Below are 52,750 nucleotides of genomic sequence, written 5' to 3'. Positions count from 1 at the left end.
ACCGGATCGAACTCCGCCCCGGCGGGCTGCACGTGATGCTGATCGATCTCGTTCAACCGCTCTCCGGTGGCGACACGATCCCGATCACGCTCTACATCGAAGCACACGAGGATCTGCACCTGGAAGCGGTCGTGCAGTCTGGCGGCCCATCGGACCACGGTCACCATCACGGACACTCGGACCGCGGACCCGAGCCAGCACACGGCCATCGCCACCATGCACCCGAGTGAAACGCTGATTGCTTCATGATCGCATCGAATCACACCTCCGGCCGCCAGCGCCGTGCAGACAGGACATGACGATCGATGAACCGTTGATCGGCAGGCTTTTGCTCGATGACCCGCTGCGCCCGCCTGTGGCCCACCCTGCTGCTGTTCGAAATCGGCTCCCGCCGGATTTGTCCCGCAAGCGGGGGATTTCGTCCGCGCTGCGCGCTCTTTTCACGCAGACTGTCATGGCGCGGGCAGCCACCCCCCGATGATGAAAGAGGCGTAGGGCGGAAGAGGCCGAAGGCCGTCATCCGCCAGCCGGCGTTGGGGATGCTGCGGGCGCCTGGGCACTGCGAACGCCGTGTGGCGGATGACGCTGCGCTCTTCCGCCCTACGGGTCGCCAGGGACACGAGACAGGCCGGGACTTTCACGCTAACTGTCATGCCCTCGGCCGCGAGGCACCCCGAAGGATGAAACTACGATTATAAATCAGAGACATACGATTCTAGGGCGGCGTATTTTCACGCTAACTCTCATGCCCTCGGCCGCGAGGCACCCCGAAGGATGAAACTACGATTATAAATCCGAGACATACGATTCTCGGGCGGCTTGATTTTCCCGCTAACCGGCGCCCCCCGGGGCCGGGTACCGATCATGAGCGTCCGGATGCCGCGAGAGGCGGTGGAGCAGTGCAAACAGCACTGGGATCACGACCAGGGTCAGTAATGTGGCCGCCAGTATCCCGCCGATGATCACCGTGGCAATGGGGGAAAAACGTTCAGCCCCAACCGCCATTTCCAGCGCCAGCAGCAACATCCCGGCGACCGTGGACAGGGCGGTCATCATGATCGGCCGCATGCGGGTTTCCACCGCCTCCGTGACCGCCGCGTGAACGTCCGCGCCTTCGGCCAGCCGGCGCCGGGCCAGGTCGAGCAGGATGATGCTGTTGTTCACGACAATGCCGATCAGCAGGATGATCCCGAGCAGCGCGGGCATGGAGACGTACTTCCCGGCGATCAGCAGCGCGGCGACCACGCCGATGAACTGCAACGGAATGGCGCTCATGATGATGACGGGCTGCGCGAAGCTGCGGAACTGCACGACCAGCAGCAGGTACACGGCCATCGCGGCCAGCAGCAGTGCCCGCATCATGTGGTCACGGGCATCGTCGAAGTCCGCCTGCTCGCCGGCCAGGATCGCCGGGTAGCCATCCGGGGCGGCGAACGTGTCCAGGCGCTGCTGCACGTCGGCCACGACCTCGGACAGCGGACGCCCCAGGTGGAAGCCGAGGATGTCCAGCGTTCGCTGGCCGTTTTCCCGCGTGACGATGCGCGGACCGAGGGTATGTCCAAGGCTTGCGACTTCACTCAGTGCGACGGGCCCCTCGCGGGTGGGCAGCAGGATGCCCTCCAAGTCTTCCGGGTAGCGGCGGTCGGGGGCCTGGTAACGCACGACCACGTCCAGATCCCGCTTCGGTGGCTGGCGGAAGCGTGTGGCCACGGTCCCGTCCATGGCCTGGTGAACCGTTCGGGCGATCGCGGTACCGGTGAGGCCGAGTTCGGCCGCGCGGTCATGGTCGACCCGGACCCGCACCTCGGGAGTATCGAGAGCCCAGTCCTTGTACAGATCGGTGATTCCCGGGATGCCCGATAGATGGCCCAGCAGTTCGCTGGCTGTGTGGTCCAGGGCCGGGGCCTGCTCGCCGCTGATCCGGGCGATGATCGGGGCGGCGGTTGACGAACGCGCGGTGCCACCGAGTTCGCGGGGCACGGCGAGGGTGACTCCCGGCGTGGCTTCGAGACGCTGGCGCACGTCGTCCATGATTTCCCACTGCGTAAGGGAACGTTGCGTCCGCGGCACCAGCGTCACCGTGATCTCGGCCTGGTTGACCCCCATGGTGCCGCGGTCGCCCATCGATCGGGCGCCGGCTTCGTGCCCGAACTGGCTGCTGACAGCGGTCACGTACTCCTGCTTCGCCAGGTACCGCTCGACGGGCACGAGGCTTTCCAGGGTGGTCTCCAGCCGAGTACCCGGCGCCATATCGACCAGGACCTGGAAACTGCCCGAGTCGAAACGCGGCAGCATTTCGCTCCCGGTCATGCGGAGCATGCCCAGGCTGAGGGCCAGCAGCATGACTGCCACCACCAGCGTCGCCAGCGGGCGCTGCAACGCTAATACCAGCACGTCCAGATAGAGGTTGCGTACGCCGCGCGCCGGCGCCTCCAGGGGCTCCCTCCAGCGCGGGGTGGCGGCCGAGGTGGCGGGCCGAAGCCAGTAGGTGGCGAGCAGCGGGATCAGCGTGACCGCCATTACGAACGACGCGCTCAGGGCGAACGCCAGGGTCAGCGCAAGCGGCCGGAACAACTCGCCGACAAAGCCGCCCATGAACGTGAGAGGCAGCAGTACGCCGAGGGTGGTCAGCGTGCCGCCCAGCTTGGCGGCGAAGACCTCGCCGACCCCCTCGATGGCCGCCTGGCGCGGAGGCTGGCCCTCGTCGTCCAGGTGACGGTGGATGTTCTCGAGGATCACGATGCCATCATCGACCAGCAGACCGATGGCCAGGATCAGCGCCGACATGGTGACCATGTTCAGATCGAGGCCGGCCAGTTGCATCAGGCCGAAGGTCGCCAGGAACGCCGCCGGAATGGAGAGAGCGATGATCCCGGCCTGACGCAGATCGGCGAGAAACACCAGGACGATCATCATCGTCAGGGCGATGGCGATGATCACGGTCTGCGTCATGTCGGCGATGACCTTCTCGGTGAACACCGAATCATCGTCGGCGACGACGATGTCCAGCTCGGGCGCGGCGTCGCGCAAGGGTTCCAGTGCCTCGCGCACCCGCGCGGCCACCTCCACCGTGTTGGCATCGTCCCGGCGCAGCACCTGCACGGCGATGGCCGCCCGGCCGTCATGGCGGTAGGCCGAGCGGGGCTCGCCGGGTTCCAGACGGACGCGGGCGACGTCGTCCAGGCGCACGCGGGCATCGCCGTCCGCGGCCAGGATGATCCCGCGTGCATCGGCCTCGCGTCGCAATGGCGCATCGAACCGCACCACGCTCTCGAGTTCACCGATGCGGACACGACCGCCCGGCGCCATCAGATTCCAGTCGTCGAGGGCCTCCAGTACCTGGACCATGTCGATCCCGAGGGCCTCGGTGCGCTCGGGATCGAGGGCGACATGCAGTTCCCTCTTGTGCCCACCGACCACATCGACCGCGGCGACGCCGGGGATCCATTCGAGCCTTCCCCGGATCGCGTTGTCGGCCTGCTCGCGGATCTCGTCGAGCGCCAGGGTGTCGCTGGTCAGGGCGATGGTGATGATCGGCTTGTCGGCCGTGGAGAACTCCAGGATCTGTGGTTCTTCGATGGTGGCGGGCAGGTCCGGGCGCAAGCGGCCGACGGCGTTCTGGACGTCCACTGCGGCGAGGGCACTGGTGATGCCGTAGTCGAATTCCACCCGTGCCACGGACAGTCCGGTCTGACTGGAGGAACTGATCCGGCTCACGCCATCGAGGCTGGCAAACTCTTCCTCCAGCAGGCGTGTAAGCTCGCGGTCGACATCCAGGGCCGCCATGCCGGGGTATTCGGTGATGACCGTGACGGTCGGCGGGTCGGTGTCGGGAAAGAGCTGAACGGACAAATCGAAGCGCGCCTGCAGGCCCAGGATCAGGATGGCGGCAAGCAGCACCAGCACTGTATGCCGGTTCCGGAGGAGCACCTCGACCCAGGCCATCAGCGGGTGCCGTTCACGTCCCGTACGGGCAGACCATCCCGGATCCGGCGGTCCGGGGTCACGATGATGCGATCACCCGGGTCGATGCCCTCGCTGATCGCTCGCTCACCGTTCGGCAATGACCGCGTAACGACCTCCCTGCGGTAGGCGTGTCCGTCCTCGAGCCGATAGACCCAGTGGATTCCAGCGTCGCTCCAGACGGCATGGGCAGGCACCCTGGTGGCCTCGTCCAAGTGCTCCAGGATAACCCGTGCCTGTACGGCCATGCCGGGACGGGCCGCCTCGGGCGCCTCGGGCAGCCGCGTTTCAAAGCTGCCGCTACGCCGGCCGGCTGCCAATGTGGGATGCACCCGGTCCAGCCGGGTCGTCACGACATGGTCCAGAGCGGGAATGGTCAGCTCCACGGCCAGGCCGGGTTTCAACAGCACGGTCTCCCGCTCCGGCACGCGCAGGACCGCATGAAGGCCATCGAGGCCTACCAGGTCGATCAGCGGCTGGCCCGATACGGCCAAATCGCCCGGGCGCACATGGGTATGGCGGACCTGCGCGGCGATCGGGGCCCGCTCCGTGGCGTATTCCAGACGTTTGCGGGCCAGTTCCAGCGCCGACCGGTTCTCGCGGATCTGGGCCTCCAATGTGGCGACTCGCTGGTGAGCGTCATCGAGCTCGCTTTCCGGAGTCAGGTTCCGGGCAAAAAGGTCCTGCTGACGTTCGAGGTTGCGCTGCGCGGTTGCGCGTTCCCCACCGAGGCGCTGGTCGGTAGCCTGTCGTTGCTGGACCTCAAAATGCATCTCGTCGGCATCCATCCGCACCAGAAGTTCATCCGCCTCGACCCGATCCCCGGGGGTCCATGGACTTTCCAGCACCTGCGCCGTGATCCGTGCCGAGATGGTCGCCTCGTAGTGCGTCTCGATGCTGCCGCGATACGCAGGGCTGTAGAGCGTGACCGCCGCCGGTTGGGCGAGAATCGTCGCAACGGCCGGGGATGGCGTAGCGCGCGCGGCGTCGGGGGAAAACCGTTCTGAAAGCCGGTTCGCCGCGCTCCAGGCAGTCACCGCGACGACCCCGGCCAGTGCGACCAAGCCGACGGTGCGCCGGAGGCCGCCGCGGTTGGATGGGATCTGCAGCCCGTTCATGTCGTGCTCAGCGATCCGGTACATCTTCCGAAGACAACGTACCGACCACGTCTTCCCGGAATGCACTGTGACAGGCGATGCAGGCAGCCACCAGCCTGCCGTGGTAGCGGATGGTCATCTCCAGATCCCGATCGCTCGCTGCGTCAGCAAGGTTCTCGGCGGCTTCGTGTACCTGCTGATCCAGAGAGCGGAATTCATCGATATGCGGTTCGACCGCCGCCAGGATGCGCCGCCGCTCATCCGGCGAGGGCCGCGGATGGTCGACGATGGCGTCGGCAGCATCCACAATGGTGGCGAAGTCCTCGACAAACAGCGCCGACTGGACCCGGTTCATTTCTATTGCGAGGCCTTGCATGACGGTCCTGAAACTCTCCCCCGATGCGGTACTGGCCAGGGACAAGGTGAGGATCCCAACCGCAAGGGCGGCTCTGCTTGTACTACGGATGTACGCCAAAGGCATTTCGAGACTCTCCCGTTGGTTGACGTGAAAAGATCCACTGTTCGCATCTCGGCGACCCGCAGGGCGGACGAAAAGCGTCACCCACCATTCGGCGCTCGCGGCGACCCGGCACCGGCGGATGACAGACCGCGGCCGGGATGGGTAGAAGGAACGATCACCGTGATAGGCGACCGACTTTGATCTTTCCGAGTGGCGTATATCGTCACCATCGTTAACCGAACGAATGTTGGTGTGGACCAGGTGCTGAAGGAGACCTGGTCGGTTGTGCCAACAGAGCGGGTTCCAGGAGTCGCCAAAGCACCTCGCCCTGCTGGTCGAGCGGGAACTCGAAGTCGGAGAGCGACCAGCGCATCACCAATCCCTGAATCATCGCCACAATCAGGCGGGCGGTTTCGGCGGCCTCCAGGTCCTGACGAAAGCATCCCTGGCCGGTGCCTTCCTGAAGCAGCGTTTCCAGCCGAGAGGTGTAGCGATCCATGATGCTCCGTACCACGACCTTCAACTCGGGGTCTTCGAGATGCAAACGCTCGGAGAAAATGAGACGTGGTAGCCCCTTGCGGCGGCTGATGAATCGCAGCTGGCGGGTCAGCAGCTTGCGCAGCCGGGTATCCGCGGGGCCGCGTCCGGACAGTATCGGTGTGAGTACATCCAGCAGCTTGCGCCCGATGGAATCCAGCGCCGCGCGGAAAATGGCGTCCCGAGTCGGAAAATGCCGAAAGATCGTGGGTTGTGCGATCCCGACCCGATCGGCGATCGCCTGGGTGGAGACATTGCTGGCGCCGCGTTCTGCAGCCAGAGCCAGCAGAGCCTGGACGATCTCCTCGCGCCTCTCTTCGGTGGGTTTACGCGCCATGAAAGTGAGTACTCGCTAGCTTATTGACGGGCAATCATTGCACCTTCTGTCGCGAGTGAGCAAGTGGACGGCGCCCCCTCGTGCACCGAACCGACGATGTCTCCGACGATCGCGCCGAGCATGGATCACCTCCGTTCGTTCAGGGCCACGCCGCTTGAGGCTGCCCAGCGCAAACGCCACCGACCCGCCGTGCTGCGATCCCGTAGCAAACGATCTGTCACGCCTTCCGGCATCGCGTGCAACCGCGGGGCAACTGTTGGCGCCGCATAATTCCGCTGCGGATCCGACCGTCACCCGCGATTCACCGGGATAGCGGACTCAGAAGGGAATGTCATCGCCGGGTCGTTTCACGACCGGTTCCCCATCGATTTCCTGTGGTTCATGCACGTTCAGCGCGTCTTGCGCTCGGGTTCGAGGTTTCACGACCGGTTCCGTGTCGTTGTCCACTGGTTCCGGTTCCATGTACTCCCACATCTCGTTTTGATGCAACCAGATCGGATCGGCATTGCGGCAGATGAATTCGTCCGGGTCCAACCCGTCGATGCTCGGAGGACGGCGCACCCGCTTCTGCTTGCCTGCCACGAAGATCGTCATGAACTCCGCCTTGCATCGCGCGCGTGCCGCCTTCTGCGCGTGCGTGCGTTTCCGCTTGTTCTTCGCCATGTTCCCTCGACTTTCGACTCAACGCCTTCGGCATGCCAACGCCGCGCCTCGGATACGCGCCCGTCCGTCGATTCCGTCCACCGGTGCGTATCGGAGAACGGGTCTCGACGCACTCCCGAAGTCGACCCGTTGCGGCTCTGATCCAAACGATCATCCCGTTCGGAGAGATTTCACTGCGCGTGACAGCGCTGCGACGCAGGAAGCGTATCGTCCGACTCACTCCCGCCAGTACCGCGGGTCATCGAGCGCATTGGCACAGCGCACCGTTCCCTTCACCGCTCCCAGGATCCCCGGACGGAGCGCCAGGACCATCCAGGCCCCGGCGTTCTTCGCCGCGATCGGATACGGGGCATCGAAGCCCCGAACGCCCGCCTCGGCAAACCCGAATCGCGAATAGTAATCCGGATACCCCAGCACGAACACGAGGTCCACCCCCGCCTCGACGAGCCACTTGAGGCCCTCTGTAACCAACCGCCCGCCGATTCCCCGGGACTGGAAATCCGGACGCACCGCGAGCGGAGCCAGGATCACCGCGGAATGCGCCTGCTCGCCCGTTTCGACCCGCGCGCCGCTGAACAGGATATGCCCGACAACCCGGTCACCCGTGGTCGCCACCAGCGACAAAACCGGCTGTGCGCTCGGATCCGCCAACAGCTCCGCGATCAGTTGTACGATCTCCGGACCATCGGTCGGACCGAAGGCTTCCATGACCACATCCGCAATCAACTTGCGGTCAGATTCCCCCATCGTGCGCACGCAAACCGGCATCGCTTGCTCCTGCCTGCGCTTGCCTTGCGCGACATTGTTGATGAGCATCATCCTGATCTTCACGAAGGTAACCGTCCACTCCAGGACGGGTTCCTCGTCATTCTGAGTGAAATCCGGCCAGGGGCTGAGCCATGCTCGGGACGGGATTCCGGACAGGAGCGACGGCCCGGCGGCAACGCCGCCCGGCGAACCGGTAACACCAGGGCAGCGCTGCTCCGCTGCGAGCGAGGTCCAGGCCGTTGCTTAAACTCGTCCACTTACTGTCTCCTGATTATCACGGAAGCTCCGCAAGCTGGACTGGGCCATCTTCGAAACCAGCGTCATCGCGAGGAGCGAAGCCTTTAGCCGCGAGCGCAGCGTGGCGGGACGTGGCGATCCAGAGGGCGATGGTCCCCCCTGCGCCGCCTGGATTACTCGCTGCGCTCGCCCTTCGGGCCAGCCTGCGGCTGTTCAATGCGCTATGCGCATTAGTGCCGCGCTTCGCTCGCAATGACGACCGACGCGGAGAGGTATCGCACTGGCTGAGGAGGTTTCGTGATAATCAGGTACTGTCTTGACACTGGGGTCCACTTCAGTAGTTGTAGCCCACCGCGTCGTGCACAAACTCCCAGGCATGGGGCTGCTTCGCGGTCGTCGTCAGATGCTTCGCACGCCGCGCCAAGGTCTCGTCGTCGGTCAGGATCATCCCGCCGCCGCCGGTGGTGATCACCTTGTTGCCGTTGAAGCTCAGCGTACTGAGCCGGCCGAAAATACCCGTGTGCCGCCCATCGACCCAACTCCCCAGCGACTCCGCCGCATCCTCGACCACCGGAATCGCGTAGCCTTCGCACAGCGCCACGATCTCGGCGATCCGGCACGGAAACCCGAAGGTATGCATCGGCACGCAGGCCGCGATCCGCGCCCCGGTGCGGCGGTTCACGCAGCGGCCGTGGCGCAACTCGGTCTCCTGTTCCAGAAAGCGGCGCAGCGCATCCGGGCTCAGCCCAAGCGTGTCCCGGTCGACGTCCACGAACACCGGCCGGGCACCCAGGTAGCGGACCGCGTTGCAGGTGGCCACGAAAGTCAGGGCCTGAGTCAGCACCTCCTCGCCGGGTGTCACGCCCGCGAGTTCCAGCGCCACATGCAACGCCGCGGTGCCGTTCACGGTGGCGACCGCAAATCCGGCGCCGGTGAATGCCGCGACCCGCTGCTCGAACTCATCCACCCGGCGCCCCACCGACGAAACAAATTTCGAATCAACAACATCCACGAGAAACTGCCGCTCCGGCCCGTCGAACACCGGTCGGTGCAAGGGTAAGCCTGACCCGCGCCCGAGTTCAGCTCAAGTTGGCTGCAGATCCGTGTTCAGTGGGGGTAATAGTCGCCGCAGTGACGGCCCCCACCGTCATCGCGAGGGCCTGTCATTGCGAGGCCGAAGGCCGTGGCAAAGCCCCGCGGCGACCCAACCGCCGCATCGCGCCCCTCCGGGGCCCGCAGTGACGCACGCCCAACCGTCATCGCGAGGGCCTGTCATTGCGAGGCCGAAGGCCGTGGCAAAGCCCCGCGGCGACCCAACCGCCGCATGGACTGCCGCGCTCCTCCGGAGCTCGCAGTGACGCACGCCCAACCGTCATCGCGAGGGCCAAAGGCCCGTGGCGATCCAGGCGCCGTATGGACTGCCACGCCCCTGCGGGGCTGACACCACCATTCAAAGGATGTCGGCGTACAGGTCTCGCCAGTCCGGATTCAGTGCCTCGATGAGTCGCAGTTTCCGTTTCCGGTTCCCCGCCTTGAGTTGCTTCTCGCGGGAGATCGCGGATTCCATCGTCTCGTGTACCTCGAACCAAGCCAGCCGGTGCAGAGAATATTGTTTCGTGAAACCTTCAACGACCCCGGACTTGTGCTGCCAGACCCGCTGTACCAGGTTGCTGGTAACCCCAACGTACAGCGTGCCGTTTCGGCGGTTCGTCATCATGTAAACGCATGGCTGCTTCATACCGACCCTCCTTGGCCCATTGCTGCAATTGGACTGCCACGTCGCCCTGCGGGCTCCTCGCAGTGACGGCCCCACCTCCACCGTCATCGCGAGGGCCAAAGGCCCGTGGCGATCCAGCCGCCGCGTGGACTGCCGCGCCCCTGCGGGGCTCGCAGTGACGGAGGCGGTGCGGGGCTCGCATGACGGTCACAAAGCCTCCACCGTCATCGCGAGGGCCAAAGGCCCGTGGCGATCCAGCCGCCGCGTGGACTGCCGCGCCCCTGCGGGGCTCGCAGTGACGGAGGCGGTGCGGGGCTCGCATGACGACCACAAAGCCCCCACCGTCATCGCGAGGGCCAAAGGCCCGTGGCGATCCAGCCGCCGCGTGGACTGCCGCGCCCCTGCGGGGCTCGCAGTGACGGAGGGGGGGTTGCGGGGCTCGCAGTGACAGAGGGAGTGCGGCCTCCTCGCAGTGGCGGCCCTACCACCCCTAACCCTACCCCACCCCAACAATCTCCCGATCAGGATCCGGCTCGCGGATGCGCGCCACCTGCGCTTTGCGGCACACCCCAATGCGTTTCTCCGCGAGTTGACGACGGATGGAGGCTCCACGTCAGCTTCACCCTGCGCGCTGCGGACACCCTGATCCGCGTGATTTCCGTCCGAGACATGCATCGCAAAGAGAGAGCTGTCCATGACCAAACATCCGAAAGCCAGACCTGAGTTTCAAACGGAGGCAGACGAACGCGCATTCTGGGAGAGCCACGATTCCAGCGAATACGTTGACTGGGATGCGGCACAAAACGTCAGCCTCCCGAATCTCAAGCCCTCGACCAAGACCATTTCCCTGCGCCTGCCCATCGCCTTGCTCGAGAGGATCAAGATCGAGGCGAATCGGCGGGACATGCCCTATCAGTCCCTGATCAAAGCATCGCTCGCGGAGGATGTTCAGAAACGATGATCGCCCGGGGGTCAGATCTTTCCGGTTGCCCCAAACGTAGCGACGCCGAAAAACTCCGCTGACGTCAGGAGTGCCTGATCGAGGGTCAGCAAGGGGGCTTCGCTGGCCTCGGCGCATGCCAGATGCAGGGCGTCCATCGTCCTCAGGCTGGTCCGACGCGTGAGCAGCCAGTGCAGGGCTCGCTCGAACACGCCTGAGTCCAGCGCCACGAGGCGATAACGCCCCTCGCGAACGTCTTCGTGAAACGCCGACTCGATCCGGTTGGCCTGAGCCTCGCCCAATTCATCCATGCGGACCCAGCGGGCCAGTGCCGAAGCAAACTCCACACGCACCAGGTCACTAATGACGGGCGGCTGGCGCTGCGCAAGCAAGAGCCGCTCGATGGTGTCGCTGGCGGGTTCGCTGCGGTAAAACGGCAAGACTGCGCTGGTGTCCGCGTAGAACATCAGTAGCGTTCGCTATCCCGCAGTGCGCGGACCGTATCGACGGCGGCCTCCCGCATGGCCGGCAGGCTCTGCCGCAAGTCCGCACGGGAACGAAATGCCGGGGGATCCCCCGCGGGCCGCACCACGCGCGCGACGGGCCGCCCCCGACGCAGGATGCCGACCTCCTCGCCCCGCTCCACGGCTTTCAGGATGCTGGAAAGCTGTTCGCGCGCCTCGCGGACGCTGACTTCTTTCATGTTGCCCCCAGGACCCAATGTGTACTCATCATGTGTACACAAAAACCTTCTTCAAGGCAAGCCAAGAGGATCCTGCTCGCCGGTGAGCCCATTCGCGTGAGCGTGCGACCACAAAGCCCCCACCGTCATCGCGAGGGCCAAAGGCCCGTGGCGATCCAGGCGCCGTATGGACTGCCGCGCCCCTGCGGGGCTCGCAGTGACGGAGGCGGGGCTCGCATGACGGTCACAAAGCCCCCACCGTCATCGCGAGGGCCAAAGGCCCGTGGCGATCCAGGCGCCGTATGGACTGCCGCGCCCCTGCGGGGCTCGCAGTGACGGAGGCGGTGCGGGGCTCGCATGACGGTCACAAAGCCCCCACCGTCATCGCGAGGGCCAAAGGCCCGTGGCGATCCAGGCGCCGTATGGACTGCCGCGCCCCTGCGGGGCTCGCAGTGACGGAGGCGGTGCGGGGCTCGCATGACGGCCATAAAGCCCCCACCGTCATCGCGAGAGGCAAAGCCCCGTGGCGATCCAACCGCCGTGTGGACTGCCACGCCCCTCCGGGGCTCGCAGTGACGACCACAAAGCCCCCACCGTCATCGCGAGGGGCAAAGCCCCCTGGCGATCCACACGGCCCTCCTTGGCCTGTTTCAATTGGACTGCCACGCCGTCATCGAACGCGCCGCAGGCGCGACAACCGCACGGGTCTCCACCAACGCCCATTCGCGTGCTGGGCACACCCCTACATTCCATGGGAGCGGCCTCAGGCGAACCGTCCGCCGTCAGATCGCCACCTTCCACTCCCGTAACCGGCAGACGGTCTGTGTCAGCGCCTGCTTGAGCAGCGTGTCCAGGTAATCGTCAACCGTCTTGGGAGGGTTCTTCAGCGATCAGCGATGGTTGGCAGCCGCCTCGCACACTCGGGCGCCGTGCAGATCCAGTAGATCAAAGATGAAATCGTCGGGATGCCGGGCGTCCAGGTTGTAACGCTTGAGCTGATCCGGCGGGAAATCCTTCAGGTTGAAGGTCACGATCAGACTGGCGCCGCTGTGAATGGCGGCGGCCACCACATGCCGGTCATCGGCGTCCGGCAACTCGACCGATGGAATCAAATGCTCGAAGCCCGTGACCACGCTGTCGCGGACGTGGGCGTTCATCAGCGACCGCGTCCGCTCCAGGTCTTCCGCCTTCAGGTCCGGCCGTTGCTTCAGAACGTTACGCGTCCACTCGTCGTGGATCCTGTCCGTCCAGCGCGCCCGGTACAGATCGGTCAGTGCCAAGCGCATCAGCAGGTCGCGCAACGGTGCCGGGTAGAGCACGCACGCGTCGTAGATGACGGTGAAGTGCGAACTCATTCATTCGTACCCCATCTTGAGCGCCTGGGCCTGCTCGGCCAGTGCATCGAGGGCCTTGCTGCGCTCAGCGTCGATCCGCTCCTTGTACGCGATCACATCCTGGTAGCGGACGCGCCGGTGCGTTCCGATCTTGTGGAACGGGATCTCGCCGCGCTCCAGTAACTGCACGAGGAAGGGCCGCGAGACGTTGAGCACGTCCGCAGCTTCCTGCGTCGTGAGCTCGGCGTGGATCGGGATGATGCTGACCGCGTTGCCCTCACCGATTTCGGTCAGGACGTCGACGAGCAGCCGCAGCGTCGACACCGGGACGCGGACTGGATGCGACGCGCCCTTGTCGTCAAGGATCTCGATCTGCTGGGTTTCCGCGCGTGTCTGCAGGAAGGCGGACAACGCCCGGCCGCTCTCACGGGCGATGGCAACTTCTTCAGCCGTCGGCAACGAATGGGAGGGAGAACGTGTGGTCATGACAGCCTCCAGGGGTTTCAAACAGCATCATGGGAGGAATCATGACCGAAATAAACCAAATATCCGCAATATTCGAAAGCGGCTTGGGCTTGGTGGGCAGGGAACCCACCGGACATTCGTCTACACCCAGTTGCGTGCAAGGCACGCGACAACATCTACCGCCCCTGGTGATCCCACTCCAGCGCCCGCAGTCCCAGGTACTCGTACACCGCGCGCTCGGTCTTGCGCAGTGCCTGCGCCGAAGGCACCGAGTACCGAAGCCGCTGCGCCCCGTCGCGGCCAGTCCAGTAGTGCGTGGGCGATACACTGGGTGAAAGCCCCACCCGCGCGAGCAGTGACGGTCATCAAGCCCCTACCGTCATCGCGAGGCTCTGTCATCGCCCAAAATGGCCTCCGCCCCTTGGGGACCGTCAACGGCATCCGCCGGACCGGCTCTGCTGATCGTCCTTGTCGACATCGAATTTCATCACCCAGACTGCAGCGCGCTCCGAACCGTTGTCAGCAGGCCATCAATCTCGCTGGCAAGAAAATCCAGGAATTTGGGTTTTGCAAGGGTTCGCTCCTGCACTTCAACCGGCAGAAAGCGGTTCATTTCCTGGGCAAAGGCAGCGCTGCGGACGATGGCAGGCAGTCTGGCGCGCAGGTCGTCCAGCCTGTCGCGGTAGTCGGTGATGCGGTAGTCCTCGATCTTGTGTGCGACCCACCCCGGATTGACCGCCGCCCCCTGCTGCTTGAGCCAGCGCAAATCCCAGATATCCCGATGGCGCACGTAGCGCTGACTATTGACCAGCGACACCAGCTTGTCGGCCATGATCTCATCCAGCGATTCGGCCAACACCAGCGTATCGCCGTAGCCGTCGGGCAGAAAGTCATAGTTGAGGCGGAGGCTGCGCGGCTGTCGAGAATAGGCCTCGACATTGGCGATTTCGAGCTTGATCCGCTGCCGCGGAATATCAGGTCGTGTGGGTGCGGTGACGATCGCGATCTGCCAGGTGTCGACGTGAATGCCGCGGTAGCCCGGATCATCGACGAGCTCGGCCGGCTCGCGCACGATCACCTCAAGGCCATAGCGCTGGCCGATGTAGGTTTCCAGTGCGGCCCTGATCCCGTCGACCCGCGCGCGCGAAAAGTCGCGTCCGCCGGCAAAGTCCAGATCCTCGCTGAAACGGGGTGAACCGTAGCAGAGACGAAGCGCCGTCCCGCCCTGAAACGTCAACTCATCGAGCAGCCCGTCGCGGTCGAGCCCGAACAGGATGTCGTAGTGCAGCAGTTCCTTTTCGATCACCGGGCGCATGTGGCCACGACCCGACTGCGCCATCGCCCGAGCGGTCAGCGCGGAGAAATCGACCCGTTCAGTCATCGGCCAGGGCCCGCGCATCGACCAGATGGGTGTTGCGGCCCACCCGCTTCAGATCACGCCAGGCCGCTTGCGGTGTGGCCATGCGCAGCGGCCGGCCCACCAGGCGCGTATTTTCCAGAATATCGGCCGGCGACCGCTTGGTATGAGTGAATTCAATGGTGCCCCAGGGCGTTCGATACACGCCCGATCGGCCCGTCGTCATGGCCGTCAGGCGATCGACCGGAATCTGTGAAATCGCCCCATACTCCGACAGCGCCGATTCCAGGCTGGTGTAACTGTAGTGGCCCCGGCGCAGTGCCACAGCAATGCGTTCGATCACATCCGAACCCGGCTCGCCCGTCAGTACATACACATACACACCGCGGCACGCCCGCGCCAGCACACCCTCGTCCACCAACCTCCCGAGCGCAGCCAGCAGGGTCCGCCGCTGGTCCGCAGGAAATAGCTTGGCCAGATCACCCACGGTAAACACGATGCGCCCAGCCCGGGCCCACTCGGCCAATGTCTTGATCGCAACAGACTGCTCTATGGCTCCAAGTATACAGAAACACCATCAAAACACTGCTTTTCCGTAAACCTGAATCCTGAAGCCGGGATCTGTAACCCGACGGAAAAGAAATCTGTTCCGGTTTGTGGCAGCTCCAGCGCGTTGCGCCCCTCGAAACCATCCGGCAATACATGGAGCAACAACAGCAGACGCCACACGAACCGCTCCAATGGAGGAGGATGGCTGAGCACGGTCATGGCTGCTGATGGGATTTGCGGCTGGAATGATCAGGCAGCGTGAGGTTAGAGGGGGGATCCCCCTCGGGGAGCTTGAACAAACGCGCCCTTCGGGGGAGTCTCTGGTTACCACGCCAAGAGACGCTCACAGTGTGCCACGTTCCGTTGTCCGATCCCCAGTTTTTCCGCTTTCTGACCTACATCGATGAGACCGTGGCGGCTGAGGTCCAGGCGGCGGGGTGTCCGTACTGTGGCGGTGCCTTGCATCAGGCGAACTATCCGCGCAAGCCGCGTGGCTGTCCGGGTGCGTTCCGCGTGGAGTATTCGACCCGGCTGAGTTTTTGCTGTCATCAGTGTCGGCGCCGGACCACCTCGAGGTCGGTGCGGTTCCTGGGGCGGCGGGTGTGGTTGGGCTGGGTGGTGGTGTTGGGGTCGACCCGGGTGGGCGAGCGGACCCCGGCGGCATCCGCACTGTGTGAAGCGTTGTCGATTCCCTGGCGGACTCTGGCGCGGTGGCGCCGGTGGTGGCGCGAAGGCTTTGCGCAGAGTGCGGTGTGGCAGGTGCTGGGTGCGCGGTTCCTGCCGCCGGTGGCGGTGGTACGGTTGCCGGCCGGTCTTCTGGAGCGCATCCCGGGCCAGGGGCAGGCACCGTTGCTTGCGTTACTGACGTGGCTCTGGCCGCTCACGGTCACGGCTCCCGAGGGGCGCTGAGTTTCCGCAGAGGATGTCAATAGGCAGAGCCGAGCGTAACAAATAGCCTCCTCAGGAGGGTGGTACCGCCGGTACCGCCGACACTGGGAGAAGGCTTTTGACCACAGGCAACGATCCACGCCACCGCGATCGCTGGGCGCGGCTGCGCTTCTCGATCATTGGTCCTTTGTTCGCGGCGCCACCCCAGCCGGGTGCGTTGCAAGCGGCGCTGGCAGCACTGGCCGAACGCGACTGGCGGCATCCGGTCACCGGAGGCCCTGTGCGCTTCGGCGTGTCGACGCTAGAGCGCTGGTACTACGCGGCCCGCGCGGCCACCGATCCGGTGGCCGCCTTGCGCAACCGGCGCCGGCCCAAGGGCCACTTCATGGCCCTGACGCCGGTAGTGATCGAGACCCTGGTGCAGCAGTACCGGGAGCATCCCGGCTGGACCGCGCAGTTGCACTTCGACAACCTGTGTGCGGCCTTCGCCGGCTGCACGGAGGGGATGCCCTCGTACGCCACGGTGCGGCGGTACCTGAAGGCGCACGGGATGCACCGTCAGGCGCGTCCGCGCCGGGATACTGAAGGGGCCGAGCGGGCCCGTGACCGGTTCGAACGGCTCGAGGTACGCAGCTACGAGCTGGAGCATGTCGCGGCCCTGTGGCATCTGGACTTCCATCACGGCTCGCGCAAGGTGCTGACCCGGGACGGAACCTGGGCCAAGCCGTATCTGCTCGGCATCCTGGACGATCGCTCGCGCCTGATCTGCCATCTCCAGTGGTACCTGGACGAGAGCGCCCAGGGTCTGGTGCACGGCCTGTCGCAGGCGTTCATGAAGCGCGGCCTGCCGCGGGCCTTGATGACCGACAATGGCGCTGCGATGCTGGCCGAGGAAACCGTCGCCGGACTGCAACGCCTGGGCGTGCTGCACCAGACCACGCTACCGTATTCTCCGCATCAAAACGGTAAGCAGGAGTCCCTCTGGGGACGTATCGAAGGCCGTCTGCTGCCGATGCTGGAAGGGCACACGCCACTCACCCTGGAGGTGCTGAACCAGGCCACGCAGGCCTGGGCCGAGCAGGAGTACCACCGCACTCACCACAGTGAACTCGGCACCACCCCGCTGCAACGCTATCTGGCCGGACCCAACGTACGCCGGGACTGCCCGCCGGTCGCGGCCCTGGCCGACGCCTTCCGCATCGAGGTCACCCGCCGCCAGCGGCGCTCCGACGGCACCGTCTCGCTGGACGGGCAGCGCTTCGAAATCCCCGCCCGCTACCAGCACCTCGACCGGGTGCACCTGCGTTACGCGCGCTGGGATCGCAGTCGCGTCGATCTGGTCGATCCGCACACCGGCACCCTCCTGTGCCCGGTGCTGCCGCTCGACAAGTCCGCCCACGCCCACGGCCAACGCCGCACCCGACCCCCTGCCACGCCCCCGCTGGATCCGCTGCCGCCCTCGGGCATGGCGCCATTGTTACGCCAGCTGCTCGCCGACTACGCCGCCACCGGTCTGCCGCCAGCCTATCTGCCGATCCCCGAGGAGGACGACGCATGAACCCGAAATTACTCGCCCTCTACGGGCTGAAGTGGAACCCGTTCGCCACCGAAATCCCGATCGAGGCACTCTATGTGCCAGCACGGGTCGAGGACTTCTACTGGCGCATCGAGCAGGGACTGATCCGGGAAGGTGGCTTCGCCATGGTCCACGGCGACCCCGGCACCGGCAAAAGCGCCGTCCTGCGCCTGATCGCGGAACGCCTGGCACGGCTGCCCGACCTCACCGTCGCCGCGATCCATCACCCGCAGAGCCATCTCGCCGACTTCTACCGCGAGATGGGTGATCTCTTCGGCGTGCCCCTGCGCCCGCACAACCGCTGGGGTGGCTTCAAGGCTCTGCGCGAGAACTGGTTCGCCCACCTGGACACCACGCGCCGGCGCGCCGTGCTCCTGATCGACGAAGCCCAGGAAATGAGCCCCGCGGTCCTGTCCGAACTGCGCCTGATGGCCAGCGCCCGGTTCGACTCCCAGACCCTCCTGTGCGTGGTCCTCGCCGGCGACGCCCGCCTGCCCGAAAAGCTGCGCCGCGAGGAACTCATCCCGCTCGGCTCGCGCATCCGCACCCGCCTGGTCACCGAAGCCGCCAGCCGCGACGAACTCCAAGCCTGCCTGCAACACCTGCTCGACACCGCCGGCAACGCCAGCCTCATGACCCCCGCGCTCCAGCACACCCTCTGTGACCACGCCGTCGGCAACTACCGGATGCTCACCACCCTGGCCGCCGAACTGCTCGCCGTCGCCGCCCAACGCGACCTGCCGCAGCTCGACGAAAAACTCTACCTCGACGTCTTCGCCCCCAACGAAAAACCCATCCCGCGCCGCGCCGCCGCACGCCGCTGAAACCCTCTGGAGACCCTCATGCGCTCATCCTCCTCTCCCCAATCGCTGCCCTGGCCCGAACTCAGCGACGCCTCCGTCGTCGCGTTGCAGGCCCTGTTCAGCGACTTCCTGGTCTTGTTCGAATCCCACTACCTCGGGCAGATCCATCGCTACCACGACGAACGCTCGCAGGAAAACCTCGACCCAACTGAGTTTCCTGTCCGACGATCCCATCCCACACGAAGACCCGGACAGCCCGCCGTTCTGAAGCTCTCCCAAGCCCTGCGCTCGAGACGCCGCCGAACCCCCTCCCGGGGTTCGGCGGCTTAGTGCTGAGCAGACCCCTCAACGAACGTGATCAGCGCAACATCAAATCAGGTGATCACACTCAGATGGCGACACGGGATTTCAGGGTGGCGAACATGGATCAGAATCCGGTCGGATCGAAGAATCAGGTACAAAAAAGGCCGGCGGCATGTATGCAATGCATCGCTGCCGTCGGCCCCTGTGTTTTCGCCAAGTGGGCTGCCACGCCAGTTTGCCGCGGGCCTTCGGCCTCGCAGTGACGGAGGCGGTACGAGGCTCGAAGTGACGGCCATAAAGCCCCCACCGTCATCGCGAGGGCCAAAGGCCCGTGGCGATCCAGCCGCCGCATGGACTGCCACGCCCCTCCGGGGCTCGCAGTGACGGAGGCGGTACGAGGCTCGCAGTGACGGCCATAAAGCCCCCACCGTCATCGCGGGGGCCGAAGGCCCGTGGCGATCCAGCCGCCGCATGGACTGCCACGCCCCTCCGGGGCTCGCAGTGACGGAGGTGGTGCGGGGCTCGCAGTGACGGGGGTGGTGCGGGGCTCGCAGTGACAGGCCCTGCCCCCCACCGTCATCGCGAGGGGCGAAGCCCCGCGGCGATCCAAATGCCGCATGGACTGCCGCGCCCCTGCGGGGCTCGCAGTGACGGAGGAAGCGCGGGGCTCGCAGTGACCGGGGACCCCTGCAGGAGCGACGCCGGTCCCAAACCCGCCGCAGGCGCGCCCAACGCCGGTGCCTCTGACCCTGAACTTCAAGCTGTGAGCCCGGCCCTTTATTCCTCCTCGAGGCGCCTCGCCATTCGAGTCTGCCAACCCGGCCCGGTAGCCTTCCAGCGCGCGAGCACATCCGCCGGAAGGCGAATGGCCCTAGACCTGAGCCACCGGGGCGTCAAGCAATACGGGTCCCAGGCGCGCTCCCACCAGACCCAATCCCCCGGACACTCGTCGAACTCCTCTGGCAGGACGCTTCTCTCGCCCTTCTGCAGGAACGTGGCGCCACGAGAGGTGTGCGCGGAAAGCCGCGGCGCTTTCGCGTGCAAGGCACGCCTACACGGCCAGCCCAGCCCCCATCAACCGTCATCGCGGGGGGTTCCGAACCGGGGGCCTGACCTCTGCCCGGGCGATTCAGGCTGCTTCCAGTTCGAAATCGACGTGCACGGCATCGTAAGGGAACAGGATCCGCCCCTCCTCGGTTCGATCCAGAACACCCGCATCGAGGAGCGCATGCACGTCTCCGTGCACGCCCTTCACATCCCGGTCTAGCTCACGAGACAGCGCGCGGATTGTCATCGGGCCACGCCCCGTCATGGCCTTGAGCAACTCCCAGCGCTTGCGGGTCAACGTCTGCCAAAGCATTTCCGGCGATGCAAAGGAGATCACGGCACCCTGCGGTTCCCCACGAAAGGCCGCCAGCGTCCGGTTGGTCACGGCCTCGCGGGACGAGACCGTCAGCGTTACCTTGTTCAGCATCGCGCCCTCCACCGATCGACATCGGACCAGAAATCGTTCAGCAACTGCGCTGGGTCACGGAAGGAATAAGCAACCTCGTTCGGCCCAAGGTGCCGGTGGTCTCCCTTCCCGGCCTCGTTGTCGTAGCGCAAGACGCACTGCCCGGCGACCACGTAGGCGAGGCTGTACTTGTACACATGAGCGGAACCGCGTACCGGAGAGGGAACGCGCCAGACGCGTAGCTCCGCGAAGGAATCCTGGCTGATCTGGTGGCGCTCATGGAGCAGCAATTCCGCAGGCATGTTGTAAAATGCTCCAACATTCGACTTCCGTTGTCAATCACACCAACGCCCAGCAGTCCCACTCCCTCAAACCCGCATCCTCCCGGCATCGGGAGGGCCCACCCCACCTCCGTCATCGCGAGGCGGCGTGTGGACTGCCGCGCCAGTTTGCCGCGGCCTTCGGCCTCGCAATGACAGGGGCTCGCAGTGACGGACCCTTTCACCCCCACCCGTCATCGCGAGGCGGCGCGTGGGCTGCCGCGCCAGTTTGCCGCGGCCTTCGGCCTCGCAATGACAGGGGCTCGCAGTGACGGACCCTTTCACCCCCACCGTCATCGCGAGGGCCGAAGGCCCGTGGCGATCCAACCGGCGCATGGACTGCCGCGCCCCTCCGGGGCTCGCAGTGACGGACCCTTTCACCCCCCACCGTCATCGCGAGGGCTGTCATCGCGAGGGGCGAAGCCCCGCGGCGATCCAGCGGCGCATGGACTGCCACGTCGCTACGCTCCTCGCAGTGACGAACGACCCGGCCTCGTCGCAGTGGCGGGATACACCCCCACCCCCTCAAACCCTCACCCCCAACACCCGCTCGATCGCCACGCGCACGTCCACCCCTCCTCCCGCATATACCGCCGTGCTTCGGCCACCTTGGCGTCGACCAGGTAGCGGTACCAGAAGCCCTGCAGGAAATGGAACGCAAACCCGGCGCGGCCGTCCAGGAAGCCCAGGCGCAGGACATAGGGGTACAGGAAATACGCCAATGCCCGGAACCCGCCCGGCAGGCGCGCGTACACCCGCTCCTTCAGTCAGCGCTTCAGCCCGGCATGGGAACCCCCGCGCAGGCGCGCCACCGAATCGTGCGGCATGAAGCCGTATTCCAGGTTCAGCAGATCCACCGCCTCGCGGCTGGCGTAGCGGTTGTGCTTGTCCGTCCACCCGATGAGCGAATTCAGGTTGTCGTCGATCAACTCGCCGCGGAAGTCCGCCGTGGGCCCGGCCACCTTGATGTGCTCGTCCATCCAGCGGTTCTCGCACTCGCCTCGGCCGTAGCGGAACAGCCGCAGCAGCCGCACCGGGAACAGCGCTTCCTGAGAGAGTTCCTCGGCCTCAGCGACAACCGGGGGGCTTCTTCCGCAGGGCTCGGATCAGCTTTCGGCCTCGCGCATGTTTGTCGAATGAAAGAACATCCATCGCTCCGATCACCGATTACCCGTTCAAATGGTTTCGCCGCGACAACCCGCCGAGGCCCAAGCGAGCTCAAAGCTGCCCGTGCTGCCGGCGAGTCGCAAGACCAGACAGCGGTTTGAAACCGAGCGCCCGAACTCCGGGTGCCAGAACCCGGACTCCAGTTCAACCTCGCCCCCCGTCAGTCGCCAGCGAGCGCAGTGGCCCGTTGGGCTGCGCTCGAAGTGCCCGCCATCAGCGAGGATCTGCTCGCGCAGCTCTCTGGCAAGCAAGCGCTGCCCCAATGCCAGCCAATGTTCGGCTTCCGCCCCACGAAAAAAGGCCCTGGTAAAAACCAGGGCCTTGGCATTGGCGAACAGATGGTTTCCGAGCAGATGATGCTCCAGGCGACGGCGTAACCATCGGGCCTGTACCGCGAGACTGTGCCGGAAGCCGGCACTCTCCCGCAGCAGGACGGGATGACCATCCGCTCGCTTCCGAGCAGCCGGCGGATCCTCCGGAGGCCGCCCAACCAGCGCCGAATCGGCTTCCCCTGGAGGCGCACCCTGGCGCAACGCCCACTTCACCCAATTCACGATCCGCAACGAGGTCGGATACGGCTCCCAGCCATTGCCCTGCCCGGGGGGATTTTCGGCGATCCAACGCGGAATCAACGCGCGATGCCAGCCGGCGCGGGCGTCCGCATCCACGGCATTCAGGTCATCGAAATAGTGCAGGTTGTAAAGCCAGAGCTTGTCACGCCGCGGGTCGTTCCAGCCGCGTGGAGCCATCCACCGGTTGCCCGAATTCGACATGGCCCAGTACCTCAACACGGACGAAGACGTGGCGGAGTACCTGAGTCAGGTGCTCGAAGACGGGGAACCCGGCGTGCTTGCCGCCGCGCTTGGACATATCGCCAAGGCACGAGGCATGACCGAAATCGCCCGCGCTTCCGGCGTCAAGCGCGAAGCGCTATACCGGGCGCTGCGCCCCGGCGCTCACCCGCGTCTGGACACCGTGCAGCGGGTCTGCCGAGCTTTGGGAGTGGCCCTCACGGCGAAAGTAATCGCCCCCCACCCCAATTGCGCCGACACGGACCGAGGTCCGCGCTGACGACCGTCGCAGCCTCCCCACAGGGCCCGGGGACCTCCTTCACCGACACGGCGCACCTTGGTCAACTCGATCGGCAGGGTAATGCCGAGTTGCTGCGTGCTGCGCATGGGAGTTCCGCACACGACGCAGCAGGATTAAATCCTCCTCGGTTCCCCAATCGCCTGGCAACCGCATTCCAACGCTCCTGCATCTTGGCTCTACGGCGATCCGCCGCCGGCGTGATCAGCCTGCCGTGCTGGCGGCCATCAGGTTCCGCTCGAGTTCGGGCGGCGGTGCCGGGAGGTCGAACACGCGCCAGACGATCGGGCTCCGGGGGAAGAGCACTACCCAGGCGGTCACCGCGATCACCAGGAAATAGTTGCGCAGCGTCTGGTGGTCGATGTACCAGCGTTCGACCGCCCCCTTGTACGGCGCGATCACGTCATCGTAGAAGCGCACCGGGTCATCGACCAGACCCAGGATCGATTCCTCGTCGCGGAACACGATCGAGCCGATGCCCGAAAGCCCCGGGCGTACGCGGATCAACTGCATCTGCACCTCGGGCGCAAAGGCGTCGAAGCAGCGTCGTTCCTGCGGGCGCGGGCCCACGATGCTCATGTCGCCCTTGAGAATGTTGAACAACTGCGGCAACTCGTTGATTTTCGTCTTGCGCAGGAACCGCCCGACCGGGAGGATGCGCGGGTCGTCCTTCACCGTGACCGTGCCGGTGCCCATGTTCGGGCTGTCCTTCAGCATGGTCGCGAACTTCAGCAGGCCGAAGGGTTCACCGTCCTTGCCAATGCGTTGCTGCCGGAAAAAGATCTCGCCCTCGCCAGTCAGGCGCAACGCGAGCATGATCGGCAGCAGCACCGGCAAGAGCACCAGCACGGCGAGCCCAGAAAACACGATATCGACGAATCTTTGCATCGGATCTGCTCCTTGAACGAATGCCCCACATACTGCCACGGAACTGCTTCAAGCCCTCACCTGATTATCAGGGAAGCTCCGCAAATTGGAACGGGCCGTCATCGAAACCACCGTCATCGCGAGGCGCGAAGCCTTTAGCCGCGAGCGCAGCGTGGCGGGACGTGGCGATCCAAACGGCATTAGTCCTCCCCGCGCCGCCTGGATTACTCGCTGCGCTCGCCCTTCGGGCCAGCCTTCGGCTGTTCAATGCGCTGCGCGCATTAGTGCCGCGCTACGCTCGCAATGACGACCGATGCCGCACGGCGTCGCACTCGCTGCGGAGGTTTCGTGATAATCAGGAGCCCTCATGGCGCGGGCTGCCTCTGCGAAACGAAAACGCGAGCCACGGAAGGCACGGACAGACACAGAAAAAAGGCTTGATTTGTTTCATATTCCGTGATTTCCGTGATTTCCGTGTCCTTCCGTGGCTGTCATTTCACGTTAACTTCCATGGCCTATGTGGCCACCCCCGGTGATGAAAGAGGCGTAGGGCGGAAAAGGCCGAAGGCCGTCATCCGCCATCCGGCGCCGGGGTTGCCGCGGGCGCCGGGGAGGCGCGAACGCCGAGCGGCGGATGACGCTGCGCTCTTCCGCCCTACGGGTCGCCCGGGACACGAGACAGGCCGTGACTTTCACGCTAACTGTCATGCCCTCGGCCGCGAGGCACCCCGAAGGATGAAACTACGATTATAAATCAGAGACATACGATTCTAGGGCGGCGTATTTTCACGCTAACTTCCATGGCCAGCGGCCACCCCCCGATAATGAAAGACGCGTAGGGCGGAAGAGGCCGAAGGCCGTCATCCGCCATCCGGCGCCGGAGTTGCCGCAGGCGCCGGGGAGGCGCGAACGCCGAGCGGCGGATGACGCTGCGCTCTTCCGCCCTACGGCTCGCCCGGGACACGAGACAGGCCGTGACTTTCACGCTAACTGTCATGCCGCTCTGCCACCCCCGCCCATGAAAGTCTCCCTGCCACGGATACACACGGATAGGGCTTCAATCAACAAACATCCGTGTTCATCCGTGTCAATCCGTGGCTGTCATTTCACGCTAACTGTCATGCCGCCGGGCGCGCGGCACCCCCGATGATGAAAGATAATGGGCGTGCTGTCGCGTCGGGCTGAGGTCGCGATAATTCTTGATGGCGCCGACCGCGCACGCTAACTCGACCCGCCGTCCTTCACTCGTACCCCGGATTGCCTGGCATGGCCTGGAAGGGTCATGGACAGCGCACGCTAAAAAGAGCCGTCGAGTCCCGACAGGCCGTTGAAGGACGGCGCCCTTGGCGACAGCACATCGTGAAGGATAGTGCGTTTGCCCGAGGAGGTCAGCATGGACATTACCCCGATTCACCGGCGCGTTGTCGGTCTGGATGTGCACCAGAGCAAGATCACGGCCTGTGCGCTGATCGAGCAGCCCGATGGCAGTGTGGCGGTGGAGCACCGGGAATTCGGGGGTTTCAAGCGCGATCGGCGGGCGTTGGCCGAGTGGGTTCGCGGGTTTGACCCCGAGGTCGTGGTGATGGAGAGCACTGGGATCTACTGGAAGAGCCCCTATGCGGCCCTTGAGCGTGTGGGCGTCATGGCCTGGGTGGTCAATGCCCGTCACGCCCGAAACGTGCCTGGCCGCAAGACCGACCTCTCCGATGCCCAGTGGCTGGCCACGCTGGCCCGTGCCGGTCTGCTGCGGGCTTCGTTCATTCCTCCGGCCGAGATCCGCCATCTGCGCCTGATCGCCCGGCAGCGCCAGAAGCTGGTCGGGATGCTGGCCGCGGAGAAGAACCGGCTGCACAAGGTGCTGACCGATGCCGGGATTCGCCTGAACGTGCTGGTCTCCGACGTACACGGCGCGTCGGCACGGGCCATGATCAAGGCCCTGCTCGCCGATGCCCCCATGCACGCAATCCTCGACCTCGCCGGCCGCCTGCGGGCTTCCCGCGAAGAACTGTTCGAAGCCCTGCAACCGGAGGAACTGAGCACCAGGCACCGCTTCGTGCTCAACGAGGTTCTGGCGCACATCGAGTACCTCGAGGCCATGATCGCCCGCTTCGAACAGGAACTGCTTGCGGGTCTGGCCCCCTGGGAGCCGCAGGTGTGCCTGCTGGAAACCGTGCCCGGCATCGACCGCATTGGCGCCGCCATGCTGCTCGTCGAAATCGGTACCGACATGGCGAGCTTCGGCAGCGCCGAACGCCTCGCGTCCTGGGTCGGCATCTGCCCCGGCAACCACGAGAGCGCCGGCAAACGCAAAAGCGGACGCACGCGCAAGGGCAACGCCTGGGTCCGTCGCCTGCTGTGCGAGTTCGCGCAAGCCGCCTCCCGCACCCGCTGTGCGCTCAAGGACAAGTTTTCGGCCTTGTCCATCCGCAAGGGACCACAAGCGCTCCATCGTGGCCCTGGCGCACAAGCTCCTGCGCATCGTCTACGCCATGCTCAATCATGCGGCCCCCTACCAGGATCGCACCGTCGATTACGAGGCTCTCGTCGTGCAGCGCAACGCGCCGCGCTGGCTGAAGATGCTGGAAAAGCACGGCTATCTCACCGCCACCTGAGCCGCCACACAGGCTCTTCGAGTCCCGCAAGCAGGCATTTGCGCACCGGCATGCGTCACGCCAGAATCTCGCTCGCCCCAACGTCAGGTTCTTTCACGCTAATCGAGCCGGCGCTCCGCAAGCGACCGGCCCCACTCCGTGCACCCACGCTGGGCCGGCTTGGGGACGGGGCGCTGCGTCTTTCCCCGCGATTCATGCAATCCAGCGGCAGGCGTCCAACGATCCTGTGCCGCGCGGTTGGAATGCGCCGGCTACATGCGCGAATCGAGGTACTTGCCGGTTTCCTTGTGCGCGAAACCGGGGATCATCTCGTGGAACAGAGCCACCAGATCGAGCTTGTCCCACACACCGCCCGCCTTCAACTCGGCGATGCGGGCAACGAACCGCTCCAGCCGGGCGGGATCGAACACCGGCTCGTTGCGGATCACGCCGATGCTTTCGAAACGCTCCATGTCCAACACCTCATTATCGGTAAAGAACTCCTCGAAGTCCTTCTCCCCGGTGGTATCGCTGTCGAAGAAGTAGCAGGGCCAGCGTTTGGCCGCGATCAGCTCGTCCGCCCGCACCCGCGCCTCGTCCTCGGTCGCGCAGACATGTGCCTCGAAACCCAGCGCCGCGAGGTAGCGCACCGCGATCTCCGAAAACGTGATCAGGTGCAGCTTCTCCGAGAGCTTCGGGAAAAAGATGTCGCGGTTCTCACCGAGCAGGCAGGACATCAGGCACAGTTCGCCGGACTCCCGCGGGGTCACGAAGTAGCGGCGCACATCGCGCGGTGCCGAGATCGGCTGGCGCTTCGCAAAGCGCTGGTTGAAGCCGTGCAGCAGGCTGCCGTCGGAGAACGCGACGTTGGCGAAGCGCGCGGTCGAAATCGGCAACTCCAGGCTCGCGCGCATCAGGAACATCTCCATGATGCGCTTGCTCGCGCCCATCATGTTCACCGGGTTCGCGGCCTTGTCGGTGGACACGCAGAAGTACTTCCGGCTGCCCTGCGCGCGCGCGAACTCCAGCGTGCGGTTCGTGTTCAGGATGTTCACGTCGACCATGCGCATCAGCGTGAACGGGTCCTTCTCGCTGCGCACATGCTTCAGCGCGGAGAGGTTCAGGATGTAATCGTAGCCGCCGCTCCAGCGCATCAGCGCATCGAATTCCACCGAGCCGCAGTCGATCGCGAAGGTGCGGAAATCGCCGTCGATGTAGCCCAGCGTACTGCGGATATCGCGCACCAGCTCGACCATATTGTTTTCGCTGATGTCGACCACGTGCAGCACCTTCGGCCGGCGCCGGAAGATTTCCCGCGCTACCGCCTGGCCGATGGAACCGGCACCGCCGATCACCAGGAACCGCCCGCCCTGCACGCGCTCGGAGAGCTCGGCCTCGAAACGGCTCACGTCGGCATCGAACAGCGGCTCGGAACGGCCGATCAGATCAAGAACGTTCATGGACAGGTCTCCCCATAGTCGTGGCCTACCAAAGCCAAGAAGTAGTTACAGCGGGCTCGCGGCCGGCGATCGCCTAAGAAACGTTGAATAATAGTCTTCGTGATTGCGAACGAGCCTTCAGCCGCGAGCGCAGCGTGGCGGGAAGCGCGGCACTAACTGCCATAACCCGTGTGGCCACCCCCGATGATGAAAGAGGCGTAGGGCGGAAAAGGCCGAAGGCCGTCATCCGCCAGCGGGCGCCCGGATTGCCGCAGGCGCCGGGGAGGCGCGAACGCTGTGTGGCGGATGACGCTGCGCTTTTCCGCCCTACGGGTCGCCCGGGACACGAGACAGGCCGTGACTTTCACGTTAACGCGCGTGGCGCATTGAACAGCGGAAGACTGTGCAGGGTGAGCGCAGCGAATAATCCAGGCAAAGCTCGCCAGATCAGCACCTTATGGATCGCCGCGTCGCTTCGCTCCTCGCGATGACGGATTCTTCATCGCTTCCCTAGCTTTCATGGCCAGCGGCCACCCTGCAACATGAAAAGGCGAGCCACGGAAAGCACGGACAAACACGAAAAAAGGGTTTGATTTGTTTCATATTCCGTGATTTCCGTGTCCTTCGGTGGCTGTCATTTCACGTTATGGAAATACTGAGCAGTCCTCCATCGGGAGGAGCGAAGCCTTCAGCCGCAAGCGCGGCGTGGCAACTACATCGGCTTCATCGCCCCATCCGGCACGCTGGACGGCAGGTTGACCACCCGCTCCTCCAGCCAGCGCGAGTTCTCCAGGCCGTCGGTCTGGCAGTCATCGAACATTGCGAGCCGGTTCATCAGGCGCCAGACCGGCCGCGACATCACCCCGGCAGCGTTCGTATATTCGAGCAAAGCATCCCGCTCTTCGCGCGCACCGAGCACCAGCGCATTCAGCCAGAAGTTCGCACGTGTCCCTTCGCGCTCACGGACCCACTCTAGCCCGTGCTCCGCCGCAAAGGCGGCATAGCGCCGGGCCACCGCACGCTTCGCCTCCAGCATCTCTTCCAGCCGCTCCATCTGCGCGCAACCGAGCGCGGCGTTCAGGTTCGGCATGCGGTAGTTGTAGCCCACCGCGTCGTGCACGAACTCCCAGGCATGGGGCTGCTTCGCGGTCGTCGTCAGATGCTTCGCGCGCCGCGCGAGGGTCTCGTCGTCGGTGAGGATCATCCCGCCGCCGCCGGTCGTGATCACCTTGTTGCCGTTGAAGCTCAGCGTACCGAGCCGGCCGAAGATACCCGTGTGCCGTCCATCGGCCCAGCTACCCAGCGACTCCGCCGCATCCTCGACCACAGGAATCGCGTAGCTTTCGCACAGCGCCACGATCTCGGCGATCCGGCACGGAAACCCGAAGGTATGCATCGGCACGCAGGCCGCGATCCGCGCCCCGGTGCGGCGGTTCACGCAGCGGCCGTGGCGCAACTCGGTCTCCTGTTCCAGAAAGCGGCGCAGCGCATCCGGACTCAGCCCAAGCGTGTCCCGGTCGACGTCCACGAACACCGGCCGAGCACCCAGGTAGCGGACCGCGTTGCAGGTGGCCACGAAAGTCAGGGCCTGGGTCAGCACCTCGTCGCCGGGTTTCACGCCCGCGAGTTCCAGCGCCACATGCAACGCTGCAGTACCGTTCACGGTGGCGACCGCGAATCCGGCCCCGGTGAATGCCGCGACCCGCTGCTCGAACTCGTCCACCCGGCGCCCCACCGACGAAACAAAGTTCGAATCGACAACATCCACGAGAAACTGCCGCTCCGGCCCGTCGAACACCGGCCGGTGCAGCGGAATCGCACCCGCGCCGTAGATGGCACGGACTTCCGCCAGCAACGCGGGAAAAACGGGGTTCAGGTCATCCACGAAACCACCCTGTCGCAGGACGAAATGCCGAAGAAACACATGGCCCGATTCCAGGCCGAAACAACGCCGGGCATCCTCTCGCACGCAAGCTCCGCTGTTCAACACCAACCGAGCCCCCCGACGACGAAATACGGCGAAGGCCGGAAAACGCCATGCGCCATCCGGCGCTGAGGGTACCGGGACGCCTGGGCCACCGCCAACCCCCGCAGTGGTGTGCCTGCTCCCCAAGCGCCTTCCTGGGTTAACTTCCATGGCCTATGTGGCCACCCCCGATGATGAAAGAGGCGCAGGGCGGAAAAGGCCGAAGGCCGTCATCCGCCAGCTGGCACACCGTCATCGCGAGGGCCGAAGGCCCGTGGCGATCCAGCGGCGCATGGACTGCCACGCCCCTCCGGGCTCGCAGTGACGGAGGCGGTTCGGGGCTCGCAGTGGACGGGCCCTACCCCCACCGTCATCGCGAGGGCCGAAGGCCCGTGGCGATCCAGCGGCGCATGGACTGCCACGCCCCTCCGAGGCTCGCAGTGACGGAGGCGGTTCGGGGCTCGCAGTGGACGGGCCCTACCCCCACCGTCATCGCGAGGGCCGAAGGCCCGTGGCGATCCAGCGGCGCATGGACTGCCACGCCCCTCCGGGGCTCGCAGTGACCGAGGCGGTTCGGGGCTCGCAGTGGACGGGCCCTACCCCCACCGTCATCGCGAGGGCCGAAGGCCCGTGGCGATCCAGCGGCGCATGGACTGCCACGCCCCTCCGGGGCTCGCAGTGACCGAGGCGGTTCGGGGCTCGCAGTGGACGGGCCCTACCCCCACCGTCATCGCGAGGGCCGAAGGCCCGTGGCGATCCAGCGGCGCAGGGACTGCCACGTCGGCTTGCGCCCCCGTAGGAGCGATCCCCGCCCGCGAACGCCCGCGATGCGAGCGCAGCTCCCGGAACACCGGGGCCTAGCGCGTCGGATCATGAACCTCAAGGCTGGTTGGCAAAGGACACCGATGTTAAGATGACGCAACATCAACGCATCACGCCATCGCGAGTGAAGTGATGAGAACGACGATCGACATCGAAGATGACGTCCTCGAGGCCGCCAAGGAAATCGCGCAACGAGAGCGCACCTCGGCGGGCCGAGTGGTTTCGCGCCTGCTACGTGCCGCACTGACGCAACCGGCCACACCGCAGGGCGAGCCTTCCACCCGAGGCGTCGGCGGCTTCCGTCCCTTCGCCTCTCCATCGGCCCGCATCGTCACCAACGAGAGGGTCGAGCAGTTACGGGACGAAGAAGGGGTCTGATGCGCGCGCTTCTGGATATCAACGTCGTCATCGCGCTCCTCGACGCCGCCCACACCCTGCATCGATCCGCCACAAACTGGCTGGCACAGGAAATACAACACGGCTGGGCATCCTGCCCGATCACGGAAAACGGCGTGGTGCGGATCATGTCGCAACCGACGTACCCCAACACCCAGCCCCTACAGCAGGTGGCCCTACGGGTTCGCGAAGCCCAGCAAAACTCAGATCACCGATTCTGGCCAGACGACATCAGCCTCACGGCAAGCGATCTTCTGAACTGGCCACAACTCCTCGGCCACCGACAGATCACCGACGCGTACCTGCTGGCCATCGCAGCGCGCAACAACGGGCGCCTCGTTACGTTCGACCAGCGGATCCGATACGACGCGGTGAAGGGTGCCGAGCAGCGACACCTGCACGTCATCCGCACTTGACGGAAGGCCTGCCGAAGTGCGCGAGCAAGCGAACTCGCGAATGCCCGCAAAGCAGACGCCCAGCAGCCGCATGGACTGCCGCGCCCCTGCAGGGCTCGCAGTGACGGGCCCTACCCCCCACCGTCATCGCGAGGGCCGAAGGCCCGTGGCGATCCAGCCGGCGCGCGGACTGCCGCGCCCCTGCGGGGCTCGCAGTGACGGCCCCCAGTCCCCAGCCGTCATCGCGAGGGCCGAAGGCCCGTGGCGATCCAGCCGGCGCGTGGACTGCCGCGCCCCTGCGGGGCTGACACCACCATTCAAAGGATGTCGGCGTACAGGTCTCGCCAGTCCGGATTCAGCGCCTCGATGAGCCGCAGTTTCCGTTTCCGGTTCCCGGCCTTGAGTTGCTTCTCGCGGGAGATGGCGGATTCCATCGTCTCGTGTACCTCGAACCAAGCCAGCCGGTGCAGAGAATATTGTTTCGTGAAACCTTCAACGACCCCGGACTTGTGCTGCCAGACCCGCTGTACCAGGTTGCTGGTAACCCCAACGTACAGCGTGCCGTTTCGGCGGTTCGTCATCATGTACACGCATGGCTGCTTCATACCGGCCCTCCTTGGCCCATTGCTGCAATTGGACTGCCGCGCCCCTGCGGGGCATGCAGTGACGGCCCCCAACCCCCACCCGTCATCGCGAGGGCCGAAGGCCCGTGGCGATCCAGCCGGCGCATGGACTGCCACGCCAGTTTGCCGCAGCCTTCGGCCTCGCAATGACAGGGGCTCGCAGTGACGGGCCCTACCCCCCACCGTCATCGCGAGGGCCAAAGACCCGTGGCGATCCAACCGGCGCGTGGACTGCCGCGCCCCTGCGGGGCTCGCAGTGACGGCACCAACCCCCACCGTCATCGCGAGGGCCGAAGGCCCGTGGCGATCCAGCCGGCGTGTGGACTGCCACGCCAGTTTGCCGCGGCCTTCGGCCTCGCAATGACAGGGGCTCGCAGTGACGGTCATCAAGCCCCTACCGTCATCGCGAGGCTCTGTCATCGCCCAAAATGGCCTCCGCCCCTTGGGGACCGTCAACGGCATCCGCAGGACCGGCTCTGCTGATCGTCCTTGTCGACATCGAATTTCATCACCCAGACTGCAGCGCGCTCCGAACTGTTGTCAGCAGACCATCGATCTCGCTGGCAAGAAAATCCAGGAATTTGGGTTTTGCGAGGGTTCGCTGCTGCACGTCAACCGGCAGAAAGCGGTTCATTTCCTGGGCAAAGGCAGCGCTGCGGACGATGGCAGGCAATCTGGCGCGCAGGTCGTCCAGCCTGTCGCGGTAGTCGGTAATGCGGTAGTCCTCGATCTTGTTTGCGACCCACCCCGGATTGACCGCCGCCCCCTGCTGCTTGAGCCAGCGCAAATCCCAGATATCCCGATGGCGCACGTAGCGCTGATCATTGACCAGCGACACCAGTTTGTCGGCCATGATCTCATCCAGCGATTCGGTCAACACCAGCGTATCGCCGTAGCCATCGGGCAGAAAGTCATCGTTGAGACGGAGGCTGCGCGGCTGTCGAGAATAGGCCTCGACATTGGCGATTTCGAGCTTGATCCGCTGCCGCGGAATATCAGGCCGTGTGGGTGCGGTGATGATCGCGATCTGCCAGGTGTCGACATGAATGCCGCGGTGGCCCGGATCATCGACGAGCTCGGCCGGCTCACGCACGATCACCTCGAGGCCATAGCGCTGGCCGATGTAGGCTTCCAGTGCGGCCCTAATGCCGTCGACCCGCGCGCGCGAAAAGTCTCGCCCGCCAGCAAAGTCCAGACCCTCGCTGAAACGGGGTGAGCCGTAGCAGAGACGAAGCGCCGTCCCGCCCTGAAACGTCAACTCATCGAGCAGCCCGTCGCGGTCGAGCCCGAACAGGATGTCGTAGTGCAGCAGTTCCTTTTCGATCACCGGGCGCATGTGGCCACGACCCGACTGCGCCATTGCCCGAGCCGTCAGCGCGGAGAAATCGACCCGCTCAGTCATCGGCCAGGGCCCGCGCATCGACCAGATGGGTGTTGCGGCCCACCCGCTTCAGATCACGCCAGGCCGCTTGCGGTGTGGCCATGCGTAGCGGCCGGCCCACCAGGCGCGTATTTTCCAGAATATCGGCCGGTGACCGCTTGGTATGGGTGAATTCATCGAAGAGCAGCGGACACCACCCTGAAGACCCAACGGCGCCTACAGCGTCCGCGCGATCCTTCCCCACCCTGATCGGCGGGGCTTGCCACGCACCGGGTCATCCATGGTTGGTCAGAAAATCGTCGGGGGTGAGCCCGATATCCTTGATGATCTGCCGCAGCAACGGTGTGGAGATGTGCCGGCCGGCGTGGAATGGCACCGTTGTCGCTCTTCCATCCGGATGCCTGAAGTGCTTATGCGAACCTCTTTGGCGAACCTCGACGAAACCGAGTCGCAAAAGGATTGCAACGACTTCGCGAGGTTTAAGAACGGGAAGGTTGCCCACCGCTCAGGCAACTGCGATCTGTTGAACTCCGACGAACTCGGATTCCAACTGCGGCTCGCCGTCCTCCAGCAGCATCTCGATGACTTCCTTAAGGTTGCTTTGTAACTCGTCCAACGTTTCCGCCTGACTGTGCGCACCAGGGAATCCGGGAATGAAGCCCACGTAATACCCGGTCTGCGGGCAGCGTTCGACGACTGCAGAGTACTGTCTCATGATCAAGCCTCCAGGTTTTGGACGGGCGACGACCGTCCCCAGTGCCCTGACAGGTATGTGTACGCATAGTATCAAACAGGTCGACGGTGCGCCGCCGAATGGCCGCCGGGTCGGGCCCCGTCTTGAACCCCGTCGGCGCCGGAATCGGTTCCAGTCCCACCCGCTCGAAATGCCGCACCGCGCGCCGCCCGTGCGAGGCCAACGTGACCAGCGCGAAGCGCGCCTCCGTGCCCAGGAATGTGGCGCGGGATGCACGTGGATGGCGAGAAGGTCCGCGCTCGCGGACAGCTCCTTTTTCAGGATCCCTCTCATCGTTGCCATTCGCCCCGGATCGCGTTGGCCGACGCGAGGCCGTTCAGCTACAATAAGGAATCCTTACTTTGATGGTTCTGCCGCAGGGCCGCGATGCTTGCCAAGAAAACCTCCAAGAACCAGTTGACGCTGCCGAAGGCGATCCTGAAAGCCGTGGGCGATGCCACCTATTTCGACGTGTCGGCTGAAGATGGACGCATTGTGCTGACCCCGGTGCGCCCGCAGGACGCGGACGCCGTGCGCAAGAAACTCGAAGCTCTCGGGATCACGGAAGACGACGCGCGAGATGCCATCCAATGGGCAAGAGGTCGCTGACCGGACCGCCGCGGGCCGTACTCGACACCAACTGCGTCGTATCGGCCCTGCTGTTCTCGCGCGGACGTCTCGCTTGGTTGCGACGGGCCTGGCAGTCCGGACGGGTCGTTCCGCTGGTCAGCCGTGGCACGGCCGTGGAACTGATTCGCGTGCTGGCCTACCCCAAGTTCAAGCTGGACCCTGGCGAACGCGAGGCGCTGCTCGCCGATTACCTTCCGTATGCCGAAACCTTCACTACGGGTGATGAACCTTCGCCCCCCGGTCTCCGTGACCCGGCGGACGCGATGTTCATTGCTTTGGCGCGACAGGCGGAGGCCGACGTGCTGGTCAGCGGCGACCAAGACATCCTTGCCCTGCGGGAAGCGCTTTCGGTCCCCGTGATGGAGCCCGCGCGGTTTCAGACCTGGTTGGAGTCAAGGTGAGTACCAGTGTCGTCTGGGTACCGGAACACGACAATTGACCCGGTGCGCGGCAAGCCCCGTGGTTCAGGGCGGGCCTTGCCGCGCATCGGGTCAGCGCCCCCGATGATCCCACTCCAGCGCCCGCAGTCCCAGGTACTCGTACACCGCGCGTTCCGTCTTGCGCAGTGCGTCCGACGACGGCACCCAGTACCCCAGCCGGTGCGGCCCGTCGCGCCCCGTCCGGTAATGCGTCGGCGAGGCAATCGGTGAAAGCCCCAGCCGCTCGAAATGCCGCACCGAGCGTGGCATGTGCGAGGCCGACGTCACCAGCAGAAACCGCGCCTCGGTCCCCAGCAGCTCCCGCACCGCGTACGCCTCCTGCGCGGTATCGGTGGGCGTGTCCAGCACCACGATGCGTTCGGCCGGCACCCCGAGTGCCTGCGCGGCCGCGGCATAGCCCTGCGCCACCGGCGCCTCGTCGGCACGGCGGCTACCGCCACTGACGACCAGTTTCGCCTCCGGCGGTGCCTCAAGCAGGCGCAGCCCCTCCATCAGGCGCACCGACGAACTGGTGCTTAGCCGGATCGAGGCAGGAGCATCGAAATCAGGCTCCCACCCGGCACCGAGCACCACCACCGCAGTCACGTCCCCGTGATCGCGCGGATCCCACACCGGCGGATAGGCGCCCTCCAACGGCGCCAACAGGCGGTTCGCGACCGGGGCCCAGGACGACAGGAAGATCAGCAACAGGCCCAGCACCAGCAGCAGACGCCCGAGCACGCGCCGGCCCCGCCACAGCGCCAGCGCGGCCAACAGCACGAGCAGCGTCGCCAGCGCCAACGGCGCCGCGAAGGCGCCGACGAGGGGTTTGAGGGTGTCGAGCATGCGTCAGCGCACAGAAACGTTATCGCGAGGGCCTGTCATTGCAAGGCCGAAGGCCGTGGCAAAGGCCCGCGGCGATCCAGCCGCCGCGTGGACTGCCACGCCCCTGCGGGGCTCGCAGTGACGGCCCCCAACCCCCACCGTCATCGCGAGGGGCGAAGCCCCGTGGCGATCCAGCCGGCGCGCCTCACGCACCGCTCGTTCCGCCGAGGCGGTCACTACCAGCACGGTTTGCCCGGCCGCAGCCCGCTCGCGCATCAGCGCCCCTGCCCCTCCTGGCGGCGCACGAAGCCCTTCATCGCCCGCCCCAGCACCGACCGCCCCATATGCGCGAGCGACGACCCGAAGCTGGCCGGTGCCAGCATCACCAGGTGCTTCACCGGCGACGCGTCCACTGCGAAGTACCGGCTCAGCCAGTCGCGCACGATCAGCGCGCTGGTCAAATGCACGACCACGCCGCAGGCGTAGGGCATGCGCGGCACGCTCCCCACCCGAGCCCCCAGGCGGGACGATGTTCATCACGCCCCCGGCTCATCCATGAGGGACACGCAGTCCTGAATGGGCATGAAGAGCTGGAGTCCAGCTTTTTCGATCCTGACAAAGCCGAACCGCTCGTAAAAAACGGCCGCGTGCTGATCCTTCGCATCCACTACCAGCCCACCAATCGCGGTAAATCCCCGGGAGATGGTCGCGGCATCCTCAATGGCGGCAAGCAGCGCGAGTTCACCGAAGCCACGCCCCCGAACGCTTAGATCCGAAGCGAGCCGCGCCATCCGCAGGAAGGGCACCGGGTGAGGATCGTTCCTCCAGGCCGGCACCCCTGGCGGCGGTGCAATCTCGCAGGGAGCCGTAGAGTAGTATGCAAGGATGCGCTCGGGGCGATCGACATCGACCAACACCGTGGTCCGCACGAGATGGCGCTCGTCCTGTCGCCGGGCCGTATTCCGAATGAACGTATTGAGCTCCTCGACCCCGCAGTCAAAGCCCGCGCGGTGGTGATTTCTGCTCAGCTGCTCCTTCCGGATCCGTGGCATGAGCCTCTTCCTTGTAACGTCGCGCTGCCTGCCGCAGGCGGGGCAAGGGACGTGCAGGCTGATCCAGCGCCACCATCATGTTCTCGAAGGCCTCGCGGCTCGTGTGGATCCGCGTGGCCCGCTCGGTAACCTCGCGGGCTCGCTCCAGCGCCGCATCCAGCAGGAACTGGGAAACGGTCGAACCCTGCCACTCTGCCGCCTCCTGGATGATTCGATGAATCTCGGCATTGGCGCGGGCGACCAACCGCTTTTCCTGCTCTCTCCCCGTTGCCGCTGTCATTGCGACACCCCTCTCGTTGCCAAGCCTCCGTGTAGCTGGCGCCAGAATGGCACACACGAAAAAAATGTCAACCGCTCAAACGCATCACTTCGCGCTGCTGAGGAATCAGGAAAAAAAGGGCCGGCGGCATATACGCAACGCATCGATGCCGCTGGCCCCTGTGGACCGATCCCTATGCTATTCTGGGTGCCTGTGTGCACAGGACAGAAGATCATGAAGAACATCACGCTGTCCGCCGATGAAAGGTTGATCGAGAAGGCCAGGGCCGAGGCGGCCCGCCGGGGCAAGAGTCTGAACCAGTTGATTCGCGACTACCTCGAGGAACTTGCCGGTCAGCGCGCGCCGAGCCAAGAATTCGAACGTCTGCGCGAATTGAGCAAGCTATCGCAGGGCCGGCGCGGAGACTGGCGCTTCAACCGTGACGAAGTGCATGAGCGCTCGTAGCTTTTTCGATACCAACCTGCTGGTTTACACCGACGACCTGGATGCGCCGGAAAAGCAGGATCGCGCCTTGTCGCTGTGGCAGGAGCATAGAAGCCCGGGGCGTGCGGTGATCTCGATCCAGGTGCTGCAGGAGTATTTCTGGGCCGCAACCCGCAAGCTGGGTGTCGACCCCGGTATTGCGACCGAAAAGCTGATGTTGTTTGCTCGCGCCGATGTGATGACGCCTCGGACCAATGACGTGGTATCGGCGGCGCGGTTGTCTATCGAACATCAGCTTTCGTTCTGGGATGGGATGATCGTTCAGATGGCGATCCAGGCCGATTGTGCCGTCCTGTTTTCCGAAGACATGCAGGCAGGGCGCCGGTTTGCCGGCGTAGAGATCGTCAACCCCTTCGTGGCTGAACCAGGCAAGCACTGACACAGCCCATGGGGTCACCCATGGGGTCAGATTTCGCCACCAGCACGTGGTAGTGGTGGCCCATCAGGCAGTACGCCGAAAGCACTTGGTTGAACCGCTGCACCGCTTGCGCCAGGTCTCGACGAACCGCCGATGATCCGCTTCATCAAGGTAGATCCGGCCTCGCCAGTTACCACTGGCGGTCACGTGATCCAGCGTCCATGGATACTCCGCACGTAACGGTCGAGCCACCCTCGCCCCCCCTGTGTCCATCCCTGGAAAGCCCACTATGCATCGACGAGGCATAAGGCAAGGTCTGAACCCCGTTGCGCAGACCCGTGATCGTCCCAGGCCCGGTCCAGCGCCGCCTGCAGGTCGTCGAAGCGCAGATCGTCGCTCATCGACAGGTAATCGCCGAGCGAAATCGAGCGAACGTCGCCGCCCGCCACCGCCCCGACCCGCGCCAAATGCCGCGCCAGGTGGGTAAACGAAGCGCTGGTGTCCGACCAGCCGTGAAGAAGAATCAAAGGCATGAGAAAAGCAAGGGGTCAGACCCCGGTTTGAAGCTGCATTCGCGTGCAAGGCTCGCTCCTACAGGGGCGTGGGGTGGTGTTGTAGGAGCGTGCCTTGCACGCGAATGCCCGCACAGCGGCCGCACCACCCGCCTACAACCCGCGCCGGTGATCCCACTCCAGCGCCCACAGGCCCAGGGTCTCGTACACCGCGCGTTCCGTCTTGCGCAGCGCATCCGACGACGGCACCCATTACCTCAGCCGGTGCGGCCCATCGCGCCCCGTCAGGTAATGCGTGGGCGAGGCAATCGGCGCCAATCCCACCCGCTCGAAATGCCGCACCGCGCGCGGCATGTACGAGGCCGATGTCACCAGTACGAAGCGCGCCTCCGTGCCCAGGAATTCGCGCACCGCGTACGCCTCCTGCGCGGTATCGGTGGGCGTGTCCAGCACCGCGAGGCGCTCGGCCGGCACCCCGAGTGCCTGCGCGGCCTGTGCGTAGCCCTGCGCCACGGGCGCCGTGACGACCCGGCGGCTTCACCCCGAGGACCCGATTCCCGTAACCATGCACAACCCGCGTCGCTTCGCTCCGATACCCGGGTGGCCGGCATCCCCGGAACGAGTGGCCGGCTTCACGTGGAATCCACGGCCCGCTAGACGCGGAATGGGTGGCCAGCTTCACGAAGCCAATCCCAACGCCCTCGCCGCTTTGCACGATTGCCCCGAATGCCTGCTCAAGGCAATGCCTTCAGGCGCTGGTAGAGAAGCGCTTGCGGCGTACTGACTTGCAGCGCCTCGATGCAGCGCGCAAGACGCTGCGGATCGTCGAGCAACCGCGCCCGTGCCTTTTTCAGCGATTGCAACACGGCCGCGCCGTATGCGTCTTCGGCCTTCTGCACCGCAGCGCTCCAGGTTTTCGGTGTCGGCTGCAGCATCGCCAGATCCAGGATGTCACGGCTCATCACACCGTCATCGGCCCAGCGGTCCACGTTGGCGAGCAACTTGGTGGCCACGAGATCCACCTGCGCCAGCGTAGCAATGCCAACAATCTGATCCTCGGGGCCGGGACGATCCAAGGTCATGCGCGCCTCGAACACAATCTCGAACTTGATCGAACCGGTCTTCAGTGGCAACGCAGCGCGAATCCCATACTGATCCGCACGCACCTCTGGCAGCGCCGCGAGCGGGCCTCGCCCCAGCCCAAAGAACCGCGCCAAGGTATCGCGGTCTTGCAGCACCCTACGCCTGCCCTTTACCCACAAGTTGCGCAGACCAGTCGATACGGGGCGGTGTCATTCGATTTCATCTCGTAAAGCGTAGGCAAAGGACATGGTGGTGAGTTTGGCGTAGCCGTGCCACATCAGTTGGTGGCCAGGCGGCGGATCGTGATTGCGGTTGGTGTACCCACCGAGGATGGCGACTTCGCGGACCGCTTCCTGGAGACGGGTGGGGCGGGGCCGGCGCCGGGACTGGGCGTAGTCGCCGAGCACCCGCAGTTCGACGTCCGAGAACAGCAGTTCCGGCGGCAACGCCGGGGCCTCGCGGCCCAGCAGGGTCATCAGCATCACGCGCCAGGCGATGACCAGCCGGATCGCGATGGCGCGTTCCAGGCGCTCGACGCTGTGATGGCCGAGTTCGTCGATCTTGCAACCCGATTTCAGCACCCGGTGCCAGTCCTCGATGCGCCAGCGCAGGCGGTACCAGCGCAAGATTTCGGCGGCCTGTTCGGCCGAGGCGACGGCCAGCGTGGTCAGGACGAACCATTCGAGTGGCTTTTCCCCTTTCGGCGGATCCCGTTCCAGCGCATGCACCACGGTCAGTTCGAGGGTCACGGGCTGATCGGCACCGGCGGGTGTGCCACGGAGCGTGATCGGGGTGTAGCGCAGTTCCAGTTCCGCGGTCCGTGCCGCTCGGCCCAGGCGCTCGGGGCGCTTGCTGGTCTTGGTGCGCAGGCTCTGGCCATCGACCGGGAGTTCGACCGAGCCGCGGCTCGCCGTCGCCCGGGCGACCTCGAACAGGCGCCGCCCGTCGGCAAGCCGGCGGTTGTGCTGGGCGCGGATCACCAGCTCCACCGCGGGGTGACGCTGCTGCTCGACATAGAGCTCGAACGCATCGGCCTCCCGGTCGGCGACACTGATCACCCGGGTATTGGGGAGGGTCGCCGCCAGTGCCGCTGCATCGCGCAGACCGGCGATCCAGCGGAAGCTCTTTTTCTCTTCCTGCGCCGGTTCCGCGTCGCCCCGCGGCTGCGGCGCCTCGAACTGCGCTTGCAGCACGCCCAGCGGCAGCCCGTCGGCGTTGACCGCCAGCGTCGAGTGCAGATGCAGCCCCAGACTCTCGGCACCGGTTTGGTTGCGGCCGATGACCCCGACGCCGCGCGTCTGCGGGCGGGTGGTGAAGTTCAGATCGGTGCCATCCTGCAGGCACAGCACCGTTGCCTGCGCCTGCATCCGGCGCTGCGTGCACGCCCGATGCGGCGCCAGGATATGCTCCGGCGTCACGTCGGAGTCCTCCGGCTGGTCGATCAGCCGGTAGTAGCCCTTCACCGCCGCCCAGTCGTCGCGGGCCACCGCGGTGAACGCGCGCAGCGGATCCTCGCCCTGGCGCCGGGCGCTGTCCACCAGTCGTTTCGTCAATCGCTTGTCCCCCAGGGGCGCACCCCCGAACTCGTGTTCAGCCCACTGCTGCGCATCCAGACCCTCGGCGGGTTCCAGCGGCGTGTCGCCTCGTGCCGGTGCCGGACCGACGCCCAACCGTGCGCGCCAGTCGGGTTCGAGTTCATAGACATAGATCGCCTTGCGTGTCTCTTCCGCGGCGTGGCCGCGATCCTGGCGACCCCGGCCACAGGTCTCGCCCACAAAACGCCAGTTCGACGCCCGCAGGCTGACCCCGGTGTGCGGAGGCTCGATGAAGGTCTCCACCAGCCAGGGACGATACCCATGGCAGGCCTCGAAGTCAGCCCCCAGCCGCCGAAACGCCCGACCCAGTGTCCACGAGGCGAGGTTCCGACAGGAAACGCCCGGACGCAGCAGGAACCGATTCAAGCCAACAACACGATGCCGATGGCGTTCCCGCAGCGCCGGATCCCAGCCGATCCAGGCATCGCGGGCGGCCAGCTGTAGTGCCGACGCCGCGAACCCCAGCGCCCCCAGCCAGCCCTGTGCCGAACCCACCAGATAGCGCACCTGCGCGCCCACCAGCGGCCCCATCCCGCGCGGGTGCTCACGCGCCATCAGCTCATTCCAGAGCGCCCGGTGTTCGGCGGTGTCCACCCGTACCAGCTCCAGGCCCTCCAGCTCGGTGACCTCGCGGCCCACGCCTTGCGGTGCCGGCACCGCCTCCCCCAGACGCCGGCCCTGGCCCCCGCGCCCCGGGGTGCTGCGCGCAGGCGGCAGCGTGATCCGGCCTGCACGCTCCAGCGCCCGCAGCGCCTTCAAACAGCCCGCCCGCTGCACGCGCCCACGCGCATCGAGAAAACCCAACGTGGCACAGACCCGGTCCGCAAGCCCCGTGCGGTGCAACTCCGGCGCTTCCCGGATCAGCGCCTGCACCCGAGCCAGGTTCGCCGGCGCGCTCAACGTGCGCTTGATCTGGCTCTGCTCCCACATGCCCGGCACGGTACCCGGCCGGCAGGCGTTTGTCCAGCACTAGATGTGGGTATAGGGCAGCCCTACGCAACGCGCGGTAGCGCGTGACGTCCGACACCATGAAGTCCATAACGACGGATTCGCGATACTCATCGCGCTGCAAGACAATCGCCGTGCCGCCGCCAAAGTAACACTCGTGTTCGCGCAGCAAGGCTGCATCCAGCGCCAGCAGCACTTCGTGAACACGCTGGTGATGCGGTCGGGCGAACATGATCAGGCAAACAGCGTGCGCAGGTTGTCGATCAAGGCTTTTTCCCGCGGAGTCAACGCGGCCACGTTCAGATGCCGCTCATTCCGCGCATAGACATCGAACGCCTCGCGCGGCGTCAGCACCGTCTTCTCACCCATCGGCCAGGCAAGCGCCGCAAGCTGCGGGTACTCTGCCAAGGCGATTGCCAGCGGGATCGTATCGCTCGCCGCAGCCTCGGTTTCCGGCTTGTCCAAACCGACACCAAAGCGCAGCCCCAATACCGCGAGCGCGTTGAACCAAGCCGCGATGGTGACCGTCAACTCGCCGCGCTCCATGCGATACCAGGTATCGCGGGACATCCCGGCCGCAGCCGCCGCATTCTGCACCGTCACACCCAAAGCCTTGCGGCGCTGGCGCAACACCTGCGCCAGTTCACGGGCATGACGCTGCAGCGCTTCGGTCGTCAAATGCGGGATGCTAGCCGGCATATCGGCCCCAACATGTCGCCCATTTCAGTCAACGTAACGTTTTTGAGTGAAATGAGCAACATTTCGTCCAGTTCCCCCTGCGGGAGCGAGCCTGCTCGCGAACGCGCCGCAGGCGCGCCAAACGCCGGCGCTCAACGGGCCGGGCTCTCGCACGCCGGGGGTTTCTGCCAAGATGGTCGTGCTCAGCCTATTCCCTGAGGCCTCTCGATCTGGCGCACGCCCGGCTTGGGTAAACTGTCCCCGGAATTGATCAGGGTGTCAGCAACTCGAAGGCATCGCTTCGCGCGGCCTTTTTGTCGAAGGTCACAATGCAGTCACAGCCGTTCCGCAGCGCACTTTTCGCGATCAGGAGATCAGGCAAATCCAGCGGGTCGTTCCCAGCCGTCTGCAGCATCGCCTGCACGGCTTCGCGCTGTTCGAATTCGAGAACAGGTAATAACAACAAATCGCTGAATACCTCTATGAGCTCGTTGCGCCCTACCTGGTAGGCGGACTCCAGTACCCAGATGCTCTCCAGCACGACGAGGAGCGGCACAAAATAGGTCGCGCGTTGCCGCTCAGCGCCCGAGAAAAGCTGCCGCACCTGTTCAGCTTGTGGCGGGTCATCATTCACCAGAAAGCGCACCAAAATGTTGGTGTCGATCGCTTTCATGTCGCGCTTTTTTTCATCTGCTGATGGATCGCAACGTCCATCTCCGCCGGGGTCAACGCCGGCTGTCCCGGCTTTCTGAGCCGCCCGAAGACCTCATCGACCCGACGCGTCACAGGCCTGAGGAGGACATCGCCAGCCTCGGTCAGACTGAAGTCGAGCTTGTCGCCTGCGTGCAGCAGCAGTTGCTCCCGGATTTCCTTGGGGATGGTGATCTGCCCTTTGCTGGTGAGAGTGGCTGTAGTCATTGCGATCACCTTACTTATTTCGTCTTCCTTACATGAGGGTAAGGCAATCGCGCTTACGAATCAACGATGGCACTCTCGTGGATGCCATTCGAGCCGAGTCCGAGGGCGAGTTCGGTCGCGGTCGTTTCGAACCGTTCGACGTAGGCCCTGCACTGCCCGATACCCCACTCACGCTGCGTGTAGCCGATGATCTCCTGAAGATCGGCCTGAGCGCTCCGCGTGAGCACGTACGCGCGATTCACCCGCTGGATTCGGAATGCAGGGTTTTCTCGGCGATCTCGCTGATGGTGCCTTGTGCATACTCGCCACGATGGGCCTCGGCGACGCGCTCAGCCAGTAGCGCCCTGAGTTCCTCCGCTGCCTGGTCTTCGCTCCCCGGCGGGAACAGTCGCTCCAGGGTGAACTGCTTGATGCTCTTGCCGGCCAAGGCCGCCATGGCTTTCAGGGCCTGGTGCTGTTGCTCCGTGATATCGATCGTTAGTCGACTCATGCAGTTTCCTCGGGGAATTCGCGACCACCCGAGCAGTATCCCACATCTGTGGTTTTGTGGGAATGTGGGCACCGCGTGCCACCCCAGTTGCGATCTCCCTCGGCATGCCCGTCCCACCCCCGTCGGAGCGAGCCTGCTCGCGAACGCGCCGCAAACGCGCCCAACGCTCGGGCCTCAACCAACGTCCCTTCGCGTGCGAGGCACGCTCCTACAAGGTCAAACCCGTGCTTGAAGCGCCGCCTTGCAGCGGACGGACTCAACGAGCCCTGTCACAAGCGCGCCAGCTTTGCCCGAAAGTCCGAGACGATACCGTGGTGGATGAACATGGGGTTGGACACATGAATGCGGTCCACGATCTCCAACGCCACCGGTTTGGCCAATTGCCCCGCGTCCACGAGTTCGAGAAGGAGCGTCAATCCCCACTTGGTATCCACGCCCGCCGCACGACAGGCCTTGTGCAACGGCTTCTCGTTGGTCACGCAAACCAGTTCCAGGCGCTTTGCGGCCAACAGGCACACATGATCCGCGAACGACAGCGGCCCCCTTGCCTCGCCAGCCGCCAAGAGGATATCAAGCGGCTCATCGAAGACCTGCAAACCATGCCGCTCGCAGTCCGCGACCGAAAGTTGCCGCACCTCGGCCAGCACCGAAGCCGGTACAACCACCCTCTCGATGCGCAACCCATACATCCCCAGAACGGAGAGGTCGGACTGCACGTAGTCGATCAGGACGTTGGCATCCGTGATGATTGGCCTGTGCGTCCCTGCTGGGCCGGTTCAGGCCACCCAGGATGCCGTCCGCTCGCGCATGTCCTCCAGGGGAAGCCCAAGAATCTCTGCGGCTCTGGAGAGCGAAATGGTTCCGCTCTCCAGAGCGCGCCGCACCAGTCGCGCCATCCGGTCTTCCTTGAAGTCACACACATCCATGCCGGACGGTTCCCGGCCCACCGGCCGTTCGCCGTATACAGAGTGGTACACCTCTGCGTCGATTCCCCCCGGCTCATCGTGCTTGAGCAGCGTGTGCCCGCTCCGCCGTTTGTATTCCAGATTGAATCGAGCCCAGACCCCGGCGCGCTCCCCCGCCGGCAACGCCCCCGCGACACGGTAGAGCACGGTGCGCCAGCTCACCCGGAAGATGCGCTTGATTTTCAGCACACGTTCCACCAGAGCAAGACCCGCGGTTTCCTCCCACTCGCGGCGGAAGGCGCCGTCCGGCATCAGGAAATGCGAGGCAAATTGATTCGCCTGCGCCTCCTCCGCGTTGTCTTCCGCAACCTGGTGGACGTCGTAGGCGCCCAAATGCATCAGAAGATGCCCGAGTTCGTGGGCCGCGCTGAAGATCCAGGTCTCGACCGGCAACCGCTCCCAGGTATTGACTACCACGGCAGGGCCGCCCACCTCCTGAGCACCCACCGAGAGACCCATGAAGGCATCGTTGGGGACCGCCACCGACCAGACCTTGACCCCGCGTGCCTCCAGCAGTCCGCAGATATCGTGCACCGGCTCACGCTCATCCAACGCGAACGCGGCACGCACCTCCCGGGCGAACTCCGGGATCGCCCCGGGTCGAGGGCCGCTCGACTGCGGCAGCAGCTCTTCCAGCGAGTGTGGAACCACCTCACCGATGAGCGCCTCAAGATCGGCGAAGTCGCGCAACCATATCGCCACATCCGCCAGTAGCTGTTCGCGGCTCTTCAACCGCTTGAAGGAACGGAAACGCACCCTCTCCAAACCCCGAACGGGAACCATCAGCTCCCGCAAAGGGACATCCAACGCCCGTGCGATCTGTTTCAGAGACTCCGGGCGAGGTTCTCCCACCCGGGCACGCTCGAGCTTGCGGTAACCGCTCAACGAGAAACCCGCCATGTCTGCCAGCTCGGCCTGGGTCCAGCCGCGATCCTTGCGCAGGCGACGCAGGTTGATACTGATGTGCTCGGTATTCATCACGCCCTCTCTTAGTGACGATTCTAGCACACATTGTGTTTTTCATTACCCGACTTCAACTCGGCGACCCCCCGCTGTAGGAGCGCGCCTCGCGCGCGAACGCGCCGCAAGCGCGACCACCGCACGGGCCTAAACCAACGCCCATTCGCGTGCGAGGCACGCTCCCACAAAACCACCCGAGCCCCCTGTAGGAGCTTGCCTGCAAGCGAACGCCCGCACAGCGGGCGCACCACCCCCCTACACCCCCCCCGGTGATCCCACTCCAGCGCCCGTAGTCCCAGGGTCTCGTACACCGCACGTTCCGTCTTGCGCAGTGCATCCGAGGACGGCACCCAGTACGAGAGCCGCACCGGCCGACCGCGCCCCGTCAGGTAATGCGTCGGCGAGGCAATCGGCGCCAATCCACCCGCTCGAAATGCCGCACCGCGCGCCGCATGTGCGAGGCCGACGTCACCAGCACGAAGTGCGCCTCCGTGCCCAGGAATTCGCGCACCGCGTACGCCTCCTGCGCGGTGTCCGTGGGCGTGTCCAGCACCACGATGCGTGCGGGATCCACGCCGAGTGCCTGCGCGGCCGCGGCATAGCCCTGCGCCACCGGCGCCTCGTCGGCACGGCGGCTGCCGCCACTGACCACCAGCTTCGCCTCCGGGAGCCCCTCGAGCAGCCGCAGCCCCTCCATCAAGCGGTGCACCGAACTGTCGTTGAGCCGCGTGCCCGCGGGCCAGTCCGCGTCCGGCTCCCAGCCGGCGCCCAGCACGACCACCGCCACGATGTCGCCCAGCGCTGCCACGTCCAGCACCGGGGCGTACGCCTGCTCCAAGGGCTCCGGCAGCCGATCGGCGACCGGGCTCCAGGCCGCGAGGAAAAGCAGCAGGAACCCGGCGAAGCCCGTGACGAAGCCGGTTCGGCGCCAACCACGAAGGGCCATCCACACCCCGAGCAGCACCAGCAGCAGGACGACCGGGAGCGGCATCAGGAGGGTCGCGACGAGGGATTTCAGGGTGGCGAACATGGATCAGAGTCCGGTCAGATTGAAGAATCAGGTACAAAAAAACGACCGGCGGCATGTATGCAACGCATCGATGGCGCCGGCCCCTGATTTTTCTTCAAGTGGACTGCCACGCCCCTTTGGGGCTCGCGGTGCCGGAGGGAGTGCAGGCTCCTCGCAATGACGGGTCTGCCACCCCAAACCCTACCGCACCCGAACAATCTCCCCCTGCGGGTCCCGCTCGCGGATGCGCGCCACCTGCGCCTCCCCGCACACCCAAACCCGCTTCTCCGCGAGTTTCAGCATCGGGAGATCGCTCACCCCGGAATGTAGCCCTTCTTGTCCTCCCGGATCACCCGGCCGGTGGCGTCCCCCAGTCCCAGATAGTTGTCGAAGACAAAAGGGGATCGCGGCGCCATGCGGCCGGTGGCTCGAAAAGCGGAGGCGCACCGCGGACCAAAGCGCCGGAAGGTGTTCTACTGGTGTTCCGTCGCTGAGCAAGCGGATTCAATGACGGCATCCGAAAGGAAATAGCCGGCACGCCGCAGATCAAGCAGGATAGAGCGAACATCGTTGAGAAGACCACGCCGATGGGCTTCAACAAGAAGGCCGGCGGTCCCCTTGACCGGCAGGCCGTATACTTCGTGGGCGATCCTGCGTCCCCGCCTCTCGTCGATGATCGCGAGGCAAGGCGAAAGGCTGCGGGTGAGCGTGATGACTGCAGCTTCTCCGGGGTCGAGTTCGGCAACAAGCAACGGATCTGACTCCGGAGCCGCACGCACATGGGATCTCCAGCGAGCATCGATCAGCACATCTGCTCCAGGCAGTCCCAAGCCTGCAACGGCAACCTCATGGAACACGATTTCCGGAATCCAGAATTCGGAAAACAGAGCGGGCAACAGATCCAATCGGCCGGCCAAGGATAATCCAACCAAAGGTCCAGCATTAACTACGGCACGCTCGGGCAGCATCAGCTAAACTCTTTGGTAAGCTCATCACCCTGTAAATCAACTACGGGCACGCCGGCGCGACTGGCTGCCAGGAGGAACTCGACCCTGCGCATATCGCACAGCCGCCCCGCTTTTCCCGAAGAAATACGGCCCTGCTCAAAAAGCTTGAGGGCGAGCAAGAAACGCGCTTCCTCAGCAAAATGGGCAGGCAACTCGGCAGGCGAGGGTAAGCCATCTACAGGCAACTCTATGGTCAGCGTCTTGTTCACCTTGACCTCCTGTGACTGGTGCGGCCGGATCAATTAGTGCTACGTGACCCTGGCCGTTCGGCTACGGATCGATTTGAGATCCACGCGGGCCAGCAATTGAAGACGAGTTGTGCTATCCGCAGGATCTGGCTCTTGCAGCGACCCTTCGAGAACCGGTCCTTGACCGAGTCAGCGACATTGCTCGCCTGTAAGCCCACTATGCGAACGATACACCTGTCGAGTAACCGGTGCCGGAAAATCGGGTGTTGGGTCGTTGGGGGGCATCGAAGACGATGATCTAAGGTCGTCCGCGAGAGTGGCTGAACGGCTCAGGCCGCCTTCCGCTCGAACAGCGCCCGCGCGGTGCTCATGCCGCGCAGAAACGCGATGTTGCGGGTCACGCAGTGCGCGCTCAGGTGTCCAGGTGTGCCGATGGCGGTACTGAACTGCTGCAGCATCCGCCCCGCAGTGGCGATGAACGAGCCGGGATCGATGTTCAACCGCTCCAGAATCTGCGGGGTTTCGCCCGGAATGTAGCCCTTCTTGTCCTCGCGGATCACTTGGCCGGTGGCGTCGACGAGTTCCAGATAGTCGTCGAAGGCAAAGGGGATCGCGGCCGCCATGCGGCCGGTGGCATCGAAGGGCATCAGCGGTGCGCGGGGCAGGGTGCTCAGCTGGGATTCCAGCGGCTGGGTGGGGAGCGGCTCCATCGTGGGCGCCAACGACTGGGCTGGGGCCCCGGTCCGTACGGCCACAGCCGTTTCGCTCGTTTCGAGTACCCGCGAAAGGCCAGCGATCCCCGGCGGAGCCGCTACGGTTTTCTGCTGGCCGTCGGACTCCTGGGTCGAATCGTAGGTGCTCAGAACATCCGTCGCCGAGGCCGTCGGTTCGTTGTCATCGGCGCGCAGCTTTCGCAGCCGCTCGGCAATCGAGGTGAACGCGGAATCCTCGGGAACCGTGGCCATGCGTGCCCGAATCGGGTTGAGATCGACATACGCCATCGCGGTGAGCACCGCGGCTTCATCGAGCAGGGCATGGCTCTTGAACCGCCCCTCCCAGAACCGCCCGGTCACCTGGTCCTCGGCATTGGCCATTCGAGCAATGGACTGGTTCAGCACCCGCATGAACCAGGAGAGGTCCGCCAGCCGAGAACGGTAGGTTTCCGCCCAACCGTGCACCGCGTCCAGTTGCGCAGGGCACAGGCCACCCTCCCCGTTCCGCACGTAGTGCTGCACCAACTCCGGCCCGACGTACAGCCGCGTCCAGCGCCGTAGCACCTCGTCCTGCGACCACGCCTGCGCCCGTTCCGCGTCCACGCGCAAGACCAAATGCGCGTGATTCGACATCACCGCATAAGCGGCAACATCAATCGCAAAGACACCGGCCAACTGCTCCAGGCGCTCGACGATCCAGCCCCGCCGATGCTCGTAATTGCGCCCGGTAACGGCGTCTTCACCGCACAGAAACGCCCGCCGTACGCAGCGGGAGATCACGTGGTACCAAGGGGTGGCGTCCAGAGAGACCAGAGCAGAGCGGGGATAAGGCATGGTGGAACTCCGTGGGAGAGTGGCCCGTCGGCCTCGTTGATGAGTCGGAAGCATAGCAGCGGAGGGTGGAAAATTAATGTGACTGTCCAATTTAGGCCCGTAGCTCCCGCAATTAATGTGACTGTCCAATTTTGTCATTGTCAACGCTCACCGGCCGACCGCGCCCCGTCAGCACGTGCGTCGGCGATGCAATCGGCGCGAGCCCCACCCGCTCGAAATGCTGCACCGAGCGTGGCATGTGCGAAGCCGACGTCACCAGCACGAAGCGCGCCTCCGTGCCCAGGAATTCGCGCAGCGCATACGCCTCCCGCGCGGTATCGGTGGGCGTGTCCAGCACCACGATGCGTGCGGGATCCACGCCGAGTGCCTGCGCGGCCGCGGCATCGCCCGGTTCCCGATCGTTCGGAATCCCGGATCTCAAGTCCTCGGAGCGCCGGCACGCCATGCTTCGGCCAGGGTTTTCAGGTGTGCGGCGTCGCCTTCGAGATCCTCGAAGGCGAAGGGGTTCAGGAACTGTCGGCCCCGGAGCAACGTCCGATCGACCGCACCGAGATCGGCGTCGTCACAGGTGCCGCTCCAGTGTTCGACGATCGCCCTCACCTGCCGGCCGACCAGATCGATCGCCTCGTCGCGCGAAAGCAGAAAATGCCGGGCCGCGTGCAGGCAGGCGGAGATCCGGCTCAGGCGTTCCGCTCCCGTGATGAGCATCGCCTGCGAGGCCTCGTTGCCGGTACGATTCTGCGGACAGAGGTCGAACGCCGGCGTCAGGCGCAGCGACTGGCCGTCCCAGAATGCGGCGTGATTGCGCGCATGGTCGTCGGTATTGCCGCACAGGATATTGAACACGAGCCGGCCGAAGAGCTCCCGGAGGGTGGCGGAGGCGTCGGCAAAACGATGGCGCACGCGTTCCGCGAGGTCCTCGTAGCTCGCGTAGCGCGCCATCATCTCGTCGAGTTCCAGCAGCGTGAGTGCCGACACCATCAGCCTGCGCTGCCATCCGTCCGACGCAAGCACACGGTCGAAGCGCTCGATGAGCAGCACGTCCTTGTTCAGCGAGCGGTCCAGCGCCACCGTCGCCACGTTCAGCCCGGCCCGAGCGGCCAACCGCATCGCGACGAACTCCGCCTTCACCACCGGAAAGAGGTCGCTCGCGGAGGAAAACTTGGCGATGTACTTTTTCCCTTCACCCGCGATCTGGGCCTTTGGCCGGGCGCCACCAAGCGACGTACCGTGCTGCAACGCCTGAGCCAGTTCCTCGCTGAGCGGCAGTCCGTGCTCGACGCGCTCAGCGGCTTCCTGCAGTTGTTCGAGCGACGCCGGATCTGCTTCCCTGGGTACGTATTCCGTGGGCGAGTGCTGGAAATCCAGCGCTCCCGCGCGGTCGGAGCCGGATTCCAGGAGATACGTGAGTTCGTCGAGCTGGCCCGTATCGGCACTCGCCCCCCGGGCCCCAAGCATCCGGTTCACGATCACCCGGCGACCCCAGGCATCCGGAGACGCGTCCCGGATGCAACCCGGCATGCTCAACCCGGAACGCAAGGGAAGCACCCCGGGCCGCAGCGGCAATTCCGGTTCGTAGAGCGCAATCGCGTCATCCCGCGCGAGATAGCGCTGGCCATAATGGAACAGGAGCCGGCTCCCCTCCGCGGTGAGCCTACCGGCCACCACCGGTTCGACTGCGCCGGGCAGCCACACCCAGACGAAGACTTCCGTGTGCGATCCTTCAGAACGCATCGTCCACCGGCTTTCCCGATTTGCGCACGGCCGCGGGCAACAGGGCGAGCTTCTCATCGGCGCGGGCGGTGTGCCGGGTAAGCGATTCCCGGTCCGCTTCGAACAGGACCACGCCGACCAGGGCGGCGACCTCGAAGACCAGGCCGATGGCGACCGTCAGTTCCGCCTTCTCGATCTTCTGAAGCGTTGCCCGCGAGATGCCCGCGCGGTCGGCCAGTTCCTGCTCAGTCCATCGGCGTTCCAGGCGGCCGAGCCGAATCCTGCGCCCGAGCAACGTCGCCGCCTCGCGCGCATACCGGGAAAAGGTTCGCTCCTTTCGGCCCATCACGTTACGCCCCGATTGCCTATTTAAATCGTCACGAAAGATCTTGATGCCTATTTTAGCAGTCATCTCGTGAATGCGCCCACCCGCTGCGTCTTGCGCGGGTTGCCGGCCGAGGGCAGCCAGTACCCCAGCGTCCGCACCCGCGCGCTCCCCGTCTTGAATCCTGTCGGCGCCGGGATGGGCTGCAAGCCGGCCCGCTCGAAGTGCCGCACCGCGTGCCGCATGCGCGAGGCGGACGTCACCAGAAAGAAACGCTCGCCGTCGGCCAGCGCGTCCCGCACCGCATACGCCTCCTGTGCCGTATCCGTGGGCGTGTCCAGTACCACGATGCGCGCGGCGGGCAGCCCGAGTGCCTGGGCATCCGCGGCTTAACCCCACGGTGCCATCCCCAACTCCCCGGCACGGCGGCTACCGCCACTGACGACCAGTTGCCCCTCCGGCAGTGCCTCAAGCAGGCGCAGCCCCTCCATCAGCCGGTGCACCGAGCTATCGCTCAAGCGCGTGCCCGCGGGCCAGTCCGCCTCCGGCTCCCAGCCCGCGCCCAGCACCACGACCGCCGCGATGTCGGGAAGCGCTGCCACATCCAGCACCGGGACGTACGCCTGCCCCGCTATCCTTCCGCCCCGAACGGCGGGCCTTGCCGCGCACCGGGTCAGAGGCACTGCCGTTCAACTCGTCGCAGAGGGCTGTGCTAACGTATTGAAGATCAATTCCTGGCACGTGACCCGCGCAGATCGTGCGCCGGTCCGCCACGAGGCTTCCAAATGGACACTTCCCCGGAACGCTTGCTCGAAAAGCTGAAAAACCTGCCCCCGCAGCGTCTCTC

At 65.2% G+C, this 52,750-nt stretch carries 68 protein-coding genes and 4 pseudogenes (2 of these 72 only partly in view); 14 read left to right on the top strand and 58 right to left on the bottom strand.

The genetic code is table 11. From position 1 onward, the window contains the following. On the top strand, positions 1 to 230 hold the final stretch of the coding sequence (locus TVNIR_RS03730; protein WP_015257635.1) for a copper chaperone PCu(A)C. Its footprint begins 358 nt before the window's first position; only the last 230 of its 588 coding nucleotides appear in the window; its start codon lies beyond the left edge, outside the window; it ends in the stop codon at positions 228 to 230. A 222-nt stretch (positions 231 to 452) separates the two neighbouring features. Here TVNIR_RS03730 and TVNIR_RS20430 read toward each other — a convergent pair whose 3' ends face one another. The 9 genes from TVNIR_RS20430 to TVNIR_RS03690 all read right to left on the bottom strand — a co-directional run bounded on the left by TVNIR_RS20430 (position 453) and on the right by TVNIR_RS03690 (position 9,800). After that, a complete protein-coding gene (locus TVNIR_RS20430; protein WP_083499339.1) occupies positions 453 to 653 on the bottom strand; it encodes a hypothetical protein in 201 nt (66 codons plus the stop codon). A 178-nt stretch (positions 654 to 831) separates the two neighbouring features. Beyond that, positions 832 to 3,945: an efflux RND transporter permease subunit gene (locus TVNIR_RS03725; protein ID WP_015257634.1), complete on the bottom strand. Its 3,114-nt coding sequence runs from the start codon at positions 3,943 to 3,945 to the stop codon at positions 832 to 834. After that, a complete protein-coding gene (locus TVNIR_RS03720) occupies positions 3,945 to 5,081 on the bottom strand; it encodes an efflux RND transporter periplasmic adaptor subunit (RefSeq protein ID WP_015257633.1) in 1,137 nt (378 codons plus the stop codon). The genes TVNIR_RS03725 and TVNIR_RS03720 overlap by 1 nt, the downstream gene beginning before the upstream one ends. Positions 5,082 to 5,088: 7 nt before the next feature. Next, positions 5,089 to 5,541 carry a cytochrome c gene (locus tag TVNIR_RS03715; protein WP_418081249.1) on the bottom strand — a complete coding sequence of 151 codons (453 nt, stop codon included), beginning with the start codon at positions 5,539 to 5,541 and terminating at the stop codon, positions 5,089 to 5,091. Between the two features lie 211 nt (positions 5,542 to 5,752). Next, on the bottom strand, positions 5,753 to 6,394 hold the full coding sequence (locus TVNIR_RS03710; RefSeq protein WP_015257631.1) for a TetR/AcrR family transcriptional regulator: 642 nt from the start codon (positions 6,392 to 6,394) through the stop codon (positions 5,753 to 5,755). 318 nt (positions 6,395 to 6,712) lie between these two features. After that, positions 6,713 to 7,057, bottom strand: a complete 345-nt coding sequence (locus TVNIR_RS20140; protein WP_015257630.1) for a hypothetical protein — start codon at positions 7,055 to 7,057, stop codon at positions 6,713 to 6,715. A 216-nt stretch (positions 7,058 to 7,273) separates the two neighbouring features. Next, positions 7,274 to 7,888: a GNAT family N-acetyltransferase gene (locus TVNIR_RS03700; protein ID WP_237251736.1), complete on the bottom strand. Its 615-nt coding sequence runs from the start codon at positions 7,886 to 7,888 to the stop codon at positions 7,274 to 7,276. Between the two features lie 508 nt (positions 7,889 to 8,396). Then, positions 8,397 to 9,074, bottom strand: a complete 678-nt coding sequence (locus TVNIR_RS03695) for an aminotransferase class I/II-fold pyridoxal phosphate-dependent enzyme (RefSeq protein WP_257720628.1) — start codon at positions 9,072 to 9,074, stop codon at positions 8,397 to 8,399. Between the two features lie 438 nt (positions 9,075 to 9,512). Further along, positions 9,513 to 9,800 (bottom strand): GIY-YIG nuclease family protein, encoded by a 288-nt coding sequence (locus tag TVNIR_RS03690; RefSeq protein WP_006749202.1) that lies wholly within the window; start codon positions 9,798 to 9,800, stop codon positions 9,513 to 9,515. Between the two features lie 673 nt (positions 9,801 to 10,473). Here TVNIR_RS03690 and TVNIR_RS03685 point away from each other — a divergent pair. Further along, positions 10,474 to 10,740 (top strand): BrnA antitoxin family protein, encoded by a 267-nt coding sequence (locus tag TVNIR_RS03685; protein ID WP_015257628.1) that lies wholly within the window; start codon positions 10,474 to 10,476, stop codon positions 10,738 to 10,740. 11 nt (positions 10,741 to 10,751) lie between these two features. On the opposite strand, the gene TVNIR_RS03680 is transcribed toward TVNIR_RS03685, so the two are convergent. From TVNIR_RS03680 to TVNIR_RS19590, 8 genes are all read right to left on the bottom strand, one after another. After that, entirely contained in the window at positions 10,752 to 11,186 is a 435-nt protein-coding gene (locus TVNIR_RS03680) for a type II toxin-antitoxin system VapC family toxin (RefSeq protein ID WP_015257627.1), read from the bottom strand. Beyond that, a complete protein-coding gene (locus TVNIR_RS03675; RefSeq protein ID WP_015257626.1) occupies positions 11,186 to 11,422 on the bottom strand; it encodes a type II toxin-antitoxin system Phd/YefM family antitoxin in 237 nt (78 codons plus the stop codon). Before TVNIR_RS03675 ends, TVNIR_RS03680 begins: the two co-directional genes overlap by 1 nt. Positions 11,423 to 12,183: 761 nt before the next feature. After that, positions 12,184 to 12,288 (bottom strand): VapC50 family PIN domain-containing toxin, encoded by a 105-nt coding sequence (locus TVNIR_RS21365; RefSeq protein WP_471546528.1) that lies wholly within the window; start codon positions 12,286 to 12,288, stop codon positions 12,184 to 12,186. A gap of 3 nt (positions 12,289 to 12,291) precedes the next feature. Then, a complete protein-coding gene (locus TVNIR_RS03670) occupies positions 12,292 to 12,756 on the bottom strand; it encodes a PIN domain-containing protein (RefSeq protein ID WP_015257625.1) in 465 nt (154 codons plus the stop codon). Then, positions 12,757 to 13,242, bottom strand: coding sequence for a helix-turn-helix domain-containing protein (locus tag TVNIR_RS03665; RefSeq protein WP_237251734.1), 486 nt, complete (start codon positions 13,240 to 13,242; stop codon positions 12,757 to 12,759). 445 nt (positions 13,243 to 13,687) lie between these two features. Then, positions 13,688 to 14,515: a nucleotidyl transferase AbiEii/AbiGii toxin family protein gene (locus TVNIR_RS03660; RefSeq protein ID WP_237251733.1), complete on the bottom strand. Its 828-nt coding sequence runs from the start codon at positions 14,513 to 14,515 to the stop codon at positions 13,688 to 13,690. A 58-nt stretch (positions 14,516 to 14,573) separates the two neighbouring features. Then, positions 14,574 to 15,053, bottom strand: coding sequence for a type IV toxin-antitoxin system AbiEi family antitoxin (gene abiEi / locus TVNIR_RS03655; RefSeq protein WP_237251732.1), 480 nt, complete (start codon positions 15,051 to 15,053; stop codon positions 14,574 to 14,576). 53 nt (positions 15,054 to 15,106) lie between these two features. Beyond that, entirely contained in the window at positions 15,107 to 15,286 is a 180-nt protein-coding gene (locus tag TVNIR_RS19590; RefSeq protein WP_157092178.1) for a hypothetical protein, read from the bottom strand. Positions 15,287 to 15,469: 183 nt separating this feature from the next. On the opposite strand from TVNIR_RS19590, the gene TVNIR_RS19980 reads away from it, so the two are divergent. From TVNIR_RS19980 to TVNIR_RS03640, 3 genes are all read left to right on the top strand, one after another. After that, on the top strand, positions 15,470 to 16,015 hold the full coding sequence (locus TVNIR_RS19980) for a hypothetical protein (RefSeq protein WP_237251654.1): 546 nt from the start codon (positions 15,470 to 15,472) through the stop codon (positions 16,013 to 16,015). Between the two features lie 97 nt (positions 16,016 to 16,112). Beyond that, a complete protein-coding gene (locus TVNIR_RS03645) occupies positions 16,113 to 17,552 on the top strand; it encodes an IS481-like element ISTni2 family transposase (RefSeq protein WP_015256992.1) in 1,440 nt (479 codons plus the stop codon). Beyond that, positions 17,549 to 18,394 carry an ExeA family protein gene (locus TVNIR_RS03640; protein WP_015256993.1) on the top strand — a complete coding sequence of 282 codons (846 nt, stop codon included), beginning with the start codon at positions 17,549 to 17,551 and terminating at the stop codon, positions 18,392 to 18,394. The genes TVNIR_RS03645 and TVNIR_RS03640 overlap by 4 nt, the downstream gene beginning before the upstream one ends. 1,059 nt (positions 18,395 to 19,453) lie before the next feature. On the opposite strand, the gene TVNIR_RS21000 is transcribed toward TVNIR_RS03640, so the two are convergent. The 6 genes from TVNIR_RS21000 to TVNIR_RS19585 form a co-directional block, all read right to left on the bottom strand. Next, a complete protein-coding gene (locus TVNIR_RS21000; RefSeq protein ID WP_257720627.1) occupies positions 19,454 to 19,573 on the bottom strand; it encodes a BrnA antitoxin family protein in 120 nt (39 codons plus the stop codon). Positions 19,574 to 19,805: 232 nt separating this feature from the next. Beyond that, positions 19,806 to 20,150 (bottom strand): HVO_A0114 family putative DNA-binding protein, encoded by a 345-nt coding sequence (locus TVNIR_RS03630; RefSeq protein ID WP_015257620.1) that lies wholly within the window; start codon positions 20,148 to 20,150, stop codon positions 19,806 to 19,808. Then, positions 20,144 to 20,431 (bottom strand): toxin-antitoxin system TumE family protein, encoded by a 288-nt coding sequence (locus TVNIR_RS03625; RefSeq protein WP_015257619.1) that lies wholly within the window; start codon positions 20,429 to 20,431, stop codon positions 20,144 to 20,146. The genes TVNIR_RS03630 and TVNIR_RS03625 overlap by 7 nt, the downstream gene beginning before the upstream one ends. Before the next feature lie 551 nt (positions 20,432 to 20,982). Continuing rightward, entirely contained in the window at positions 20,983 to 21,204 is a 222-nt protein-coding gene (locus tag TVNIR_RS20135) for a hypothetical protein (protein WP_211263142.1), read from the bottom strand. Between the two features lie 12 nt (positions 21,205 to 21,216). Beyond that, positions 21,217 to 21,483, bottom strand: coding sequence for a glycosyltransferase family protein (locus TVNIR_RS20130; RefSeq protein WP_211263141.1), 267 nt, complete (start codon positions 21,481 to 21,483; stop codon positions 21,217 to 21,219). A 141-nt stretch (positions 21,484 to 21,624) separates the two neighbouring features. Further along, a complete protein-coding gene (locus TVNIR_RS19585) occupies positions 21,625 to 22,365 on the bottom strand; it encodes a heparinase II/III family protein (RefSeq protein WP_335338113.1) in 741 nt (246 codons plus the stop codon). A gap of 7 nt (positions 22,366 to 22,372) precedes the next feature. Between TVNIR_RS19585 and TVNIR_RS03610 the strand changes: the two genes are divergently transcribed. Beyond that, on the top strand, positions 22,373 to 22,687 hold the full coding sequence (locus tag TVNIR_RS03610; RefSeq protein WP_335338112.1) for an addiction module antidote protein: 315 nt from the start codon (positions 22,373 to 22,375) through the stop codon (positions 22,685 to 22,687). Between the two features lie 222 nt (positions 22,688 to 22,909). On the opposite strand, the gene TVNIR_RS03605 is transcribed toward TVNIR_RS03610, so the two are convergent. Both TVNIR_RS03605 and TVNIR_RS20425 read right to left on the bottom strand, forming a co-directional pair. Continuing rightward, positions 22,910 to 23,593, bottom strand: a complete 684-nt coding sequence (locus TVNIR_RS03605; RefSeq protein ID WP_015257616.1) for a sugar transferase — start codon at positions 23,591 to 23,593, stop codon at positions 22,910 to 22,912. A gap of 480 nt (positions 23,594 to 24,073) precedes the next feature. After that, positions 24,074 to 24,280, bottom strand: a complete 207-nt coding sequence (locus tag TVNIR_RS20425; RefSeq protein ID WP_083499336.1) for a hypothetical protein — start codon at positions 24,278 to 24,280, stop codon at positions 24,074 to 24,076. A 685-nt stretch (positions 24,281 to 24,965) separates the two neighbouring features. On the opposite strand from TVNIR_RS20425, the pseudogene TVNIR_RS03600 reads away from it, so the two are divergent. Continuing rightward, positions 24,966 to 26,184 (top strand): annotated as a pseudogene (locus tag TVNIR_RS03600) (IS110 family RNA-guided transposase). Between the two features lie 251 nt (positions 26,185 to 26,435). Here the strand turns inward: TVNIR_RS03600 and TVNIR_RS03595 are convergent. From TVNIR_RS03595 to TVNIR_RS21210, 4 genes and pseudogenes are all read right to left on the bottom strand, one after another. Continuing rightward, positions 26,436 to 27,623, bottom strand: coding sequence for a UDP-N-acetylglucosamine 4,6-dehydratase (locus TVNIR_RS03595; RefSeq protein ID WP_015257614.1), 1,188 nt, complete (start codon positions 27,621 to 27,623; stop codon positions 26,436 to 26,438). Positions 27,624 to 27,775: 152 nt separating this feature from the next. Further along, positions 27,776 to 27,970 carry a hypothetical protein gene (locus TVNIR_RS20420; RefSeq protein ID WP_237251729.1) on the bottom strand — a complete coding sequence of 65 codons (195 nt, stop codon included), beginning with the start codon at positions 27,968 to 27,970 and terminating at the stop codon, positions 27,776 to 27,778. A gap of 344 nt (positions 27,971 to 28,314) precedes the next feature. Next, a complete protein-coding gene (locus tag TVNIR_RS03590; RefSeq protein WP_015257613.1) occupies positions 28,315 to 29,571 on the bottom strand; it encodes a LegC family aminotransferase in 1,257 nt (418 codons plus the stop codon). A gap of 157 nt (positions 29,572 to 29,728) precedes the next feature. Continuing rightward, a pseudogene (locus TVNIR_RS21210) lies at positions 29,729 to 29,942 on the bottom strand (hypothetical protein). A 580-nt stretch (positions 29,943 to 30,522) separates the two neighbouring features. Between TVNIR_RS21210 and TVNIR_RS03585 the strand changes: the two are divergent. After that, complete coding sequence (locus TVNIR_RS03585; RefSeq protein ID WP_043739242.1) at positions 30,523 to 30,768, top strand: hypothetical protein; 246 nt, start codon at positions 30,523 to 30,525, stop codon at positions 30,766 to 30,768. Continuing rightward, positions 30,768 to 31,202, top strand: a complete 435-nt coding sequence (locus TVNIR_RS03580; RefSeq protein ID WP_015257611.1) for a TA system VapC family ribonuclease toxin — start codon at positions 30,768 to 30,770, stop codon at positions 31,200 to 31,202. The genes TVNIR_RS03585 and TVNIR_RS03580 overlap by 1 nt, the downstream gene beginning before the upstream one ends. Before the next feature lie 296 nt (positions 31,203 to 31,498). On the opposite strand, the gene TVNIR_RS03575 is transcribed toward TVNIR_RS03580, so the two are convergent. The 4 genes from TVNIR_RS03575 to TVNIR_RS03560 form a co-directional block, all read right to left on the bottom strand. Continuing rightward, a complete protein-coding gene (locus TVNIR_RS03575; RefSeq protein WP_006749202.1) occupies positions 31,499 to 31,786 on the bottom strand; it encodes a GIY-YIG nuclease family protein in 288 nt (95 codons plus the stop codon). 526 nt (positions 31,787 to 32,312) lie between these two features. Further along, the gene (locus TVNIR_RS03570) at positions 32,313 to 33,140 is read right to left on the bottom strand and encodes a nucleotidyl transferase AbiEii/AbiGii toxin family protein (protein WP_237251728.1); all 828 of its coding nucleotides are present in this window, start codon (positions 33,138 to 33,140) and stop codon (positions 32,313 to 32,315) included. Between the two features lie 319 nt (positions 33,141 to 33,459). After that, positions 33,460 to 33,687, bottom strand: coding sequence for a type II toxin-antitoxin system HicA family toxin (locus TVNIR_RS03565; RefSeq protein WP_083499333.1), 228 nt, complete (start codon positions 33,685 to 33,687; stop codon positions 33,460 to 33,462). 3 nt (positions 33,688 to 33,690) lie between these two features. Next, the gene (locus TVNIR_RS03560) at positions 33,691 to 33,900 is read right to left on the bottom strand and encodes a type II toxin-antitoxin system HicB family antitoxin (RefSeq protein ID WP_015257607.1); all 210 of its coding nucleotides are present in this window, start codon (positions 33,898 to 33,900) and stop codon (positions 33,691 to 33,693) included. 405 nt (positions 33,901 to 34,305) lie between these two features. Here TVNIR_RS03560 and TVNIR_RS03555 point away from each other — a divergent pair, with 405 nt between their 5' ends. Further along, the gene (locus tag TVNIR_RS03555) at positions 34,306 to 34,527 is read left to right on the top strand and encodes an AbrB/MazE/SpoVT family DNA-binding domain-containing protein (RefSeq protein WP_006749192.1); all 222 of its coding nucleotides are present in this window, start codon (positions 34,306 to 34,308) and stop codon (positions 34,525 to 34,527) included. Next, positions 34,509 to 34,949, top strand: a complete 441-nt coding sequence (locus tag TVNIR_RS03550; RefSeq protein WP_015257606.1) for a putative toxin-antitoxin system toxin component, PIN family — start codon at positions 34,509 to 34,511, stop codon at positions 34,947 to 34,949. Before TVNIR_RS03555 ends, TVNIR_RS03550 begins: the two co-directional genes overlap by 19 nt. 90 nt (positions 34,950 to 35,039) lie before the next feature. Here TVNIR_RS03550 and TVNIR_RS03545 read toward each other — a convergent pair whose 3' ends face one another. From TVNIR_RS03545 to TVNIR_RS03530, 4 genes are all read right to left on the bottom strand, one after another. Continuing rightward, positions 35,040 to 35,813: an ElyC/SanA/YdcF family protein gene (locus TVNIR_RS03545; RefSeq protein WP_015257605.1), complete on the bottom strand. Its 774-nt coding sequence runs from the start codon at positions 35,811 to 35,813 to the stop codon at positions 35,040 to 35,042. 254 nt (positions 35,814 to 36,067) lie between these two features. Next, complete coding sequence (locus TVNIR_RS03540) at positions 36,068 to 36,283, bottom strand: hypothetical protein (protein WP_015257604.1); 216 nt, start codon at positions 36,281 to 36,283, stop codon at positions 36,068 to 36,070. Positions 36,284 to 36,328: 45 nt separating this feature from the next. Then, the gene (locus TVNIR_RS03535) at positions 36,329 to 36,844 is read right to left on the bottom strand and encodes a GNAT family N-acetyltransferase (RefSeq protein ID WP_043739239.1); all 516 of its coding nucleotides are present in this window, start codon (positions 36,842 to 36,844) and stop codon (positions 36,329 to 36,331) included. After that, positions 36,789 to 37,124 (bottom strand): type II toxin-antitoxin system TacA family antitoxin, encoded by a 336-nt coding sequence (locus TVNIR_RS03530; RefSeq protein ID WP_043740123.1) that lies wholly within the window; start codon positions 37,122 to 37,124, stop codon positions 36,789 to 36,791. Before TVNIR_RS03530 ends, TVNIR_RS03535 begins: the two co-directional genes overlap by 56 nt. Positions 37,125 to 37,337: 213 nt before the next feature. On the opposite strand from TVNIR_RS03530, the gene TVNIR_RS03525 reads away from it, so the two are divergent. After that, positions 37,338 to 37,568, top strand: a complete 231-nt coding sequence (locus TVNIR_RS03525) for a DUF6364 family protein (RefSeq protein ID WP_015257601.1) — start codon at positions 37,338 to 37,340, stop codon at positions 37,566 to 37,568. Then, positions 37,555 to 37,986, top strand: coding sequence for a PIN domain-containing protein (locus TVNIR_RS03520; protein WP_015257600.1), 432 nt, complete (start codon positions 37,555 to 37,557; stop codon positions 37,984 to 37,986). The genes TVNIR_RS03525 and TVNIR_RS03520 overlap by 14 nt, the downstream gene beginning before the upstream one ends. Positions 37,987 to 38,252: 266 nt before the next feature. Here TVNIR_RS03520 and TVNIR_RS03515 read toward each other — a convergent pair whose 3' ends face one another. The 21 genes and pseudogenes from TVNIR_RS03515 to TVNIR_RS20400 form a co-directional block, all read right to left on the bottom strand. Continuing rightward, positions 38,253 to 38,498 (bottom strand): alpha/beta fold hydrolase, encoded by a 246-nt coding sequence (locus TVNIR_RS03515; protein ID WP_043739237.1) that lies wholly within the window; start codon positions 38,496 to 38,498, stop codon positions 38,253 to 38,255. Positions 38,499 to 38,729: 231 nt separating this feature from the next. Beyond that, positions 38,730 to 38,990 carry an ElyC/SanA/YdcF family protein gene (locus TVNIR_RS20415; protein ID WP_237251727.1) on the bottom strand — a complete coding sequence of 87 codons (261 nt, stop codon included), beginning with the start codon at positions 38,988 to 38,990 and terminating at the stop codon, positions 38,730 to 38,732. Between the two features lie 221 nt (positions 38,991 to 39,211). Next, positions 39,212 to 39,715 carry a nucleotidyl transferase AbiEii/AbiGii toxin family protein gene (locus TVNIR_RS03505; RefSeq protein WP_015257598.1) on the bottom strand — a complete coding sequence of 168 codons (504 nt, stop codon included), beginning with the start codon at positions 39,713 to 39,715 and terminating at the stop codon, positions 39,212 to 39,214. A 54-nt stretch (positions 39,716 to 39,769) separates the two neighbouring features. After that, positions 39,770 to 42,085: an IS4 family transposase gene (locus tag TVNIR_RS03500; protein WP_015257597.1), complete on the bottom strand. Its 2,316-nt coding sequence runs from the start codon at positions 42,083 to 42,085 to the stop codon at positions 39,770 to 39,772. A gap of 252 nt (positions 42,086 to 42,337) precedes the next feature. Further along, the gene (locus TVNIR_RS03495) at positions 42,338 to 42,781 is read right to left on the bottom strand and encodes a helix-turn-helix domain-containing protein (RefSeq protein WP_015257596.1); all 444 of its coding nucleotides are present in this window, start codon (positions 42,779 to 42,781) and stop codon (positions 42,338 to 42,340) included. A 271-nt stretch (positions 42,782 to 43,052) separates the two neighbouring features. Further along, on the bottom strand, positions 43,053 to 43,454 hold the full coding sequence (locus TVNIR_RS03490; protein ID WP_015257595.1) for a PIN domain-containing protein: 402 nt from the start codon (positions 43,452 to 43,454) through the stop codon (positions 43,053 to 43,055). Next, positions 43,451 to 43,699, bottom strand: a complete 249-nt coding sequence (locus TVNIR_RS03485) for an AbrB/MazE/SpoVT family DNA-binding domain-containing protein (RefSeq protein WP_043739232.1) — start codon at positions 43,697 to 43,699, stop codon at positions 43,451 to 43,453. The genes TVNIR_RS03490 and TVNIR_RS03485 overlap by 4 nt, the downstream gene beginning before the upstream one ends. 53 nt (positions 43,700 to 43,752) lie before the next feature. After that, positions 43,753 to 43,941, bottom strand: coding sequence for a type II toxin-antitoxin system RelE/ParE family toxin (locus TVNIR_RS03480; protein ID WP_043739230.1), 189 nt, complete (start codon positions 43,939 to 43,941; stop codon positions 43,753 to 43,755). After that, positions 43,938 to 44,189, bottom strand: coding sequence for a plasmid stabilization protein (locus TVNIR_RS03475; RefSeq protein WP_015257592.1), 252 nt, complete (start codon positions 44,187 to 44,189; stop codon positions 43,938 to 43,940). Before TVNIR_RS03475 ends, TVNIR_RS03480 begins: the two co-directional genes overlap by 4 nt. Positions 44,190 to 44,458: 269 nt before the next feature. After that, positions 44,459 to 44,905, bottom strand: coding sequence for a hypothetical protein (locus TVNIR_RS03470; protein WP_052316607.1), 447 nt, complete (start codon positions 44,903 to 44,905; stop codon positions 44,459 to 44,461). A 60-nt stretch (positions 44,906 to 44,965) separates the two neighbouring features. After that, complete coding sequence (locus TVNIR_RS03465; RefSeq protein WP_043739225.1) at positions 44,966 to 46,132, bottom strand: helix-turn-helix domain-containing protein; 1,167 nt, start codon at positions 46,130 to 46,132, stop codon at positions 44,966 to 44,968. Between the two features lie 367 nt (positions 46,133 to 46,499). Beyond that, entirely contained in the window at positions 46,500 to 47,144 is a 645-nt protein-coding gene (locus TVNIR_RS03460; protein ID WP_015257589.1) for an ElyC/SanA/YdcF family protein, read from the bottom strand. 296 nt (positions 47,145 to 47,440) lie between these two features. Continuing rightward, positions 47,441 to 47,557, bottom strand: a pseudogene (locus TVNIR_RS20410) (transposase); the annotation flags it as partial. Between the two features lie 39 nt (positions 47,558 to 47,596). After that, a complete protein-coding gene (locus TVNIR_RS18650) occupies positions 47,597 to 48,091 on the bottom strand; it encodes a PIN domain-containing protein (protein ID WP_083499332.1) in 495 nt (164 codons plus the stop codon). Further along, a complete protein-coding gene (locus TVNIR_RS03455; RefSeq protein WP_052316606.1) occupies positions 48,091 to 48,339 on the bottom strand; it encodes a UPF0175 family protein in 249 nt (82 codons plus the stop codon). The genes TVNIR_RS18650 and TVNIR_RS03455 overlap by 1 nt, the downstream gene beginning before the upstream one ends. Positions 48,340 to 48,647: 308 nt before the next feature. After that, entirely contained in the window at positions 48,648 to 49,865 is a 1,218-nt protein-coding gene (locus tag TVNIR_RS03450) for a transposase (protein ID WP_043739223.1), read from the bottom strand. A 112-nt stretch (positions 49,866 to 49,977) separates the two neighbouring features. Next, positions 49,978 to 50,286 (bottom strand): ElyC/SanA/YdcF family protein, encoded by a 309-nt coding sequence (locus TVNIR_RS03445; RefSeq protein ID WP_237251726.1) that lies wholly within the window; start codon positions 50,284 to 50,286, stop codon positions 49,978 to 49,980. Continuing rightward, positions 50,283 to 51,599: a type II toxin-antitoxin system HipA family toxin gene (locus TVNIR_RS03440; protein WP_015257584.1), complete on the bottom strand. Its 1,317-nt coding sequence runs from the start codon at positions 51,597 to 51,599 to the stop codon at positions 50,283 to 50,285. Before TVNIR_RS03440 ends, TVNIR_RS03445 begins: the two co-directional genes overlap by 4 nt. Further along, positions 51,589 to 51,990: a helix-turn-helix transcriptional regulator gene (locus TVNIR_RS03435; protein WP_237251725.1), complete on the bottom strand. Its 402-nt coding sequence runs from the start codon at positions 51,988 to 51,990 to the stop codon at positions 51,589 to 51,591. Before TVNIR_RS03435 ends, TVNIR_RS03440 begins: the two co-directional genes overlap by 11 nt. After that, positions 51,987 to 52,271 (bottom strand): annotated as a pseudogene (locus TVNIR_RS20405) (ElyC/SanA/YdcF family protein); the annotation flags it as partial. The pseudogene TVNIR_RS20405 and the gene TVNIR_RS03435, both read right to left, overlap by 4 nt. Before the next feature lie 21 nt (positions 52,272 to 52,292). After that, positions 52,293 to 52,514, bottom strand: coding sequence for a YdcF family protein (locus TVNIR_RS20400; RefSeq protein ID WP_015257581.1), 222 nt, complete (start codon positions 52,512 to 52,514; stop codon positions 52,293 to 52,295). A 174-nt stretch (positions 52,515 to 52,688) separates the two neighbouring features. Here TVNIR_RS20400 and TVNIR_RS03420 point away from each other — a divergent pair, with 174 nt between their 5' ends. Next, positions 52,689 to 52,750: the 5' portion of a hypothetical protein gene (locus TVNIR_RS03420; RefSeq protein WP_015257580.1), read on the top strand. It continues 196 nt past the right edge of the window; the window shows 62 of its 258 coding nt (coding positions 1–62); it begins with the start codon at positions 52,689 to 52,691; the stop codon falls past the right edge of the window.

The sequence above is a fragment of the Thioalkalivibrio nitratireducens DSM 14787 genome (assembly GCF_000321415.2).
GTDB classification, from domain to species: domain Bacteria; phylum Pseudomonadota; class Gammaproteobacteria; order Ectothiorhodospirales; family Ectothiorhodospiraceae; genus Thioalkalivibrio; species Thioalkalivibrio nitratireducens.
The sequence above is the reverse complement of the archived record's forward strand: the minus strand, read 5'-3'. Positions and strand labels throughout refer to the sequence as shown.

What these genes read in the sequence shown, in the direction of transcription:
- TVNIR_RS20430 (WP_083499339.1), bottom strand. Translation starts at nt 653, where the DNA reads ATGACAGTTAGCGTGAAAGTCCCGGCCTGTCTCGTGTCCCTGGCGACC.
- TVNIR_RS03725 (WP_015257634.1), bottom strand. Translation starts at nt 3,945, where the DNA reads ATGGCCTGGGTCGAGGTGCTCCTCCGGAACCGGCATACAGTGCTGGTG.
- TVNIR_RS03720 (WP_015257633.1), bottom strand. Translation starts at nt 5,081, where the DNA reads ATGAACGGGCTGCAGATCCCATCCAACCGCGGCGGCCTCCGGCGCACC.
- TVNIR_RS03715 (WP_418081249.1), bottom strand. Translation starts at nt 5,541, where the DNA reads ATGCCTTTGGCGTACATCCGTAGTACAAGCAGAGCCGCCCTTGCGGTT.
- TVNIR_RS03710 (WP_015257631.1), bottom strand. Translation starts at nt 6,394, where the DNA reads ATGGCGCGTAAACCCACCGAAGAGAGGCGCGAGGAGATCGTCCAGGCT.
- TVNIR_RS20140 (WP_015257630.1), bottom strand. Translation starts at nt 7,057, where the DNA reads ATGGCGAAGAACAAGCGGAAACGCACGCACGCGCAGAAGGCGGCACGC.
- TVNIR_RS03690 (WP_006749202.1), bottom strand. Translation starts at nt 9,800, where the DNA reads ATGAAGCAGCCATGCGTTTACATGATGACGAACCGCCGAAACGGCACG.
- TVNIR_RS03685 (WP_015257628.1), top strand. Translation starts at nt 10,474, where the DNA reads ATGACCAAACATCCGAAAGCCAGACCTGAGTTTCAAACGGAGGCAGAC.
- TVNIR_RS03680 (WP_015257627.1), bottom strand. Translation starts at nt 11,186, where the DNA reads ATGTTCTACGCGGACACCAGCGCAGTCTTGCCGTTTTACCGCAGCGAA.
- TVNIR_RS03675 (WP_015257626.1), bottom strand. Translation starts at nt 11,422, where the DNA reads ATGAAAGAAGTCAGCGTCCGCGAGGCGCGCGAACAGCTTTCCAGCATC.
- TVNIR_RS03670 (WP_015257625.1), bottom strand. Translation starts at nt 12,756, where the DNA reads ATGAGTTCGCACTTCACCGTCATCTACGACGCGTGCGTGCTCTACCCG.
- TVNIR_RS03660 (WP_237251733.1), bottom strand. Translation starts at nt 14,515, where the DNA reads ATGCGCCCGGTGATCGAAAAGGAACTGCTGCACTACGACATCCTGTTC.
- TVNIR_RS03640 (WP_015256993.1), top strand. Translation starts at nt 17,549, where the DNA reads ATGAACCCGAAATTACTCGCCCTCTACGGGCTGAAGTGGAACCCGTTC.
- TVNIR_RS03630 (WP_015257620.1), bottom strand. Translation starts at nt 20,150, where the DNA reads ATGCTGAACAAGGTAACGCTGACGGTCTCGTCCCGCGAGGCCGTGACC.
- TVNIR_RS03625 (WP_015257619.1), bottom strand. Translation starts at nt 20,431, where the DNA reads ATGCCTGCGGAATTGCTGCTCCATGAGCGCCACCAGATCAGCCAGGAT.
- TVNIR_RS19585 (WP_335338113.1), bottom strand. Translation starts at nt 22,365, where the DNA reads ATGGCTCCACGCGGCTGGAACGACCCGCGGCGTGACAAGCTCTGGCTT.
- TVNIR_RS03605 (WP_015257616.1), bottom strand. Translation starts at nt 23,593, where the DNA reads ATGCAAAGATTCGTCGATATCGTGTTTTCTGGGCTCGCCGTGCTGGTG.
- TVNIR_RS20425 (WP_083499336.1), bottom strand. Translation starts at nt 24,280, where the DNA reads ATGACAGTTAGCGTGAAAGTCACGGCCTGTCTCGTGTCCCGGGCGACC.
- TVNIR_RS03595 (WP_015257614.1), bottom strand. Translation starts at nt 27,623, where the DNA reads ATGAACGTTCTTGATCTGATCGGCCGTTCCGAGCCGCTGTTCGATGCC.
- TVNIR_RS03585 (WP_043739242.1), top strand. Translation starts at nt 30,523, where the DNA reads ATGAGAACGACGATCGACATCGAAGATGACGTCCTCGAGGCCGCCAAG.
- TVNIR_RS03580 (WP_015257611.1), top strand. Translation starts at nt 30,768, where the DNA reads ATGCGCGCGCTTCTGGATATCAACGTCGTCATCGCGCTCCTCGACGCC.
- TVNIR_RS03575 (WP_006749202.1), bottom strand. Translation starts at nt 31,786, where the DNA reads ATGAAGCAGCCATGCGTGTACATGATGACGAACCGCCGAAACGGCACG.
- TVNIR_RS03570 (WP_237251728.1), bottom strand. Translation starts at nt 33,140, where the DNA reads ATGCGCCCGGTGATCGAAAAGGAACTGCTGCACTACGACATCCTGTTC.
- TVNIR_RS03560 (WP_015257607.1), bottom strand. Translation starts at nt 33,900, where the DNA reads ATGAGACAGTACTCTGCAGTCGTCGAACGCTGCCCGCAGACCGGGTAT.
- TVNIR_RS03555 (WP_006749192.1), top strand. Translation starts at nt 34,306, where the DNA reads ATGCTTGCCAAGAAAACCTCCAAGAACCAGTTGACGCTGCCGAAGGCG.
- TVNIR_RS03550 (WP_015257606.1), top strand. Translation starts at nt 34,509, where the DNA reads ATGGGCAAGAGGTCGCTGACCGGACCGCCGCGGGCCGTACTCGACACC.
- TVNIR_RS03545 (WP_015257605.1), bottom strand. Translation starts at nt 35,813, where the DNA reads ATGCTCGACACCCTCAAACCCCTCGTCGGCGCCTTCGCGGCGCCGTTG.
- TVNIR_RS03540 (WP_015257604.1), bottom strand. Translation starts at nt 36,283, where the DNA reads ATGCCCTACGCCTGCGGCGTGGTCGTGCATTTGACCAGCGCGCTGATC.
- TVNIR_RS03535 (WP_043739239.1), bottom strand. Translation starts at nt 36,844, where the DNA reads ATGCCACGGATCCGGAAGGAGCAGCTGAGCAGAAATCACCACCGCGCG.
- TVNIR_RS03530 (WP_043740123.1), bottom strand. Translation starts at nt 37,124, where the DNA reads ATGACAGCGGCAACGGGGAGAGAGCAGGAAAAGCGGTTGGTCGCCCGC.
- TVNIR_RS03525 (WP_015257601.1), top strand. Translation starts at nt 37,338, where the DNA reads ATGAAGAACATCACGCTGTCCGCCGATGAAAGGTTGATCGAGAAGGCC.
- TVNIR_RS03520 (WP_015257600.1), top strand. Translation starts at nt 37,555, where the DNA reads ATGAGCGCTCGTAGCTTTTTCGATACCAACCTGCTGGTTTACACCGAC.
- TVNIR_RS03515 (WP_043739237.1), bottom strand. Translation starts at nt 38,498, where the DNA reads ATGCCTTTGATTCTTCTTCACGGCTGGTCGGACACCAGCGCTTCGTTT.
- TVNIR_RS03500 (WP_015257597.1), bottom strand. Translation starts at nt 42,085, where the DNA reads ATGTGGGAGCAGAGCCAGATCAAGCGCACGTTGAGCGCGCCGGCGAAC.
- TVNIR_RS03490 (WP_015257595.1), bottom strand. Translation starts at nt 43,454, where the DNA reads ATGAAAGCGATCGACACCAACATTTTGGTGCGCTTTCTGGTGAATGAT.
- TVNIR_RS03485 (WP_043739232.1), bottom strand. Translation starts at nt 43,699, where the DNA reads ATGACTACAGCCACTCTCACCAGCAAAGGGCAGATCACCATCCCCAAG.
- TVNIR_RS03475 (WP_015257592.1), bottom strand. Translation starts at nt 44,189, where the DNA reads ATGAGTCGACTAACGATCGATATCACGGAGCAACAGCACCAGGCCCTG.
- TVNIR_RS03465 (WP_043739225.1), bottom strand. Translation starts at nt 46,132, where the DNA reads ATGAATACCGAGCACATCAGTATCAACCTGCGTCGCCTGCGCAAGGAT.
- TVNIR_RS03460 (WP_015257589.1), bottom strand. Translation starts at nt 47,144, where the DNA reads ATGTTCGCCACCCTGAAATCCCTCGTCGCGACCCTCCTGATGCCGCTC.
- TVNIR_RS18650 (WP_083499332.1), bottom strand. Translation starts at nt 48,091, where the DNA reads ATGCTGCCCGAGCGTGCCGTAGTTAATGCTGGACCTTTGGTTGGATTA.
- TVNIR_RS03450 (WP_043739223.1), bottom strand. Translation starts at nt 49,865, where the DNA reads ATGCCTTATCCCCGCTCTGCTCTGGTCTCTCTGGACGCCACCCCTTGG.
- TVNIR_RS03440 (WP_015257584.1), bottom strand. Translation starts at nt 51,599, where the DNA reads ATGCGTTCTGAAGGATCGCACACGGAAGTCTTCGTCTGGGTGTGGCTG.
- TVNIR_RS03435 (WP_237251725.1), bottom strand. Translation starts at nt 51,990, where the DNA reads ATGACTGCTAAAATAGGCATCAAGATCTTTCGTGACGATTTAAATAGG.